The sequence below is a fragment of the Xanthomonas sp. JL1 genome (assembly GCF_038405005.1).
Genome location: NZ_JBBYGR010000018.1, coordinates 1 through 46,353 on the forward strand (window position 1 = coordinate 1; position 46,353 = coordinate 46,353).

32 protein-coding genes, 2 other RNA genes and 4 pseudogenes are annotated in these 46,353 nt (G+C 65.2%); 12 read left to right on the forward strand and 26 right to left on the reverse strand.

Annotation, left to right across the window (positions count from 1 at the left end; translation table 11 throughout):
* Together WJW29_RS04470 and WJW29_RS04475 are read right to left on the reverse strand one after the other, a co-directional pair.
* Positions 1 to 299 (reverse strand): helix-turn-helix domain-containing protein (locus tag WJW29_RS04470; protein WP_146772679.1); only part of this gene is annotated, 299 nt, incomplete at its 3' end.
* A 41-nt stretch (positions 300 to 340) separates the two neighbouring features.
* Positions 341 to 1,180 carry a glycosyltransferase family 2 protein gene (locus WJW29_RS04475; protein ID WP_011407652.1) on the reverse strand — a complete coding sequence of 280 codons (840 nt, stop codon included), beginning with the start codon at positions 1,178 to 1,180 and terminating at the stop codon, positions 341 to 343.
* 610 nt (positions 1,181 to 1,790) lie between these two features.
* Here WJW29_RS04475 and WJW29_RS04480 point away from each other — a divergent pair.
* Both WJW29_RS04480 and WJW29_RS04485 read left to right on the forward strand, forming a co-directional pair.
* The gene (locus tag WJW29_RS04480) at positions 1,791 to 2,948 is read left to right on the forward strand and encodes a phosphotransferase (protein WP_011407650.1); all 1,158 of its coding nucleotides are present in this window, start codon (positions 1,791 to 1,793) and stop codon (positions 2,946 to 2,948) included.
* 35 nt (positions 2,949 to 2,983) lie between these two features.
* Positions 2,984 to 5,146 (forward strand): TonB-dependent receptor, encoded by a 2,163-nt coding sequence (locus WJW29_RS04485; protein WP_011407649.1) that lies wholly within the window; start codon positions 2,984 to 2,986, stop codon positions 5,144 to 5,146.
* Positions 5,147 to 5,335: 189 nt separating this feature from the next.
* Here the strand turns inward: WJW29_RS04485 and WJW29_RS04490 are convergent.
* Positions 5,336 to 5,407, reverse strand: a non-coding RNA gene (locus WJW29_RS04490) — sX9 sRNA.
* Positions 5,408 to 5,521: 114 nt separating this feature from the next.
* Between WJW29_RS04490 and pnuC the strand changes: the two genes are divergently transcribed.
* Together pnuC and WJW29_RS04500 are read left to right on the forward strand one after the other, a co-directional pair.
* Complete coding sequence (pnuC, locus tag WJW29_RS04495; protein ID WP_011407648.1) at positions 5,522 to 6,097, forward strand: nicotinamide riboside transporter PnuC; 576 nt, start codon at positions 5,522 to 5,524, stop codon at positions 6,095 to 6,097.
* Positions 6,098 to 6,202: 105 nt separating this feature from the next.
* Positions 6,203 to 6,931, forward strand: a complete 729-nt coding sequence (locus WJW29_RS04500; protein ID WP_011257733.1) for a UTRA domain-containing protein — start codon at positions 6,203 to 6,205, stop codon at positions 6,929 to 6,931.
* A 283-nt stretch (positions 6,932 to 7,214) separates the two neighbouring features.
* Here WJW29_RS04500 and WJW29_RS04505 read toward each other — a convergent pair.
* The 19 genes and pseudogenes from WJW29_RS04505 to xerD form a co-directional block, all read right to left on the reverse strand.
* Positions 7,215 to 7,294: non-coding RNA, sX9 sRNA (locus tag WJW29_RS04505), on the reverse strand.
* 60 nt (positions 7,295 to 7,354) lie between these two features.
* Complete coding sequence (locus WJW29_RS04510) at positions 7,355 to 8,194, reverse strand: hypothetical protein (RefSeq protein ID WP_011257732.1); 840 nt, start codon at positions 8,192 to 8,194, stop codon at positions 7,355 to 7,357.
* Positions 8,191 to 10,503, reverse strand: coding sequence for a type II secretion system secretin GspD (gspD, locus tag WJW29_RS04515; RefSeq protein ID WP_011257731.1), 2,313 nt, complete (start codon positions 10,501 to 10,503; stop codon positions 8,191 to 8,193). Before gspD ends, WJW29_RS04510 begins: the two co-directional genes overlap by 4 nt.
* Positions 10,500 to 11,315, reverse strand: coding sequence for a type II secretion system protein XpsN (gene xpsN / locus WJW29_RS04520; protein WP_011257730.1), 816 nt, complete (start codon positions 11,313 to 11,315; stop codon positions 10,500 to 10,502). Before xpsN ends, gspD begins: the two co-directional genes overlap by 4 nt.
* Positions 11,305 to 11,958 (reverse strand): type II secretion system protein GspM, encoded by a 654-nt coding sequence (gspM, locus tag WJW29_RS04525; RefSeq protein ID WP_011407646.1) that lies wholly within the window; start codon positions 11,956 to 11,958, stop codon positions 11,305 to 11,307. The genes xpsN and gspM overlap by 11 nt, the downstream gene beginning before the upstream one ends.
* Positions 11,942 to 13,063, reverse strand: a complete 1,122-nt coding sequence (locus WJW29_RS04530) for a PilN domain-containing protein (protein WP_011407645.1) — start codon at positions 13,061 to 13,063, stop codon at positions 11,942 to 11,944. The genes gspM and WJW29_RS04530 overlap by 17 nt, the downstream gene beginning before the upstream one ends.
* Complete coding sequence (locus WJW29_RS04535; protein ID WP_011407644.1) at positions 13,060 to 13,911, reverse strand: type II secretion system protein GspK; 852 nt, start codon at positions 13,909 to 13,911, stop codon at positions 13,060 to 13,062. Before WJW29_RS04535 ends, WJW29_RS04530 begins: the two co-directional genes overlap by 4 nt.
* The gene (locus WJW29_RS04540) at positions 13,908 to 14,543 is read right to left on the reverse strand and encodes a type II secretion system protein J (RefSeq protein ID WP_011257726.1); all 636 of its coding nucleotides are present in this window, start codon (positions 14,541 to 14,543) and stop codon (positions 13,908 to 13,910) included. Before WJW29_RS04540 ends, WJW29_RS04535 begins: the two co-directional genes overlap by 4 nt.
* Positions 14,540 to 14,956 (reverse strand): prepilin-type N-terminal cleavage/methylation domain-containing protein, encoded by a 417-nt coding sequence (locus tag WJW29_RS04545; protein WP_011257725.1) that lies wholly within the window; start codon positions 14,954 to 14,956, stop codon positions 14,540 to 14,542. Before WJW29_RS04545 ends, WJW29_RS04540 begins: the two co-directional genes overlap by 4 nt.
* A complete protein-coding gene (locus WJW29_RS04550) occupies positions 14,953 to 15,462 on the reverse strand; it encodes a GspH/FimT family pseudopilin (protein ID WP_011257724.1) in 510 nt (169 codons plus the stop codon). Before WJW29_RS04550 ends, WJW29_RS04545 begins: the two co-directional genes overlap by 4 nt.
* Positions 15,463 to 15,471: 9 nt before the next feature.
* Positions 15,472 to 15,903: a type II secretion system major pseudopilin GspG gene (gene gspG, locus WJW29_RS04555; protein ID WP_011407642.1), complete on the reverse strand. Its 432-nt coding sequence runs from the start codon at positions 15,901 to 15,903 to the stop codon at positions 15,472 to 15,474.
* Positions 15,904 to 16,170: 267 nt separating this feature from the next.
* A complete protein-coding gene (locus tag WJW29_RS04560) occupies positions 16,171 to 17,388 on the reverse strand; it encodes a type II secretion system F family protein (RefSeq protein WP_011257722.1) in 1,218 nt (405 codons plus the stop codon).
* Positions 17,388 to 17,567 carry a hypothetical protein gene (locus WJW29_RS04565; RefSeq protein WP_041181968.1) on the reverse strand — a complete coding sequence of 60 codons (180 nt, stop codon included), beginning with the start codon at positions 17,565 to 17,567 and terminating at the stop codon, positions 17,388 to 17,390. The genes WJW29_RS04560 and WJW29_RS04565 overlap by 1 nt, the downstream gene beginning before the upstream one ends.
* A complete protein-coding gene (gspE, locus tag WJW29_RS04570) occupies positions 17,564 to 19,291 on the reverse strand; it encodes a type II secretion system ATPase GspE (protein WP_012446069.1) in 1,728 nt (575 codons plus the stop codon). The genes WJW29_RS04565 and gspE overlap by 4 nt, the downstream gene beginning before the upstream one ends.
* Before the next feature lie 129 nt (positions 19,292 to 19,420).
* Positions 19,421 to 21,302 (reverse strand): annotated as a pseudogene (locus tag WJW29_RS04575) (diffusible signal factor-reguated S8 family serine peptidase).
* A 220-nt stretch (positions 21,303 to 21,522) separates the two neighbouring features.
* Positions 21,523 to 25,320: an ESPR-type extended signal peptide-containing protein gene (locus WJW29_RS04580; protein ID WP_011257720.1), complete on the reverse strand. Its 3,798-nt coding sequence runs from the start codon at positions 25,318 to 25,320 to the stop codon at positions 21,523 to 21,525.
* Positions 25,321 to 26,297: 977 nt separating this feature from the next.
* A complete protein-coding gene (gene purL, locus WJW29_RS04585; protein ID WP_011257719.1) occupies positions 26,298 to 30,350 on the reverse strand; it encodes a phosphoribosylformylglycinamidine synthase in 4,053 nt (1,350 codons plus the stop codon).
* A 398-nt stretch (positions 30,351 to 30,748) separates the two neighbouring features.
* Complete coding sequence (locus tag WJW29_RS04590) at positions 30,749 to 31,546, reverse strand: DsbC family protein (protein ID WP_011257718.1); 798 nt, start codon at positions 31,544 to 31,546, stop codon at positions 30,749 to 30,751.
* Between the two features lie 454 nt (positions 31,547 to 32,000).
* Positions 32,001 to 32,918 carry a site-specific tyrosine recombinase XerD gene (gene xerD / locus WJW29_RS04595; RefSeq protein ID WP_341897871.1) on the reverse strand — a complete coding sequence of 306 codons (918 nt, stop codon included), beginning with the start codon at positions 32,916 to 32,918 and terminating at the stop codon, positions 32,001 to 32,003.
* On the opposite strand from xerD, the gene avrBs3 reads away from it, so the two are divergent.
* Positions 32,834 to 36,553 carry a type III secretion system effector avirulence protein AvrBs3 gene (gene avrBs3, locus WJW29_RS04600; protein WP_133265116.1) on the forward strand — a complete coding sequence of 1,240 codons (3,720 nt, stop codon included), beginning with the start codon at positions 32,834 to 32,836 and terminating at the stop codon, positions 36,551 to 36,553. The two genes, xerD and avrBs3, sit on opposite strands and share 85 nt — an antisense overlap.
* A gap of 1 nt (position 36,554) precedes the next feature.
* Here avrBs3 and WJW29_RS04605 read toward each other — a convergent pair.
* A pseudogene (locus tag WJW29_RS04605) lies at positions 36,555 to 36,692 on the reverse strand (site-specific tyrosine recombinase XerD); the annotation flags it as partial.
* 426 nt (positions 36,693 to 37,118) lie between these two features.
* Here WJW29_RS04605 and WJW29_RS04610 point away from each other — a divergent pair.
* Positions 37,119 to 37,586, forward strand: coding sequence for an RDD family protein (locus WJW29_RS04610; protein ID WP_011257716.1), 468 nt, complete (start codon positions 37,119 to 37,121; stop codon positions 37,584 to 37,586).
* Positions 37,587 to 37,696: 110 nt separating this feature from the next.
* Here WJW29_RS04610 and WJW29_RS04615 read toward each other — a convergent pair.
* The 3 genes and pseudogenes from WJW29_RS04615 to lptF all read right to left on the reverse strand — a co-directional run bounded on the left by WJW29_RS04615 (position 37,697) and on the right by lptF (position 40,186).
* A pseudogene (locus tag WJW29_RS04615) lies at positions 37,697 to 37,996 on the reverse strand (hypothetical protein).
* A gap of 4 nt (positions 37,997 to 38,000) precedes the next feature.
* On the reverse strand, positions 38,001 to 39,107 hold the full coding sequence (lptG, locus tag WJW29_RS04620) for an LPS export ABC transporter permease LptG (RefSeq protein ID WP_011407635.1): 1,107 nt from the start codon (positions 39,105 to 39,107) through the stop codon (positions 38,001 to 38,003).
* Positions 39,104 to 40,186, reverse strand: a complete 1,083-nt coding sequence (lptF, locus tag WJW29_RS04625) for an LPS export ABC transporter permease LptF (protein ID WP_011407634.1) — start codon at positions 40,184 to 40,186, stop codon at positions 39,104 to 39,106. Before lptF ends, lptG begins: the two co-directional genes overlap by 4 nt.
* Positions 40,187 to 40,293: 107 nt before the next feature.
* On the opposite strand from lptF, the gene WJW29_RS04630 reads away from it, so the two are divergent.
* The 6 genes and pseudogenes from WJW29_RS04630 to WJW29_RS04655 all read left to right on the forward strand — a co-directional run.
* Entirely contained in the window at positions 40,294 to 41,766 is a 1,473-nt protein-coding gene (locus WJW29_RS04630) for a leucyl aminopeptidase (protein WP_011257713.1), read from the forward strand.
* A complete protein-coding gene (locus tag WJW29_RS04635; RefSeq protein ID WP_011257712.1) occupies positions 41,766 to 42,071 on the forward strand; it encodes a hypothetical protein in 306 nt (101 codons plus the stop codon). The genes WJW29_RS04630 and WJW29_RS04635 overlap by 1 nt, the downstream gene beginning before the upstream one ends.
* A 40-nt stretch (positions 42,072 to 42,111) precedes the next feature.
* A complete protein-coding gene (locus WJW29_RS04640) occupies positions 42,112 to 42,537 on the forward strand; it encodes a DNA polymerase III subunit chi (protein ID WP_011257711.1) in 426 nt (141 codons plus the stop codon).
* Positions 42,538 to 42,744: 207 nt separating this feature from the next.
* Positions 42,745 to 45,687, forward strand: a complete 2,943-nt coding sequence (locus WJW29_RS04645) for a valine--tRNA ligase (protein ID WP_011257710.1) — start codon at positions 42,745 to 42,747, stop codon at positions 45,685 to 45,687.
* 7 nt (positions 45,688 to 45,694) lie between these two features.
* A complete protein-coding gene (locus tag WJW29_RS04650; protein WP_113084415.1) occupies positions 45,695 to 45,997 on the forward strand; it encodes a methyltransferase in 303 nt (100 codons plus the stop codon).
* A gap of 193 nt (positions 45,998 to 46,190) precedes the next feature.
* A pseudogene (locus WJW29_RS04655) lies at positions 46,191 to 46,353 on the forward strand (IS5/IS1182 family transposase); the annotation flags it as partial.

Genomic DNA, 46,353 nt, shown 5'->3' on the forward strand with positions numbered 1-46,353 from the left:
TGGCGAGGGTTCTTGCCATTGACCCAGCCGAACACCTGGCGCTCCTGCGCCGGCGTCAACGTCCGCGGGCGACCGCTGCCTTTACGCGTCATCAATGCGCCAGCGCCGCCCTCCTGTGCTCGCGCCAGCACTTTGTACGCCCAGCCGCGATGCAGCCCGAACGACGAGGCCACTTCGGCCGGCGATTCGCCTTCGCCCATCCGTTGCAACGCCATCAGGCGCATTTCTTCCAGCACTGCCCGCGATACCAAACGTCCGTCTCTCTTCTTCATGGATGGTTGGACAGCAGACACCGGCATTTGCTCCCTAATTTACTGACTTATGAGTAACGCACAGAAAGTCACTTCTTCTGCAACAAACGCGGCACCTGCGCAGCCGCATGGGTCCAGATCGCAAGCCAGACGCCGAGCTGCGTCATCAAGCCGCGGTGGCGAGCTTCGAACTTGCGGAAATAGCGCCACAATCCACGATGTTTGTGCCACTCCACGAAAAATGGCCGCGCGCGGCTGGAGACGCCGCGCACATGCACTACCTGCAGATCGTTGGCCACCGCAACCAGGGCACCGGCCTGGCGGGCACGCCGGCACAGGTCGAGGTCTTCGGCATGCAGGCGATAACTGCCGTCCCAGCCGTCCAGCCGGTCGAACAGGCTGCGCTGCATGAGCATCAACGCGCCGGAGATGGCGTCTACCGGCTGCAGGGCCCGCGACGGGTCGGCCGGCACCGTCAGATTGGCGGCAGCACGCGGCGCGCGCAGCATCGCCGCAAAATCCGGGTCGCGGCGGCGCACAGCCATATCCGGACGCCCTTGCTCATCCACCTGCTCCACTCCCAGCAGTACCGCCGGATGCCCCGCTGCGCGGTCGCATAGCTGCAGCAAGGTGTCGCGCGCGACCATCAAGTCGGGGTTGATAAAGACCAGCCAGGGCGCCTGCGAGTCGCGCGCGCCCTGATTGCACGCAGTGGCGAAACCGGGGTTATCGGGGTTGGCGATGAAATGCAGCCGCGCATCGGCCAGGGCATGACGCTGCACGACTTCCAGGGTGTCGTCGCTGGAAGCGTTGTCGACCACCCGGATCTCGCTGATGCCCTCGGCCGCGCGCAATCGCGACAGGCAGGCATCGATGGTGCTGCTGCTCTGATAGGTGACAACGACGGCGGCGATCTGGACGGCAGTCATCCGCCCATTATCCGGTGCCGGAGCGGCGCAGCGCCATCTCAAGTTCGCAGCTGCAAGCTACGCATCAGGCGTTGTCGCGGCTGCATTGCGTTGATATTCCCGGGCGGGCTGGACATTGCGCCACGCTCCTGCTTGCAGGCAGTCACTCGCGCCGTATGCGCTTGGCGGCATGGCGACCCATGCTGGCAAAGCGCATACTGCGCGTCGGGAGCCGCCGTGCGGTCTCCGTTTACGACATTTTGAGCGACCTGCAAAACGACTGCGCAGCCACCAGGCGGGCGCGGGCGGCACTCGATGCATGTAACGCGCGTACATCCGCTTCAGAGCACACCGCCCACACCCATCTGATCGCCAGTTGTTTTGCCAATCGCTTTTGGTGCACTCCCACACCTGATTGTTGAGATGACGGCTAGCGATCTTTCGGTTTCGCGCTGCCTTTTCATTCCCTGCATCGCCGCTGCCTGATGGCGGATGCGATGCGACGACGGCCTGGCAGCGCCGTTCTTGTCATTGCCGGCGCGAGTGCCGGGTCCGCCGCTTCGCCCCCTTTCCATTGGTCTATACCACTCACCGGGGCAGAGCGATCCGTGGGTCTGTCAGGAATCAGGCCATGAACGTGCCGCATCAGGTGCATGGCATGAGCCTGGAACTGGCGCTGCCGGACTGGCCGGTGCTCACCACCGATGAAATCCATCGCGTGCTGCATGGGTGTGCAGCCGCAGGCCGGCTCATTGCGGTGCGATGGCAGAGCGCGCGCCCGTTCTCGGCAGCAGCTTGCGTGGACGCTGAAAGCGGCCCGGTCATCGTCAAACGCCACCATCGCAGCGTGCGCAGCGTCGCCGCGCTGCGCGAGGAACACAACTTTATTGCCCATCTGCGCTGGGCCGGCGCGCCAGTGGCGGAGGTGCTGCACGACGCCCAGGGCTGCACCGCACTGACGTACGACGAGTGGGTGTACGAAGTGCAGCGCGTCGGCGCCGGGCGCGACCTCTACCGCGATGCATTGTCGTGGACACCGTTCACCGACGTGGCACATGCGCGGGCGGCCGGCGCTGCGTTGGCGCAACTGCACAGCGCCGCCCAGGGCTTCGATGCGCCGGTGCGCTCCACCAGCGTGCTGGTCGCCAACCTGCGGCTGTTTGCGCAGGCGGACCCGCTGCAGGCGTTGCACGATGCATTGCCAACGCGGCCGCACCTGGCAGCCGCCTTGCAATACCGCCCCTGGCAACACGATCTCGCCACCCATCTGCTGCCCTGGCATGCGCGCGCGTGGCCGCTGCTGTCTGCGCCGGGCGCGCTACCGCCGCTGTGGACGCATGGCGATTGGCACGCGTCCAACCTGCTGTGGGACACCGACGACGGGCACACCCGCGTCAGCGCCATCTTCGATTTCGGGTTGAGCGATTGCAGCAGCGCACTGTTCGATCTGGCGACCGCCATCGAGCGCAACCTCATCCCCTGGCTGCGCCTGGACACCGGCGCACGCGCGCAGGCCGAACTGGCACAGCTCGACGCGCTACTGGATGGCTATGCGCAGCATCGTCCACTGGATGCCAACCAGTTGCGCCGCCTGGCCGCACTGCTGCCGATCGTGCATGCCGACTTCGCCTTGAGCGAAATCGAATATTTCGCCGGCATCACACGTTCGCCCACCAACGCCGACATCGCCTATCACCGCTATTTGCTCGGCCATGCGGACTGGTTTACCAGCGCCGATGGCCAGCACCTGCTTGAGCATCTGCACGCGCGTGCGCGCCGGCTGCCGTGAGCGCCCTCATTTCTCTTTCCTGTCGAGCGTTGTCAATGTCTGCGACCTTCCCCCTGCTCTCCCGCTGCCCGCTCGCGCTGGTATTGGCGTTGTGCTGCACCCCTGCACTGGCGCAGCAGCAACCCGACGCCAATGCCGTCGAACTGGATGCGGTCAACGTGCGTGGCGAGCGCGTCGAGACCAGCACGGCATTGAGCGGATTCGGCGCAACCCGGCTGCTGGACGCACCCGCGTCGATCGCGCTCATCGATCGTCAGCAATTGCTCGATCGTCAGGCACGCGTGCTCAGTGAAGTCCTGCGTGCCGATGCTTCCGCTGGCGATGCGTATGCGCCCATTGGCTATTACGAAAACTTCGTGGTGCGCGGCTATTCGCTCAATGCCGCCAACAGCTACCGTATCAACGGCATGAGCGCGGTGGGCGAACAATCGATCGCGTTGGAAAACAAACAGCAGGTGCAACTCCTCAAGGGTCTGGCCGGGTTGCAGTCGGGCGTCAACGAACCGGCCGGGCTGATCGACTACCGCACCAAGCGGCCCGAGCACGTGCGCAGCGTGACCCTGGGCACCGACGAACAAGGCTCACGCTATCTCGCCGCCGATCTGGGCGACTGGTTCGGTGCCGAACGCACGCTGGGCGTGCGCATCAACGCCGCACGCGAAGACATCGACAGCGATGTCGATCATGCCGACGGCTACCGCAATTTCCTGTCGCTGGCCGGCGACTGGAAGATCACCCCGCAAGCGCTGTTGCAGCTGGACGTGGAATATCAGCATCGGCAACAGCGCTCGGTGCCGGGCTATCAACTGCTGGGTGGCACGCAGGTGCCGCGTGATATCGATGTGCATCGCCTGCTCGGCTACCAGCCGTGGGCACGTCCGGTGGAAATGGATTCGCTCAACGCGCAGTTCCGGTACGCCTACCAGTTCAACGACGACTGGCGCGCCACTGCCGACGCATCGCGCAGCCGCTCGACGATCAACGACTTCTCTGCGTTCGCCTGGGGCTGTTATGGCGCGGCAAGCTGCGCCGACTTCGCCACGCCGAACTTCTTCAGCGCGCAGGGCGAGTACGACGTCTACGATTACCGCAGCCCCGACGACACCCGCGTGCACAATCAACTGCGTGCCACGCTGGAAGGCCGTGTCGCTACCGGCGCGCTGGAACATCGCCTGAGCGTCGGCGGCGAATGGTTGCGCCGCACCATCGACCGTTTTGGCTCAGTCAACGCATTCGTCGGCAGCGGCAGCATCGACCGCGACCCGGAGGTGTTTGCGCAGACCGATGTGCCGCTGGCCCCAAAGCAGCGCCGACTGGATAGCCGCCAGCGCGCGCTCGTGTTGGCCGACCGCATCGGCCTGGGTGCGCAATGGGAACTGTCGCTTGGCGGGCGCTACGTGCAACTGGACGAACGCAGCTTCGATCGCGACGGCCTGCTGGAACGACGCATGCGCAAAGACACGGTGCTGCCGCAGGCGGCGCTGCTGTTCAAGCCGCAGCAGAACGTGTCGCTGTATGCCAGCTACGCCAAGAGCCTGGCGGCCGGCGGCACGGCGCCGTGGTTTGCCGATAACGCCGACGAGATCCTGCCGCCCACCAATGCATATCAGCTGGAAACCGGCGCAAAGATCGACCTGCAGAGCCTGCGCCTGGGCGCGGCATTGTTCGACATCCGTCAGGCCTATCAGTTCACCCAACCGCAGGCCGATGGCGGTCTGCTCTATGTGCAGCAGGGCCGCCTGCACAACCGCGGCCTGGAGCTGTCTGCCGACGGTGCAGCGACCCGGCAGCTGCGTCTGTTCGCCAGCATCGCAGCAATCCGCGCGCGTGCAGAAGACACCGACATTGCCGAGTATGAGGGCCATCAGGCGATCAACGTGCCCAAGCTGCGCGCCAGCGTGCAGGCCGATTACAGCGTGCCCGGCGTCGATGGACTGGCGCTGCTGGCCGGCGTGCAATACAGCGGGCGCAAGTTCGCCGACCGCCTCGGCAACGCCAGCGTGCCGGCCTACGCCGTGGCCAATCTGGGTGCGCGCTACGCCACGGCGCTGGGCGGGCTGGCGACCACCTGGCGTTTGAACGTGGACAACGTGTTCGATAAGCGCTATTGGCGCGATTCCGGCGAATATCAGGGCGATGCGTATCTGTTCCCCGGTGCGCCGCGCACTGCGCGGCTGACCGTGCAGGTGGATTTCTAGATCGCCATGGCATGCACTCGCTACATGCCTTCCCGTGCCTGCGCGGGAAGAACGCGCAAGTGATGCGCTGCTTGGCAGCGTCGGCCGCCGACGCATCCGCAAGATGCTGTGATCAGCGGCTTGTCACCTGCCTTGCTGGCATGTTGCGCGCCGTGCGTTTGCTGCACGCAGCATCCGGGTTCGAAGGGCGGCTACCAGGACCTAGCAAGCATTCGTCAGGCGGGTATGAACGGCGCTGCGGAACCGGAGTTTTTGCGAGATGTACGCCACACCGCGCACTGGACGCCCCTGCATGGCGACTGCGCAGTGGTTTTGTTAGCCGCCCTAAGTTGTCTTACGCATCTCCACCATAATCCACACCGCACCAGATCCCGTATGTCGCTGCTCGAATCCATCGCCGTCGCGATCAACCTGCTGGGCGTGTGGCTGACCGCGCGGCGCATTCGCTGGTGCTGGCCGGTGGGCATCGTGGCGGTGGCGTTGTACGCGTGGCTGTTCTATCAGTGGAAGCTGTACTCGGACATGCTGCTGCAAGGGGTCTATGTGCTGACCCAGCTCTACGGATGGTGGCACTGGCAACGCGGAAGCCCTGCAGACACGCGCATCCGCCCGCTGCCGATGCCGGTGATGGAATGCTGGCTCTCGCTGTGCATCGGCGCCGCGTTCGCTGCGTCACTCGGCGCCTACATGCATTACCGCACCGATGCGGCGCTGCCGTGGCTGGATGCGGCGCTTGCCAGTTTCAGCCTGGTGGCCAGCCTGTGGGCAGCACGCAAGCGTATCGCCAACTGGGTGTTGTGGATCGTACTCGACTGCGTTTATGTCGGCGTCTTCATCAGCAAGGGGCTGCACCCTACTGCCGCGCTCTACGCCGGCTTCGTGGCGCTTGCGGTGTACGGCTGGCGCAGCTGGAAAACCCAACAGAACCCGAACCTGGCTAGCGCACGCTGAGCCAGGCGCGTTTTGTGCACGCGTTCTTCTTTACCATCGCAACATGCACGCCTTCCACCTCATGGCATTGCCTAGATCCCGCGCCTTCCATCAACGGTTCGCCGCATGAGCGTGTCGCGCCAGCACACCATCACCGAAGCGATCTCCGCACAGATTGCAGCAGGCGAATGGGGTCAGGATCAACGCTTGCCGGTGGAACGCGCATTGGCCGAGCGGTTCGGCTGCACCCGCATCACGCTGCGCGAAGCCTTGCAACAACTTGAAGCCGAAGGCCGCATCTACCGCGAGAATCGTCGCGGCTGGTTCGTCAGCGCGTCGCGCGTGCGCTACGACCCCACCAGCATCGCCGGTTTCATGCAGTACGTGGCCGCGCAAGGGCGCAAGCCGCGCACCGAATTATTGAGCGCTACCAGACAGGTCGCGGGCGCTGCCTACGCTGCGGCATTGCGATTGGATAGCCCGTACGACGAGGTTTTCGTGCTGCAACGTCGGCGTTGGATCGATCGTCGCGCCGTGCTGCTGGAAACCAATGTGGTGCTCGCGGCCTGGGCGCCGGGCCTGCTCGAACACGATCTGGCCGGGTCGCTGTCGACGGTGTTCAACCAGCAACTCGGCCTGTTTCTCAGCCGCGCGCAACTGTCGATGCACCCGGCCGGTTTGGACGCAGCACAGGCGATGCTGCTGCAGTCCGCTCCCGGCACGCCGTGCTTCCGTCTGCAGCGGATCAGCTTTGCCGAAGATGGCCGCGCGGTGGAACTGGATATCGAATCCTGGCGTCATGACGCAGTGGATGTGGTGGTGCGGACAGAGGCACCGACGCGGTCGGCGCTGTAGCGACGGGAATCGGGAATCGGGAATCGGGAATCGGGAATCGATTAAGAGCATGCCTCGCCGTCATCTTGGTTGCGGGTGCGGCGCCTCATTACAGACTCATTGCAACTGTCGCGATGGATGCGGGTGGTGTGCTCGGAGCAGAGCGCACAGGTGGCACCTGCAGTGGCTGGCAGCGGCTGCACACGGATGCCGACTGTGCGGTGGTGTTTCGGTCGCTTGATCAAGTGCATCACTGTGTCGATCCGAGGACCCTGCGAAGCACGGTCGCGAGACGACCAAGAGCCGCTAACAACAAGACGTGGCGGGCAGCCGTCAGGTGGCCGTAGCCGGCGCACGGGAAACCGCAGTGGACGAGTGGTGTACGCCGCACAACGCACCGGGCGCAAACATCTGGCTGTGCGCGAAATTGCGTTGTCAGCTGCTCTACGCGTCGAACAACGCGCGTTGCGGATCCGGTGGCGGCAGGTCGGCCAGTAAGTGGGTCAGCTGATCGCGCTGCGCACGCAGCGGGTCGTGCATCAGGAAGTTGGCCAAACGGGCATGCCAGGCCGGCCAGCGGGTAGCCAAGGCATCCATGTCGCCATCGGCCGGGCGGCCCTCGTGTGGCGAGGCGACGAAAGCGGTACCGCACAACACATTGCGCCAGCCCAGCCCGCCCATGCGCAGACTCAAATCCACCAGCGCGGCGTACCACGAACCATAGCTGCTGGCATCCAGGCCGCCGGCCTTGCGCCGTGCAGCGCCACGCAACAGCACCGCGTGCCCGATCGCCGATGGAAGTTCCGGATGCAGCGGCGGCATTGCGGCACAGGCAGCGGCAAGCCGCTCCGTTGCATCCGGCATGGGGTTGAGTTCGCCCAGCCGCGGCCAGCTGCAGGCTTCGCCCACATTGCTCCAAGGCGTGGCGGTGGCAATCGCGGCGTCGCGTGCGAAACATGCGGTCAGTTGCTGCAACCACCCAGGCAACGGGCGGGCATCCACTCCGAGCACCACCACGTCGGCATCGCCGCAAGCGATGAGCATTTCGTCCAGATGCGCGACCTCGCCCAGCATGCGCTGGCGACGGGTGTGATGCGCCTGCAATTGCGTGCGCACCAGCCAATGCTCGATTACTGCGCGCCCACGCGGGCCAGCTTGCGCATCGTCGGCCAGCCATACCCGCGTGCCTGCGGGTGTGGCGGCATCCAACGCCCCCAGACATGCATCCAACGCCTCCTCGTCGGTGCCGACCGGCACCAACACGACCGGCAGCGCTGCACTCATTGCGGTTTCTGGCTGGGCTTCAGCGGCTCCATGGCCTTGAATTTCTGACCATATTCGTCGGTGAGATTGCGCGCTTCCTGCGGGTTGCGCACGATCGAGGGAGTGATCAGCACGATGACTTCGCGGCGGGCGCTGTTACGGCTCTTGGATCCAAACAGCGCGCCAACAACCGGTAGCTTGCTCAGGAAGGGAATTCCGTTACTGCCATCACTGGTCGTATCGTCGATCAGACCGGCCAACATGATCGTATCGCCGCTCTGCACGGCAGCTTCCGTCTTTACACGGCGCGTATTGATATCAACGTTACAAGCGGCGGCATTGACCGTCGCAGTAGCCGAAGTACAGGCAGCGGGACGATCACCAGGACTACTGACTTCCTGCACGATATCCAAGAACACCATGCCGTCCTTGGTCACACGCGGACGCACTTTCAGGATTACGCCAGTGTCGATGTACTGCACCGAGGAAAAGCTGCTGTCGCTTCCGAGACCGGTATTGATAGACGTCGAATTGATCGCAATACGTGAGCCAACATTCAGCGTTGCCTCGGCGTTGTTGCGTACAAAAACAGAAGGCGTTTGCAGAAGACGCACATTAGTCACCTCATCAAGTGCATGGATGATCGAGGCCGCATTCTTGCCCAAGAACGTCCACTGAGCGCCTTTTTCACCGGTGATTTTCCCAGCGATATCTCCCCAAATGTTTCTCCCTGCTGCGCTTGCCAAGCCGGCACCAGCGCCAATGCCGGTGCTATTGGCGGCCGAATCCGCTGCAGCATTCACCGAGTTCTCGAAGTACCAATTCACACCATACTGCAGCTTGCCAGTCAAATTCACCTCGGCCACCTGCGCTTCGATATGCACCTGCATCGGCATCACGTCGAGCTTTTCGATGACATCGCGGATCGAGCTCCAGGCCTGCGGCGTGGAGCGCACCAGCAAGGTATTGGTCTCGGCCACCGCCGATACACCCACCTTGTCGCCGGCCACATCCAGCGTCACCGCGCCGTTGCCATTGCTGCGCGGCGACAGCTGCAGGCTGCCGTTACCCAGACCACCACTGCTGCTGCCACCTCCACTGCTGCCGAAGCTGCTGCCCGACGAGCTGCCATCGCCGCTGTCGCCGATGCTGCCGCCGGTCATGCCGGAGCTGCCACCCATGCTGCTGTCGCGATTGCCGAGCGCGCCGCCAAGCACGCTGGTTTCCGACCCTGGCACCAGCGATGCATTGGAATCGCCGCCGCTGCTGTGGCCGCCGAACACTTCCGACAGACGATCCGCCAGGTCCTTGGCCTTGATGTACTTCAACTCGTACGAAAACAGCCGTACCCCGCCGCCGGCACTGTCGATACGGTCCAGCCACTGCTGGATCTGGTCCAGGTAGCGCGGCTGCGGAGTAATCACCAGCAAGGCATTGGCGTTTTCCAGCGGCATGAAGCGGAACATGCCGGCGCTGGGGGTCTTGCTCTGCTCGCCGAATACCTTCTCCAGATCGGCGCTGACCTTTTCGGCCTTGCCGGACTGGATCGGGAACACGCCCACCGACATGCCCGACAACCAGTCCACGTCGAAGATCTGCACGGTGCGCAGGTAGTTTTCCAGCTCGGCGCGGGTACCGCCCAGGGTGATCACGTTGCGCGCCGGGTCGGTACCGACGATGGCATTCGGGCGCGCATAGGGCTCGAGCACCTTCTTCATTTCGCTGGCCGAGATGTACTTCAGCGGCACCACGCGTACCTCGAAACCGCGCGCGGCCGAGGGCGAGGCGGTGCTGGGCGCGACGGTGCCGGCCAATGCCTGGTCGGCCGGCACGATGTTGTAGCGGCCACCGCTGAACACCATGCGGGCATTGTTCCAGCCCAGCACCATCTCCAGCAGGTTCAGCGCCTGCGCGGGCGAGACCGGATTGGGCGTGGCCAGGGTCACGGTGCCCTGCACGCCGGGCGCGATGACGTAGTTCTGACCAAGCATGTCGCCCAGGATGGCCTTGACCACGGCCTGCACCGATTCGCCTTCGAAATTGAAGGTAGCGCTGCCGCTGCTGGCCATGCCCAGCGTGGGCGCCGGCGCGGACGCGGCGCTCTGGTTGATCATGGTGCCGCTGCCGCGCCGGATCACCGGGCTGGGCTTGGCGCTGGCCTTACCGTCGGCACTCTGCTCGGCGGTGGTTTGAGTGGCGCCGGCAGCGCCGACGTTCGGATCCAAGCGCGCGTCGCGGCGCACGTCCGGCGGCGGAGTGGTGGCGCAACCGGCCAGCAGGCCAATCAGCAGGGATACGGGAAACAGGCGCGGCGTCATGCGTTCACTCATTGGGTCTGACCGGGGGGAGAGCCGCTCTGGCGCTGCTGTTGCAGCTGGCGGCGTCGGGCTTCGATGCGTTCGCGGATGGCACGCATCTGATCGTCGGAGGGGCGTGGAGCTTCCTGCGCGCCATCGCTACGCTGCGGCTGCACGGTTGGCAGTGCCTGCCAGCCGGGCTGTTGCACCGGCGGCACGGATTGCGGTTGCGGTTGCGGTTGCGGTTGTTGCTGTTGCGGCGGCGGCACGGCAACTGCCGCAGCGTCGGGAGACGGCACCGGCGCAGTCGCAGTACCGGCACCACGTGCGGCGGCATTGGCAGTGGGCGGCTGCCCGCCCTGGCCGTTGAACACGTGCAATTCCAGCGTTTGCGTGCCGCTGGGGCCTTCGATGGTGGCGCTACGCGGCTGCAAGGCGAGCAGGCGCCAGCCTTTGACCGCATCACCGCCCAGTTGCACGCGCACCGAATCCTGTGGGTCCAGGCTCAACGTCGCCATCTTGAAGGTATCGGTCAGCAGCACGCCGGTCAGGCGCACTGTCGAAGCAGCGCCGCTGCCGTCGTTGCCGGACAGGAAGAACGGATGCGGCAGGCGGTCTTCGGCGAACGCCGGATGCGCGGCGATTTCCGAATATTTTTCGAACGCGCCCAGGCGCTCCGGTGCCGGTGCCGGTAACGTGGGCAGGCGCTGCACCAAGGCCGGGTCGTCGGGCAGCAGCTCGACGCGCTTGCCCAGGCCGGCAACGGCCAGCGCGCACACCAGCATCGCCCACCCGACCACGGTGGCCAGCAACCAGGTGCGCAGGCCGATCATGTCAAGGCGCATTGCTGGCCTCCGCGGCGTTGGGAGCGGCAGGTGCGGTTTCGTTATTCAGCGGTGCGGCGCTGGCGCCCGGGCGCAGATAACCGGCCAGTTCGAAGGCAATATCCAGACCATTGCCGCTTTCGTTCGGCGAGAGCTGGTAGCGCTGCGCCATCACGTTGAGGTTGTCCACGAACAACCGCGGCGTGCCGTTTTCCAGGCTGTACAGCACCGAAGCCAGTTCTGGCGTGCCGCAGCGCAAACGCACTTGCACCGCCACGCGGGTGAAGCGGTTCTTGCTCTCGGGCTGCAGCGGCGAACGGTTGCTGATGGCGCAACTGCGGTTACCGGGGCTGGCTTCCACAACCGCGCGCTCGAGGCGCTGCACCAGCCCAGCGGAGGCGAGTTCGGCCGAGGTTTCCGGCAAAAAGCCTGGGCGGCTTTCCAGCGTCTGACGCGCCTGCCGCAGCCGCTTGCTGACTTCCGTTGCCTGCTGCAGCTGCACACGCACGCGCAGTTCGCGCTCGCGTAGCGCTTGCAGGTCGTCCTGCACCGCAATCATCGGTTGCGTGAACCACGGGTGCACCAGCACCAGGTAGGCCACGCCGAGCACCAGCAACAGCAGGCCCAAAGCGATCCAGCGATCGCGCTTAACGCTGCGTGGCATCGGCCGCCTCCTTCGCATCGGGGCCGGCAAGTTCGGCGGTGATGGTGAAGCGGTCGACGTTACGGCCGGCATCGCTCTGCAGCACGCCGGTCAGCGATGGCGTGCGCCACAGCGGCGAGCCTTCCAGACGACGCACCAGCGAAGAAGCTTCATTGCTCAATCCGATCAACTGCAATTGCCCGCCTTCGACTGAAAATTTTTCCAGATAGGTGCCACCGGGCAAACGCCGGCTCAGTTCGTCCCAGATCTCCACCGAGGTCGGGCGGGTCGCGCGTTGTTGCTGGAAGAACCGCGCGCCTTCAACCAGATCCATCAATTGCTGGCGTTCGGCAGCGACCTGGCGCGCGCGCGCGGCGTTGGCCTGCACCTTGGCGCGCAGATCGTCGGCGGCCTGGCGGCGATTGTCGAGCAGCAGCCAGCCGGCCACCGCCAGCAAGACCAGCGCTGAAGCGGCAAGCAGCAGATTCCAGCGCTGCATCGGGTCGCTGCGGCGCAGGCGGCGTGCCGGCGGCAGCAGGTTCACACCAAGTGGCAGGCCTTTCGCATCGGTGACATCGATGCCCGACAGCGCGCTGTTCCATGCGTCCGGCACACCGGCCGGGCCATCGATCATGCGCCGCGGCACCACCACCAGTTCGGCATCGAACTGGCCGTCTTCGCGCACGTCAAGCACGCGCGCATCGAAATACACCTGGTCGGCGGTGAACGGGGTTTGCCGATCGATCTCGAAACGCGCCACATCCTGCAACCGCGCCGCGGCCGCGGCAGGCAGGCGCAATGGCCGGCGCAGCGCGTGCGCGGCCGGCAACAGCCAATGCCGCGGCAGGCTTTCCAGCGCAGTCGGCAGCAAGCTATTCACTTCCTGCGGATGGACCGGCCACGGCAGACTGGCGACGCTGTCGCAGCTATGGTCGCGCTGGCGCAGCAACTGCAGCGCGTCGCCGTCCTGTTGCAACAACAGGCGTGCCTGCGACAAACCCAATTGCCATTGCCACCGCTGCGGCAGCCAGGCCAGCAGCGATTGTTGCCACCAACGCCAGAACCCTCCGGCTCCCGGCATGGCGCGTACGCCGATACGACCCAAGGTATCCCGCCATGCGGTCATTGCACTGCTGCTCCCTCTTCCCAACGCAACACGGTATAGGCCGACCCTGGTAATGCGGACGCGCCGGTCGACACCAACGCCCGCAACACAGCCTCGCGTCCCTGACTCAGTCGCGCCCGGCTCTCGATACTATAAGTGCCCGAGCCACCGATCGTCGCGTCGCTGCCCGGCAAACCCAGCGGCGCGTCACGCTGGGCCAGCAGTTGCTGCGCGTCCAGCCCCATCGCGGTGAGCACCGGGGCCGGCGCAAAACGCGCTTCAGGCCGCGAACGACCGCTGTACAGCGTGACGTTGGGCAACAGCTTGCGATACAGCTCGCCATCGATGCCCAGCACCAGGCGCAGTTCGCCCAGCGTTTCGAATGGGCTGTCTTTTGCGCCATACGGCAGACCGGCATCGGCGTAATCGCGATCTTCTGCGCCACCGCCGGGCTGGCTCAATGAATCGGTATCGCGCCAATCGACAATGGCACCGGCAATCCGGGTGGCGCTGGACTGGTCGCCACCGACCGCGCGCACCAGACCGGCCAGCAAGCCGGGCTCGGCCATGTTCAGATCCACCTTGCCGCTTTCATCGGTGATACGAATCTCCACGCTGGCATCGTCCATTTGCCAGCGATAGCGCCGGCCGTCTGGACGCCAGCGTGCCTGGGTGTCGGCGTCTTGCAAGCGAAACAATGCGTATTCCAGGCCAGCGCGCGCGTATTCCTGCGCCTGCGCGCCGTTGCGCAGCATGCTGCCCTGCAGTGCTTCCACGCGTGCAGTGAGCGCGAACGCACCGATCATCGCGGTGAGCAACGCGATCAACCACAACACCAGCACCAGCGCGGCACCGCGCGCGCGGCTCATTGCCCGGCCCCCGGGTTGCTGGATTGCGGCAACGCCACCACCATCGGCGGCCATGCGGCATCGTCACTGCGGATCTCGATGCGCACCATCAACGGCAAGCGGTCGTGCCATTCCCACTGCGGCAGCCACGCGCTCAGCCGGCTGGTTTGGGGATCCATACCGCGATAACGGAAATTCACCTGTTGCACGCCTTCGGCAAGTTTTTCCGGCGGCAGCGGGCTACTCTCTTCGATCGTCTTGCCGGATTGCAGCATGGTCAACGCAATCAGCAGGTTGCGCTGATCGCCATCGCCGGCCACCGACAGGTCGTGCAGATACGGCCCGCCGCGGCCAAGATAATCCGGTACGTCTGCGGCAAAGCGCAGGCGCTGCGGCTCGCCGATGAACAGGATCGGCTGCTGGCTTTGCGTATCGATGCCCATGGCGATCGGCAATGCCGCAGCCAAGCGCTGCCGCAGGAATTCTTCCACCGCACGCACCCGCTCGCTGCGTTGTGCGATCGCTTCGCCGCGCTGACTCACCGCACTGGCCGAGCGCAAGGTGGCAAACGCCAACGCCAGCCCACCGACCAACAACATCGTGGCCAGCAACACTTCGATCAAGGTGAAGCCCGCGCTGCGCGAACGGCTCATGACGGGTTGCCCTGCGCGCTGGCGGCCACCAGCCGCAAGGTGCGCCATTGCAGCATCTGATTGGGCTGCTCGCCCCAACGCACGACCAAGGTCAGTTGCAGCAGACGATGCGCGCCGGGCGATAGCGGCGCCTGCAGGTTGCGCCGCGGTTCGTCGTAAGGGCGCACATCCATCGACCAGCGAAAGTGGCCGTTCTCGAAGGTGCCTTGTTGCTGCGCGGGCTCCAGCGGCTTTTCGATGCCTTGCACCGCCAGCAGCGATTGCGCGTGCAACGTGGCGCGCGTGCTTTCATCGGCTGCGCGCACCTGGCGTGCGGCGCCGGACAACGACCCCAGCAACAGGCTCAATGCCAAGGCCAACAACGCAAAGGCGACGATCACTTCGATCAAGGTGTAACCGCGCTGACACTTCATGGCGATGGCGTCCGCAAGGGGCCCGAACGCACCTCGCCGGTGATCCAGCCCACGTCGACACGCCATCTGGCGTCCTTGACCTGCAAATCGATGCGCCCGCCGGTAGATGCGCCATCCGGGAAAAACTGGATCGCGCCCTGATCCTGCCGCGACTGCACCTGGCGCGCGCCAGTGAACCGGATCTCCAGCGACGGCGGCAGATCGCCATGATGGCCGCCGGGTGCTTCCCAGCGACGCTGCTGCGGGTCGATCAAGAACCGCTGCGGCGTGCCGGTGGCAATCGCCTGGGTGCGCGTATAGCGCAGTTGCGAGGCGATCGCCTTGCCGGCGGTGCGCAGGCGCATGCCGTCGATGCCGCCGTTCAGTGCCGCAGCGGCGAGCACGCCGGCCATTGCGATCAACGCGATGACCAGCAGCATCTCCAGCAACGAGGTGCCACGCGTGCGTGCCCGACCAGGGCCGCCCCCTCCATGCGGATGAAACAACGGCTGACACGCAACGCGCATGACGAGAGCTTATTGGTACTTGATGTCTGCGTCGTAACTGCTGCCACCGGGCTTGCCGTCCTTGCCCAGGCTCATCAGGTCGAACGGCTGACCGTCGCCGGGCACGCGGTATTCGATGGCGTGGCCCCATGGGTCGTTGAGTTCGGCCGGCTTGGCGTAAGGCCCCAACCAACCGCTGCTGTCGCCGGGCTGGGTGACCAGGTCATCGAGCTTGCTCGGCAACTTGCCGGTATCGAGCTGAAAATTCTCGATCTTGCCGGCCAGGGTCTGGATCTGCGACTTGGCCAAATTGGCCTTGCCGCGATCGGCGCCGCCGAGCACGCGACTGCCGACCAGCGTGAGGACCGCACCGATCAGCACGATGACGATGATGATTTCCAGCAAGCTCATGCCGGCCTGGCCTGCGCGCGACGGACTGCGGGTAATGGAACGCTTGATCATGAACGATTTCCTTGCACGTCGATGAAGGATGCCGCCGCCAACAAATGACACGGCGACCATTGCAATGGTTCCCGCATGGGTGTCGTGCGGTCACCGGAACGTTGTGGTGAATACGCTGCCCGGTCAAGACGACTGGCACAGCGCCGCGCGCGCTTGGCCGTTGGGCCCGGCGCGCGCGCAGGAGATGCAGTGTACGAGCGGTCCAGGCCGATTCCGAGCGCCGGCTGCGTTCGCCTGATGGCTGCACCGGTGCAGTGACCTCCGCTCTCAGCCGATTGCATTGGTGAGGTCATACAGCGGGACGAGTACTGAAATGATGACAAGCCCCACCACCGAGGCCAGCACCAGCGTGATGAACGGCACCAGCGCAGCCAGTGCGCGGTCGATGGCCTGCGCGGTTTCCAGCTCGAAGGTGTCGGCGGTCTTGAGCAGCATCGTATCCAGTGCGCCGGATTCTTCGCCCACCTGAATCATCTGCAGCGCCAGTCGCGGAAAGCGCTTGCCGCGTGCCAGCGACATCGACAGGCCATGGCCGTTCTTGACGTCGTCGGCCGCGTTAGCGACATCCTCCACCAACGCCAGATTGGACATCACATTACGCGCGATGCCGATCGCCGCCAGCAGCGGCACGCCATTGCGCAGCAAGGTGCCCAACGTGCGTGTCAGGCGTGCGGTTTCCAGCCGCGCGATGAGGCTGCCGACCACTTTCTGGCGCAGCAGCCATTCGTCCAGCGACGCACGGAATGCGGCATTGCGACGCTTGCGATCCAGCCACAGCCCCAGTACGCCCGGCACCACGATCAGCACCAGCCACCAGTCGCGCACCAGCAGGCCAACGCTCAACACCGCCTGGGTAAACCACGGCAGTGCCACATCCAGGCTTTCGTACATCTGCGCAAATTGCGGCACCACATAACCGAGCAGGAACAGCAGCGCGCAGCCCACCACCGCGAGCAGGATCGCCGGGTAGATCAACGCGTTGATCACCTTGCCCCGGAGCGCACGGCTGCGCTCCAGATAATCGGCCAGCCGTTGCAGCGTGTCCTGCATGCTGCCGCCGGCTTCGCCCGCGCGCACCATGTTGATGTACAGCTTGGAAAACAGCCCGTGCTGGCGCTCGAGTGCGGACGACAATGGCGCACCGCCGCGCACGGTATCGCGCACATCGCCGATCACCCGCCGGCTTTTTTCGTCTTCGGGCAGATCCATCAGAATCGACAGCGCGCGATCCAGCGGCTGCCCGGCCCCGATCAACGTCGCCAGTTGCTGGGTAAATTGCACCAGTGCCGCGTTATCGAACGGCTTCTTGCGCAACAACATGCGCAGCGATGGCGAATCGTTTTCGCCGGTGGCCAGGCGCGTTTCCACCGGCAGATGGCCCTGTTCCTGCAGACGCAACGCCACCTCGGCGTCGCTGGCCGCTTCCATCTGGCCGTCGAGCATTTCGCCGTGCGCGTCCAGGGCTTTGTAGCGGTAGAGAGGCATCAGACGGTGGGGCCGGGAATCGGGAATCGGGACTTGGGAATGGGCAACAGCGCATCGCAGCGCACTGCCGACATCGCGCACGCATCGCTGTCCACGCACAGCGAAGCCGGCGGATTGATGTGCTGGCGGGTCGTTGGTCCGGTGCCTGCAAAGCGCGTTCCTGCCAGCTTACCGATCACGCATCCTCCGTGACGCGCAGGACTTCTTCGATGGTGGTTTCGCCACGCAAGGCCTTGGACAAGCCATCCTCGTACATGGTGCGCATGCCGGCCTGGCGGGCCAGTTGTTCGATCTCGCCCATGCCGGCGCGGCGCATCACCGCGCGGCGCAATTCGTCGTTCATCACCAGGAATTCGACGATGGTGGTGCGGCCCAGATAACCGGTGGGTGCGGTGGCCGAGGGACGCGGCCGATACAGGAAAATCTCGCCCTCGGGCTGCAGACGGCGCAGATTGAAGCGTTCGATCTCTTCGGGCGATGCGGCGTAGCGTTCGGCATTGGCCAGATCGAGTTTGCGCACCAGCCGTTGCGCCAGGATGCCGTTAATGGTGGAGGTGAGCAGGTAATCCTCCACGCCCATGTCGAGCAGACGGGTGATGCCGCCGGCTGCGTTATTGGTGTGCAGCGTGGACAGCACCAAATGGCCGGTGAGCGCGGACTGGATCGCGATGCGCGCGGTTTCCAGATCGCGCATTTCGCCGATCATGATGATGTCCGGATCCTGACGCACGATGCTGCGTAGGGCGTTGGCGAAATCCAGCCCGATCTGCGGCTTGGCCTGGATCTGGTTGATGCCTTCGATCTGGTATTCCACCGGGTCTTCGACGGTGATGATTTTTACGTCGGAGGTGTTGAGCTGGCTCAACGCGGTGTACAGCGTGGTAGTCTTGCCCGAACCGGTGGGACCGGTGACCAGCATGATGCCGTGCGGTTGTTCCAGCACCTTGCGGAACTGCGGCAAAAACGCTTCGGTAAAGCCGAGCTTGTAGAAGTCGAACACCACCGTTTCGCGATCGAGCAGACGCATCACCACGCTTTCGCCATGCGCGGTGGGCACGGTGCTGACGCGCAGATCCAGCTCCTTGCCCTGCACGCGCAACATGATGCGGCCGTCCTGCGGCAGGCGGCGTTCGGCGATATTGAGCTTGGCCATGATCTTGATGCGGCTGATCACTGCGGCAGTGAGCTTGGCCGGCGGGCTTTCGCCTTCCACCAGCACGCCGTCGACGCGGTAACGCACCTTGAGCCGGCTTTCGAACGGCTCGATATGGATGTCGGAGGCACGCAGTTCCACCGCGTGCTGGATCACCAGATTCACCAGCCGGATCACTGGGGCTTCGGAGGCCAGATCGCGCAGCGCTTCGATGTCGTCGCTGCTGTTGGCATCGCCATCGGCGGTTTCGACGATGGTGCCCATCGCACTACGGCCCTGGCCGTACCAGCGCTCGATCAGATCGTCGATTTCCGAGCGCAAGCCAACCTGCAACAGCAGCGTGCAGCCCGTGGCAAGACGCACTGCATCGATGGCGTAATCGTCGTAGGGATCGGCGATCCACAGCTCCAGCCGGCCAGCGCGTTCGCCAACCGGGCAGAGATGAAATTGTTTGAGAAAGCGCAGCGACAGACTCTGCACTTCAGACAGCATTTCCGGCGGGGTGTCGCCAAGCTGGCGTACATCCACCAACGGCAGGCCGAGCACCTCGGCGCACGTTTCTGCATGATCGCGTTCGGACACCAGACCCAGGCGGCCGAGCAAGGTGAGCAAGCCCATGCCGGATTCGGTCTGCAATTGGCGCGCCCGCAGCAGATCGGTGTCTTTCAGACGACGGCGTTCAAGCAGCGCATCGACGATGCGCATTTCCGCATTTCGATGCTCGATAGGATCGACGGCAACCGCGTTCACACTCGTCTCCACTGGTCCGGCGCCGACTGTAGCAGTTTGCCGGGACGATCAACCGCACGCATCTGAATCGCCTTGAAAAGCAATGCCCCCGGTGATTGGCAGGGGGCATCGGCCACACTATTTCGCTACTTACTGTCGTGCAACGAGCGTCAGCTTCGCGTAGCTCGCCGCACAGACCAACTTGATGTAGTATGTGCCAGCCTTGGGTGCAGTGAAACGCACGGTTTCGCTGTTGCCCGGGCGGGTCGACTTGGCGTCGTAGCTGGTCGTGCTGGGCTCGGCCCCAAAGCTGACGTACATCGACACATCGCCGGTGCCGCCGTAGGTGATGAAGCTGAGCAAAGCACCGGCCTTGGCGTCGAAGCGGTACAGCGTGGAGCTGCCGGCGGCGCCGCTCAGTCCAGCCACCGGTGCCTTGTTGGTCAGTTCGATAGCGCTCGGTGCGCAGCTCTGGGTGGCCGGGTCGCACGGCTCTTCCAACACCGCTTTCAACGCGGCCTTGGCATCGACGATGCCGCTACCGATCGGGGTGCTGGCCGGCGGGGTCACCGGGAAGCGACGGCTGGTCTTCTTGAGCAGCGCTTCGACCGCAGCCGGGGTCAGCGGGCCTTTGCCCAGACCGATCGCCGCGCTCTGCACCAACGCCACGACGCCAGCCACGTGCGGGGAGGCCATCGAGGTGCCGCCTAAAGCTATATAGGGATAGCGATCCGAGGTCGGCGGGTGGCACCGGTGTAGCCGGCCTGCCAGATGTAACCGCCCGGATTGCCATCCACGCTACCACCGCCGCCCGGGCCGGACAGGTCGACCTTGCTGCCGTAGTTGGAGTAATAGGTGACGCCGCCGGTGATGCGCGTGGCGCCAACGGTGATGGTGTTATTGCAGCTGGCCGGCGAGTGGTTGGCTGCGTCGTCGCCGTCGTTACCGGCCGCGACCACCACGGTGGTGCCACGCGATACGGCGCCATTGATCGCCAGCTGGGTGGCCGAATCGCAGGGACCGCCGCCGCCCAGGCTTATGTTGATGACTTCAGAGGGTTGGTGTTGGCCGGCACGCCTTCAACGGTGCCGCCGGAAGCCCACACGATCGCATCGGCGATGTCGGAGCTGTAACCGCCGCAACGGCCAACCACGCGCACCGGCAGGATGCTCGCCTTCGGCGCCACGCCAGCCATGCCCAAGCCGTTATTGGTCGCTTCGGCCACGGTGCTAGAGACATGGGTGCCGTGGCAGGTGCTTGCCTGCGCTGTCGACCCGATTTAGCACACGTTGTCGGCCTCCTGCCAGTCGCCGTAATCGAGTGCGCCCGGCACGCGCGCATCGGTAGGACGACGCGAGACTTCAGCGTCGGTGATGAAGTCATAGCCCTGCAGGATGTTGCCGGCGAAATCCGGATGGCCCGGCAGGATGTCGGTATCCAGCACCGCCACCACCACGCCGGCGCCCTGCGACAGATCCCACGCGCCCGGCGCATTGATGCCGCCGTGGGGATTGCTCGGGTGCCACTGGTGCTGCGCGTACAACGGTTCGTTGGGAACAAGGTGCGGGCTCACATCGGCGGCGGCAACGCGCTTGCTGATGTCAATCGGGCGCAGCATGCGGTCGATCTGCACGTCGGCCACGGACGGGTCGTTCTTCAGCTCAACCACCACCTTGTCCACCTGCGCGGCGGTCAGCGTGCTGGACAGCTTGATCAGGTCCGAGCCAATGCCCAGCTTACGCACGTAAATCGCCTTGGCGACGGCAGCGCTGCTACGCGCACTGGTGCTGCCACCAACGCGGCCCACCGCGGCCTGCACGGCGATCAGCTTGCTGCTGCGATCGGTTGCAGCAGCGGTGTTGTCCTTGTAACGCACGATCAACCGGCTACCGAACGCTGCGCCGGCCGGGGCTGCCTGGGTCGGTTCCTTGACCAGCAGTTTGGGGGCGGCAGCGAGGGCGCCAGACGCACCAAAGGCCATCATCAGGATGGCGCCGGTCAGCGGGTTGAGACGGAAATTCTTGTCGATCACGGTGAAGTCGTCTTCGTATTTTTCGTGAATCAGGCTGGGAGCAGCCAGCGCAATCGCTGCGTCCCGCGGTGCCGTGCGCTGCGTCCTTGCCGGCCACCCCTGGTACAGCCATCACTCCATGCGAATCCGTTGGCCGGCCCAGCCACGGTCCTTGCCCGCTCCCTCAGGCTTTACACATCGCGACGGCGCACCTGGCGCCGCCGCGTTGATGCAATTACGCTTACCAGCCGAAACCGGCACCCACGCCAATCGAGCTGTCGCCACTACTGAGCGCGCCGCCCACGGTGACCGTGGCGCGCGGGCTGATGGCGCGCTGGTAGCCCACCGACAATGCGGATTCGCCGTTCTGGAAACCGACACCGGCACCGATGCGGTTCGGCGAAGCGATACCGGCCACGCTGGCGGACATGTTCAACATCGCCGAGCTCATCGCACCCTGGCGGTCCAGACGCCGGTTCTGACGGCGCAGACGATCTTCGATATCGCCCTGATAGCTTTCGAAGCTGTCTGCCATCGCATTGTAGCGGCTGTCGGTGTAGCTATTGGCGGCGGCAACGCCGTTGTCCAACTGGCCCTTGTTGACCGCATCGGTGGCACGCGTACCGGCGGCCACATTGGCTACCTGACGCTCGCCGCCGACGCTTCCCACCGACACCGTATTGGCACGATCGGCAACCGAGCCCTGACCCAGTGCGACAGCACCTTGTGCAGTGGCACGTGCGCCCTGGCCGATCGCGGTGCCGGACGCGGCGGTCACTTGCGCGCCATCGCCCATGGCCACGGCATTGGTGGCCACGGCCGCGATCTGCGTATTGGCACCTACCGCCGTGCTGCCGTCGGCATTGACGCGTGCATTGCTGCCGATTGCGGTGTCGTTGGCGCCATGCGCATACGCGCTGCCACCAATCGCCGTGCCGGTGACGTTGTTGGCCACTGCTGCCGTACCGACCGCCGTGGAGGTGGCTGCCGGCGTGATGCTGCCGACCACGGCGGCGGTGGGTGTGCCCTGCACACCGGCCGTTGCATCGATCGCAGTGCTTGCGACGTTGCTGGACACAGCGCTGACCGCAGTCGCCGCCATTGCCGGTACTGTTGCGGTGCGCAGCGACGCGGTGCGTGCTGCGGTGTTGGCGGGAGTGCCACCACTGCGTGCGTCCAGTTCGGTGACCTTGCTGTCCAACGCAGTCAATGCCGCACCGACGTTGTTGTAGCTTGCACCCTGGATCAAATAGGTCGGCGCCACGAACACACCCTGCGCACCGATCGCCGCACCGCCGCCGAGGAAGCTGGCTGCATTGCTCAACGACTCGAACAACTGGCCGCCGTTGATCGCATCGGTGCTGGCACTGGCAACCGCGCCGGCGCCCACATTGACGATACGGCGCGTGGCCGGGCCACCGCGACCGTTGCCGCTGCCCACCGACACCGTATCGGCATCGTAGGTGCTCGAGCCCGAGCCCAATGCCACCGAATCGGCACCGGTTGCACCGGCATTGGCACCCAGTGCCACGCCGTTGACTGCGCTCTGGCGCACGTACGAGTTGTAGCCCACCGACACCGCATTTTCGCCGATGACGTTGACCTGACGACCGACGCCGGTGCTGTTGATGCCGGTGGCCGATGCATCCACACCGATCAGACTGGCGCCCACCGCCTTGGCGCGGCTACCGCCACCCAAGGCCAGCGTGTTGTCGGCTAGCGCGGCTGCGCTCTGGCCCACCGCAGTGGCATTGACGCCGTCGGCATAGGAATCCCGGCCGATGGCGGTGGTGTAGTCCGCAGTGGCCCAAGCACCGGCACCGAAGGCCGCTGCGCCCTTGCCGGACGCTTGTGTCGGGATCCAGCCGGAGAACGCGCTGCCGCCGACGGCCACGCTCTCTTCGCCGGTGGCTTTGCTGATTTCGCCAATGGCGACCGCGCTGGCACCGGAGGCCTGCGCCGCCAAACCGACGGCGGTGCTGTAATCGCTCGACGCCACCGCGCTGTAGCCCAGCGCCGACGACAAGCGACCGTTGGATTGGCTGAAGCCACCTAAGGCGGTACTGCCGACATTGGAGGCGGTACTGTTGAAACCCTCAGCAATGGCATGAAGGTCGGACGCGACCGCTTTGCTGCCGAGTGCGATGGTGTAGGCCGAAAGCGCCTGCGCGCCCGCACCATTCGCCGTGGCGCCGATATCGCTGGCCACTGCGTTGCTGCCGACCGCGCTGCTGTTGTCGCCCAGTGCCCGCGCGGTGTTACCGAGCGCTGCCGCGCCGATGCCGTCAGCCACTGCGCCGACGCCCACTGCCGTGGCTTTGCGGACCACGGCATGCGCGCCCGCACCCAACGCGGTGGTGCCGGTACCGACGGCCTTGGCGCCCTCGCCTGCAGCCAATGCGTTTTCGCCCTCGACATAGGCACCGACATCTTTTTTGGCGCTGCCACTGGCCTTGAAGTACTTGCCGGTGGTTTGCGCGGTTTCGGCAACGGCGTTGAGCTGATTCAGATTCACCGCGTCGGTACCTTGCGTACCGGCCGCTACATTGGTGATCTGACGCTCGTTACCGGCTGCGCCGACCGACACGGTATTGGCGCGCGTGGCGACCGAGTTGGCGCCCAACGCAACCGAATTGGCGCCACGTGCGGTGCTGAAATACCCCAGCGCCGTGCTCAGTTCACCACTGGCCAAGGATTGCGGGCCCACGGCGGTTGCGCCTTCGCCCGGCGCATACGCGAAGTAGCCCACCGCGGTGGCTTCGGTGCCGGAGGCTTCGCTCAGCGTGCCGACCGCGGTGGCGTAGGTACCCGACGCAATCGCGCCGGCGCCAAGTGCAGTGGAGGCTTCGCCACTGGCCTGGGTCTGCACGAAGAGGCCCAGACCAGGAATCAGATCCACCGGACCGCCGACGGCAGTGCTGCTGGTGCCGCTGGCGCGGGTTTGCGTGCCAACCGCAGTGGCGTAATCGCCCGCCGCATTGGCGACCGCACCGAAAGCAGAGGCCTGCGCACCGGCCGCATACGCACCCACGCCGAACGACGATGCCGCAAAGCCATCGGCCTTGGCGCTGGCGCCAACTGCGGTTCCGCCGACGCCGGCGCTGGTAGCGCCGGTGGTGACCGGCACGCCGCCATTGGTGATCAACGGCTCGCCATCTTCATTCACTGCAGCGCCGCCCACGGCCACGCTGGCCGGGCCATTGGCCTGCGCGTTATGGCCGAAGGCTGCGCTGTTCTGCCCGGACGCCAGCGCATTGGTGCCGACCGCAGTAGCGTTCTCGGCCACCGCATTGGCGCCGGTTCCCAACGCTGTGGTCGCCGTGCCGACGGCATTGGCGCCCTCGCCTGCAGCCAGTGCGCTATCGCCTTCGACATAGGCGCCTACGCTCTCTTCGCCCGGGCTCGCCTTGAAGAACTGCGCGGTGTTTTCAGCAACATCGGCCACGTGGCGCAGCTGCGCCACGTTGACCGCATCGGTGGCATTGACGCCGGCAGTGACATCGGTGATGCGGCGCGTGGCCGGGCCACCGCGGCCGTTGCCACTACCGATGGACACCACGTCGTCTTCGTAGGTGCGCGAGTTTGCGCCGCTCACGCCGGCATTGGCACCAGGTGCCACGCCGTTTTCGCCGCTCTGGCGCACGAAGCTGTTGTGGCCGATGGCTAGGGCGTTTTCGCCGATCGCATTGGTCGGGCGGCCAATCGCACTGCTGTTGACGCCACTGGCGCTGCTGTCGGCGCCGGTGGCCACTGCGCCGGTTGCGCTGGCATGGCTATTGGCGCCGATGGCGGTGGCCTTGCTGGCCGGTGCCGATGCGCCGCGGCCCACTTCCACCGATTGCGCATTGGCGGGAAGCGGCGTGGCGAATCCGGCGCCACCCAGCGCCAGAGCGATGGCGGCAGTCAGTGCCAGGCGATGACGGCGATCGATGAACGAGGCTGACGCAACGGCTCCGGGGCTGTCACCACTAGACAGTTCCGAGGCGACGGCCCACACACCAAGCGATTTGTTCCAGACCTTGCGATAAATCTGATTCATCGGCGCACGATTCCTGAGTTGTTGGACTGATTTTTGGCGAACACCACGCAGCGAAAGGCTTTACAGCCTGCGACTCACCACGGTGATGCGCGCTATGGGCCTTGCGGCGGGACGGCTTGCGCCTGCTCCTTGGTTGGTCGAAAAGTGAACGCCACCCAACCATAGAGCTGAGCAAAGTGTTAACCACCATCATTTCAGGCGTCAAGTTTTTGACATTAAACAAAGAGAAGTGCATTTTTCATCACAGTTCTGGCTGCCTTTATTAGATTTTTTGATAAATCCTTGTAAAACAGCAACCTAGGCCATGTCCGTAGAGACATTTCAGGGCTGAATAGGCAGAAAAGGAAAAGACAAAAATTCCCGTTCACGGGACACCTGCAGACTTGATTGCGCAAATAAGGCATGGGTGGCGGGCTGTTTGTGTGCCAACGTGTCGCACGGGTAACACACCGCCATCTATCGCGTGGAGCACGCCCTGTCTCGCGCCAAGGAAATGACGATGCTGCGGGACAGCGGTGCCGAGCTTCGGATCATTGGCGCACCAACAGGCTGGCCGCTTCCATGGCGAGGCCCTCCACTGTGAGGGGCCTCGGTGGCGGCACGCAGTGTGATGAAGTGCCTCGTCTGGCTAATGCCGTGACGCATGGATGCATCGGCACCAAGACAGTTTTTGCCGAGGACGTCGAACTGCCCCGGCTCGCGCTCGTAGGCAGTCCACATCAGCTACGCAGTGCTGCATGCCTTGCATCTCCACGCGCAACAAGCCGGCGATGGCGACACCTGCGAACACCGTTGCGCTTTAAAAACCATCGTGGTCAATTTGCTTGAGAATCCGCGAGTACCGCAACACGCGGAGAAGCTTCTACCGCCCCGCACCTACAGGCAAAGCGCACTCTGCCAAAACGACAACGGCCGCGTGCATCCCTGCACACGGCCGTCGAGTGAGGCATCAGCGGCTGCAGATCAGCCGCACGCCATCAACCGCACCACACCCGCGCATTGCGGAACATCCGCATCCACGGCGAGTCGTCGCCCCAGTCGGCCGGATACCAGCTCAAATTTGCGCTGCGCGGCGTGCGCTCGGGATGGGGCATCAGGATCGTGACGCGGCCGTCGCTGCTGGTCAGCCCGGTGATGCCGTCGGGCGAGCCGTTCGGATTGAGCGGGTACTGCGACGCCACCGCGCCGTTGCCATCGATGTAACGCAATGCCACGCGTGCAGCGGCCTGGTCCACGGCAGTATCGAATTCCGCGCGGCCTTCGCCATGCGCCACCGCCACCGGAATCCGCGAGCCGGCCATGCCGCGCAGGAAGATCGACGGCGACTCCACCACTTCCAGGAGCGCAGTGCGCGCTTCGAACTGCTCGCTACGGTTGCGCAAGAAGCGCGGCCAATGCTCGGCGCCGGGAATGATGTCCTTGAGCTGACTGAGCATCTGACAGCCATTGCACACGCCCAGCGCGAACGTATCGCTACGGGCAAAGAACGCGGCAAACGCATCGCGCAGCGCCGAGCGCTCCAGGATCGAAGTCGCCCAGCCGCGGCCGGCACCCAGCACGTCGCCGTAGCTGAAACCGCCACAGGCCGCGAAGCCGACGAATTCGCTCAGATCCACGCGGCCTTCGATCAGGTCGCTCATGTGCACGTCGTAGGCACGGAAACCGGCACGCTCGAAGTTATAGGCCATTTCGATCTGCCCGTTGACGCCCTGCTCGCGCAAGATCGCCACCGTGGGCCGGGCACCTGTGGCCACGAACGGCGCCGCCACATCGTCGGAGGGGTTGAACACCAGCTTCGGACGCAGGCCCGGCGCCTTGAAATCACGCGCCAGCGCGCGCTCTTCGTCGGCGCTGTCGGGGTTGTCGCGCAGCTTCTGCATGGCATGGGTCACCGACCACCATGCATCGAACAACTCTTCCCAGCGCCACTCGGCCAACACGCGGCCCTGCCCGCTCACGCGAATGCGCGGCGTGCCGGTGGGGCGTGCAATGCGCTGCGCGCATTCGGTCAATGCGTGGCGTTCGACCAGATCGGCGAACGCGGCACGGTCTTCGCTGGCGATCTGCACCACGGCGCCCAATTCTTCGTTGAACAGGCTGCGGAACGCATCGTCGCCCCACGCATCCAGCGTGATATCCAGGCCCTGCCGCGACGCGAACGCCATCTCGCACAACGCGGCAAACGCACCGCCATCGCTGCGATCGTGGTACGCCAGCAACAGCCCGCTGTCGCGCGCGTCGCGGATCAGCTCGAAGAAACTGCGCAGACGCTGCGCATCGTCCAGATCCGGCACATCGCCGCCGAATGCCGGCAATGCCGCGTCATTGGCATACACCTGCGCCAGCACCGACCCGCCCAGCCGCTGCTTGCCGCCACCCAAGCCGATCAACCACAGCTCGCTCTCTTCATCGCTGCGCAACAACGGCGTCAGCTGCGTGCGCACATCGCCGACTGGGGCGAACGCACTGATGATCAGCGAGACCGGTGAAACGCTCTTGTGAGCGACGGGAGTGGGCAGCGGAGATCGGGGATTCGCAACAGCGGAGGACTCCGGTGTTTTGCCAATGCCGAATGCCGAATCACCAATGCCGGCTTCAACCCACTGCGCCTGCATCGACAGCGAATCCTTGCCCACCGGCACGCTCAGTTCGAGTGCCGGGCAAAGCTCCATGCCGACCGCGCGCACGGCGTCGTACAACAGCGCGTCTTCACCGGCATGGCCGGCGGCGGCCATCCAGTTGGCCGAGAGCTTGATGCTGTCCAGCCGATGCATCGGTGCAGCGCACAGGTTGGTGATCGCTTCGCCCACGGCCATGCGTGCGGACGCGGCCGCGTTCAACAGCGCCAACGGAGTGCGCTCGCCGATCGACATCGCTTCGCCTTCGAAGGTGTCGAAACCGGCCATGGTGATCGCGCAATCGGCCAGCGGCAGCTGCCACGGCCCGATCATCTGCTCGCGCGCAGTCAAGCCGCCCACGCTGCGGTCGCCGATGGTGACCAGAAAGCTCTTGGACGCCACGGTGGGATGCGCCAACACGCGCAAGCCAGCCTGCTGCAGATCCAGCGACGCGGTCTGCAGCACCGGCCACTGCGGCGCGGCCGGATGCACTGCATCGCGATGCATCTTCGGCGCCTTGCCGAACAGGACATCCATCGGCAGATCGATTGGAAGCTGGGAGTGGGGAGTGGGGAGTGGGGAGCGGGGAGAAGCAGGAGCGCTTTCAGCACCCGAGAGTGCGCCGTTGCGCATCCCGAATCCCGAATCTCCAATCCCGGAGTCGAAGACTCCATAGCCAACCACCAGCCGCTCCTCCGTCGTGGCCACGCCGACCGCGGCGAACGGGCAGCGCTCGCGGGCGCAGATGGCGGCGAATTCCTCCAGGCGCGCCTGCGGCACGCCGAGCACGTAGCGTTCCTGCGATTCGTTGCACCACAGTTCCAGCGGCGACAGCGACGGATCGTCGCTGAGCACACGGCCCAAATCGATGATGCCGCCCACGCCCGAATCGTGCAGCAGCTCGGGAATGGCGTTGGACAGCCCGCCCGCGCCCACGTCATGGAACCAGCGGATCGGGTTGTCCACACCCAGCGCCACGCAGTGGTCGATGACCTCCTGGCAGCGGCGCTCCATTTCAGGGTTTTCGCGCTGCACGCTGGCAAAATCCAGCGCTTCGGCACTGTCGCCTGCGGCCACTGAACTGGCCGCGCCGCCGCCCAGGCCGATCAGCATCGCCGGGCCGCCCAGCACGATCACCGCATCGCCCGGCTGCAGGCGCAGCTTTTCGACCTGATTGCGATCGATCGCGCCCAGGCCACCGGCCAGCATGATCGGTTTGTCGTAGGCGCGGGTCAGGCCCGGGCCTTCGGCGAGCTCGAAACTGCGGAAATAGCCGAGCAGGTTCGGCCGGCCGAATTCGTTGTTGAACGCGGCACCGCCCAGCGGGCCGTCGAGCATGATGTCCAGCGCGGGTGCCATGCGCGGGTTCAGTGCGCGCGGCGCTTCCCACGGTTGCGGCAGGGTCGGAATGCGCAGGTGCGAGACCGAAAACCCGGTCAGGCCGGCCTTGGGCTTGCCACCGCGGCCCGTGGCGCCTTCGTCGCGAATTTCGCCGCCCGCACCGGTGGCCGCGCCGGGGAACGGTGCGATCGCGGTCGGGTGGTTATGCGTTTCCACCTTGATCGCAAAGGCCGACGGCAGCACCGCTTCCCTGCGGTATTGGCCACTGGCCGGATCCGGGCGATAGCGCGCGGCTGGCACGCCTTCCACCACCGCGGCGTTGTCGCTGTAGGCCGACAAGGTGTGCTGCGGGGTCTGCTGGTGGGTGTGCTTGATCATGCGGAACAGCGAGCGCTCCTGCGGCTTGCCGTCGATGGTCCAGCTGGCGTTGAAGATCTTGTGCCGGCAGTGCTCGGAGTTGGCCTGCGCAAACATCATCAGCTCGACATCGGCCGGGTCGCGGCCCAGCGCGGCGAAACGTTCGCGCAGGTAGTCGATCTCGTCCTGCGCCAGCGCCAGTCCCAGGTCGCGGTTGGCCTGCTCCAGCCCATCCAGCGGCACGCGCTGCAACTGGCCCGGGGCGGGCACATTGAACAGCGCCTCGGCCGCAGCAGCCGAACCGAGCAGCGATTGCGTCATCGGGTCGTGCAGCAGCTTGGCCACGGCGGCCTGCGCGACCGCGTCGTCCGGCCAGCCGGCCAGATCGATGCGGGTGCCGCGCTCCACGCGCTGGATCGGCTGCCCGGCGCCACGCACCAGCTCGGTGGCCTTGCTCGACCACGGCGACAGCGTGCCCAACCGCGGCACCACATAGCGCGAAGCGGCATCCGCATCGCGCACGGCGGGCGCAGCATTGGCCTGCAGAATCCGCCGCAAGGTGGCCTGGTCGGGCGATTGCCCGGCCTCGGCGCGGATGAAGTACACGTGCCAGACGCCGGTGATACGCAGCGCGGGGACGAGGGTTTGCAGGCGGGTTTCGAGCCGAGCGCGGCGGAACGGCGAAAGGGCGGAAGCGCCCTCGAGGACCATCATGTCCGAGGAACCGTGTCAGAAACGGGGCTGCAGATTGTAACGGAGCTGATGGATCGACGCCGGACTGCGCGGGCGCAGGCGGGCAATGCGTGGGGTGATGCGGCCGTGTGGCGGGGCCAAATCCAGCCCTGCGCGGCACGGGTGACCGTGGCTGGCTGACTCGCGGGCTACGAGGCTACATGTCGACGCATTGGCTATTGGCTATTGGTTTCTGTCCAGCCAGCCCGCGGGCTGGCTGGCAGTTGGGCGCGAACTACCAGGTTCAGGCCCCCGATCCCTCCAGCCTGCCCCAAAAAACGCAGAAGGCCGGAATGCATCTGCATTCCAGCCTTCCGTTCGATCGCGCCGGCCACCGATGTGACCCGCCAAGCGGCATCACACCGCCGCTCCGCCGTGGATCAGCGGCTGCCGCCGGCCGTGGCGACGGCGCGCTTTTCCAGCGCCTCACGCAGCTGCGCTGGCGGCAGGTAGCCACCAAGCTGCGTGCCGTCTGGCGCAAAGATCGCCGGCGTACCGTTGACACCCAGGCGCTGGCCCAGGGTGTATTCCATCGACACCGGGTTCTTGCAGTCCTTGGAAGCCACCGGCTGACCGGACTTGGCGGCCGTCAGCGCTTGCTTGCGATCGGCAGCGCACCACACCGCGATCATTTCCTTGTGGTCCTGGCTGCCCAGGCCCATGCGCGGGAACGCGAGGTATTCCACCGCGATGCCCTGCTTGTTGAGCTCGCCGATCTCGCTGTGCAGCTTGCGGCAGTAGCCACATTCCACGTCGGTAAAGACGGTGACGGTGTACTTCGGGTTTGCCGGCGCAAAGACGATGCGGTCGGCTTTGGGCACAGTGTCCAGCTGCTTGCGGCGGTAGGCCAGCAGGCCCGGGCTGGCGGCGAATTGCTTGTTCTGGATGTCGAACGGCTGCGCCTGGATCAGGTAACGGCCGTCATCGCTGACGTACAGCACCTGCCCACCGACGACCACTTCGCGGAAGCCGGGGAATGGTGCAGCACCGAGGTAGTCAGGCTTGAAATCCGGGTCCAGCGCCTTGAGCGCCGTGCTCACGCGCTGATCCACGTTGCCGGCGGCGGCGGGCGCGGCGGCGGGCTTGGCGCCGACAGTGCTTGCCGCAGGCTGCGACGATTGTGCGCAGGCGGTAAGGCTGATCGCGCCCAGCAGCGCGGCGATGGCAAGACGATACATTCACGCATCCAGATGGAATGAGGTGCCGGCATTCTTGCACAGCGCAGATGAAGCCCGGCAGCGGCCGCGACATTTGGCAACACGGCAAGCGAACAACTGCTGCGGCGATGGGACAGACGCGATGCACAGCGCGGTTTCGCGGCTCTGGCGGCAGGTCTGCACGTTGGCAGCACAGAACGTCCTGAAATTTCCTAATCGTCCAATCCTGCTCGCTCCGGCGCTTTACAGTGCGGGTGCCCCCCCCCCCCCGCCACTCTGCCCTGACCGCTGGCGTGATGTATGGCACGAGGAGGCCACGCTCCCGGTCGAGCGCGGCTGATGCTGCATCGCAAACTCCGTCAAGCGTTGTTCGAGCTGCCGCTGGCCGCTTGATTTGACCGGGCACGTATTTCCCAGCCGGGCCCTCAGCGCATCAGCAGTGCGCCCACACGCGACTGGTCAAACGCCGCGCGGACTAACCACGCGGATGATGGCTGGCGTGCAGCTTCTGCAGATGCTGGCGCGCCACCAGCGTATAGATCTGGGTGGTCGACAACGAGCTGTGGCCCAACAGCATCTGCAGCGCGCGCAGGTCGGCGCCGTGGTTGAGCAAATGGGTGGCAAAGCTGTGGCGCAGCCCATGTGGGCTGACCATCGCCGGGTCGATGCCGGCCACCGCTGCGTAGCGTTTGACCAACGCCCAGAAGTGCTGACGACTGAGCGCTTGGCGGGCGGCGTCGATGAATAACGGCACCTGGCCATCCACCGCCGCCACCGGCTTGTTCGCGGCCAGCAGCGGGCGCGCCTCGCGCAGGTAACGTTCCAACCAATGCTGGGATTCCTCGCCCAGCGGCACCAGCCGGTCCTTGCTGCCCTTGCCGGTGACCCGCAACACGCCCTGGCGCAGATTCACCCCGACTGCCGGCAGGTTGACCAGCTCGCTCACACGCAGGCCCGCGGCGTACATCAGCTCCAGCATGGCGCGGTCGCGCAGGCCCGCAGGAGTATCCACCTCGGGGGCGGCCAGCAGCGCCTCGATCTGACTTTCAGTCAACGCTTTGGGCAGCGAGCGCGGCAGCTGTGGCGGGTCGATCAGCGCTGTCGGGTCGTCGCTGCGCACGCCATCGCGCAGGCACCAGCCGTAGAACGCACGCAAGGTCGACAGCAGCCGCGCCGTGCTGCGCGGGGAGTAATTGGCCTGGGCACGCCACCGCAGATAGTCGAACAATGCCACGCGGTCGATGCCGAGCAAACCGCCGCCGGCGCCGGCGCGCCAGCGCGCCAACCCTTCCAGATCGCGCCGGTAGCATGGATCCCATTCGTTCGCGCACGCCAAGTCCTGCCCGCGAGCTTCTGCCCGGACCCCAACCGGATAGGGTTCAGCCGACTGCAGATCGGGGGGGGGCTCCGCCTGCTGGCGGCCCCCTGGATGGCTTGCCCGCTCGGCGGACGATGTCCCGGACCCGGCTGCCATCTCCCCCTGCGCCCTCGCCTGCGTTCTCGGCGGGCAGCTTCAGCGATCTGCTCCGTCAGTTCGATCCGTCGCTTCTTGATACATCGCTTCTTGATTCGATGCCTGCCGTCGGCACGCCGCATACAGCGGCTGCCCCAGCAGAGTGCGATGAGGTGCAATCGGGTCTGCGTGCAGCCGATGACCCGCCACCCACCGTGCGTGTCGCTGTCACTGCCGCGCGGCCGCCGCGCGCCAAGCCGGCCCCGCGACGGCGTGCGGCGCAACCCTCCGACGCTTCGCCGGCCGCGCAGGTGGATCTACGCACGCTCGGCTACAGTCAGCAGCAGCAAGAGAAGATCAAACCGAAGGTGCGTTCGACAGTGGCGCAGCACCACGAGGCACTGGTGGGCCATGGGTTTACACACGCGCACATCGTTGCGCTCAGCCAACACCCGGCAGCGTTAGGGACCGTTGCTGTCACGTATCAGGACATAATCACGGCGTTGCCAGAGGCGACACACGAAGACATCGTTGGCGTCGGCAAACAGTGGTCCGGCGCACGCGCCCTGGAGGCCTTGCTCACGGAGGCGAGGGAGTTGAGAGGTCCGCCGTTACAGTTGGACACAGGCCAACTTCTCAAGATTGCAAAACGTGGCGGCGTGACCGCAGTGGAGGCAGTGCATGCATGGCGCAATGCACTGACGGGTGCCCCCCTGAACCTGACCCCGGACCAAGTGGTGGCCATCGCCAGCAATATTGGCGGCAAGCAGGCGCTGGAGACGGTGCAGCGGCTGTTGCCGGTGCTGTGCCAGGACCATGGCCTGACCCCGGACCAGGTCGTGGCCATCGCCAGCAATGGCGGCGGCAAGCAGGCGCTGGAGACGGTGCAGCGGCTGTTGCCGGTGCTGTGCCAGGACCATGGCCTGACCCCGGACCAGGTCGTGGCCATCGCCAGCAATAACGGCGGCAAGCAGGCGCTGGAGACGGTGCAGCGGCTGTTGCCGGTGCTGTGCCAGGACCATGGCCTGACCCCGGACCAGGTCGTGGCCATCGCCAGCAATGGCGGCGGCAAGCAGGCGCTGGAGACGGTGCAGCGGCTGTTGCCGGTGCTGTGCCAGGACCATGGCCTGACCCCGGACCAAGTGGTGGCCATCGCCAACAATAAAGGCGGCAAGCAGGCGCTGGAGACGCTGCAGCGGCTGTTGCCGGTGCTGTGCCAGGCCCATGGCCTGACCCCGGACCAGGTGGTGGCCATCGCCAGCAATGGCGGCGGCAAGCAGGCGCTGGAGACGGTGCAACGGCTGTTGCCGGTGCTGTGCCAGGATCATGGCCTGACCCCGGCCCAGGTCGTGGCCATCGCCAGCAATATTGGCGGCAAGCAGGCGCTGGAGACGGTGCAGCGGCTGTTGCCGGTGCTGTGCCAGGACCATGGCCTGACCCCGGACCAAGTGGTGGCCATCGCCAACAATAACGGCGGCAAGCAGGCGCTGGAGACGGTGCAGCGGCTGTTGCCGGTGCTGTGCCAGGACCATGGCCTGACCCCGGACCAGGTCGTGACCATCGCCAGCAATATTGGCGGCAAGCAGGCGCTGGAGATGGTGCAGCGGCTGTTGCCGGTGCTGTGCCAGGACCATGGCCTGACCCCGGACCAAGTGGTGGCCATCGCCAACAATAACGGCGGCAAGCAGGCGCTGGAGACGGTGCAGCGGCTGTTGCCGGTGCTGTGCCAGGCCCATGGCCTGACCCCGGACCAGGTCGTGGCCATCGCCAGCAATATTGGCGGCAAGCAGACGCTGGAGACGGTGCAGCGGCTGTTGCCGGTGCTGTGCCAGGACCATGGCCTAACCCCGGACCAGGTCGTGGCCATCGCCAACAATAACGGCGGCAAGCAGGCGCTGGAGACGGTGCAGCGGCTGTTGCCGGTGCTGTGCCAGGACCATGGCCTGACCCCGGACCAGGTCGTGGCCATCGCCAGCAATAGTGGCGGCAAGCAGGCGCTGGAGACGGTGCAGCGGCTGTTGCCGGTGCTGTGCCAGGACCATGGCCTGACCCCGAACCAGGTGGTGGCCATCGCCAGCAATGGCGGCGGCAAGCAGGCGCTGGAGACGGTGCAGCGGCTGTTGCCGGTGCTGTGCCAGGACCATGGCCTGACCCCGGACCAGGTCGTGGGCATCGCCAGCAATAGTGGCGGCAAGCAGGCGCTGGAGACGGTGCAGCGGCTGTTGCCGGTGCTGTGCCAGGACCATGGCCTGACCCCGGACCAGGTCGTGGCCATCGCCAACAATAACGGTGGCAAGCAGGCGCTGGAGACGGTGCAGCGGCTGTTGCCGGTGCTGTGCCAGGACCATGGCCTGACCCCGGACCAGGTGGTGGCCATCGCCAGCAATATTGGCGGCAAGCAGGCGCTGGAGACGGTGCAGCGGCTGTTGCCGGTGCTGTGCCAGGACCATGGCCTGACCCTGGACCAGGTGGTGGCCATCGCCAGCAATGGCGGCAAGCAGGCGCTGGAGACGGTGCAGCGGCTGTTGCCGGTGCTGTGCCAGGACCATGGCCTGACCCCGGACCAGGTCGTGGCCATCGCCAGCAATAGTGGCGGCAAGCAGGCGCTGGAGACGGTGCAGCGGCTGTTGCCGGTGCTGTGCCAGGACCATGGCCTGACCCCGGACCAGGTGGTGGCCATCGCCAGCAATGGCGGCGGCAAGCAGGCGCTGGAGAGCATTGTTGCCCAGTTATCTCGCCCTGATCCGGCGTTGGCCGCGTTGACCAACGACCACCTCGTCGCCTTGGCCTGCCTCGGCGGACGTCCTGCCATGGATGCAGTGAAAAAGGGATTGCCGCACGCGCCGGAATTGATCAGAAGAGTCAATCGCCGTATTGGCGAACGCACGTCCCATCGCGTTGCCGACTACGCGCAAGTGGTTCGCGTGCTGGAGTTTTTCCAGTGCCACTCCCACCCAGCGTACGCATTTGATGAGGCCATGACGCAGTTCGGGATGAGCAGGAACGGGTTGGTACAGCTCTTTCGCAGAGTGGGCGTCACCGAACTCGAAGCCCGCGGTGGAACGCTCCCCCCAGCCTCGCAGCGTTGGGACCGTATCCTCCAGGCATCAGGGATGAAAAGGGCCAAACCGTCCCCTACTTCAGCTCAAACACCGGATCAGGCGTCTTTGCATGCATTCGCCGATTCGCTGGAGCGTGACCTTGATGCGCCTAGCCCAATGCACGAGGGAGATCAGACAGGGGCAAGCAGCCGTAAACGGTCCCGATCGGATCGTGCTGTCACCGGCCCCTCCGCACAGCAATCTTTCGAGGTGCGCGTTCCCGAACAGCACGATGCGCTGCATTTGCCCCTCAGCTGGAGGGTAAAACGCCCGCGTACCAGGATCGGGGGCGGCCTCCCGGATCCTGGTACGCCCATCGCTGCCGACCTGGCAGCGTCCAGCACCGTGCTGTGGGAACAAGATGCGGCCCCCTTCGCAGGGGCAGCGGATGATTTCCCGGCATTCAACGAAGAGGAGCTCGCATGGTTGATGGAGCTATTGCCTCAGTCAGGCTCAGTCGGAGGGACGATCTGATCTCCAGCGTCTGCCGCGCCACGCCTTGCTCGGCCCAAAACCGGTCGAGGAAACGCTCGATCACACCGGCATCGGCCGCCTGCAGCGGCGGTAGCTGCTGGGCGAGTTGGCGGCGTTCGGCAGGACTGCTGGCAGACATCGCAACAGCATAGAACGTGGCGCGCGCGTTGCGAGACAACGCGTTGCAGATCGCCGGTATGCGGCATGCTTAGGCACACTGGCTTACGCTGCACAGCGTTGTGATGTGTGACCAGGCCACGCCATCCGCACGCAGGGGCTCTTTGCGTGCCTCTTTGTGCGTGCCTCGCACGACGTGCGCAGCGGAAGGGACGTACGCGTGCGTGTGAGGCGGTGCGATCAGGCAGACAAGACGCAAACACGAATGGTCTACCGGGAATGCGGCGGCCCACCCACCGTATTGATGCCACGACAAGGAGCCGCCGGGCGTGGGCTTGCGCCCGATTGCCCGGAGCGACGCAGCGAATGCGTCAGCGCGGGCAAATGCCAAAGCGCAGCGACCGCAGCGCGGCGTTGCACAGTGACTGGCGACCGTTATGCTCGCGCCATGACTTCGCTCTCTTCGCCGCGCATTGCACGCACCCCTGCACTGGTGGGCTGGCGGCTGCTGGCGCTGTGCTACGACGCCTTGCCAGTGCTGGCGCTGTCGATGCTGATCTCCACTGTATTCACGCTGGGCTTTACGCTCGCCGGGCACCCAGCACGCGAAAACATCGCACCCTTCAGCGGCTGGCAATGGCTGTTGTGGCTGTGCTGCTGGATCACCGCAGGCATCTACGCCACCGCGAGCTGGCGCCGCGGCGGACAGACGCTGGGCATGCGCCCGTGGCGGCTGCGCTTGATCGGTCCACAGGCCTCATGGCGTGCGCTGTGGATACGCTATGCCGTCGGCACCTTGTCGCTGGCGCTGGGCGGGCTAGGATTCTGGTGGGCGTGGCTGGATCGCGACCGGCTGACCTGGCACGACCGTGCAAGTGGGACCCGGCTGCAGCGCAGTGCCAAGACATTGAAGTGATCAGGTCGGCAGTCCACAACCCGCATCTCGCCGATCCCGCTTGTTCGATGCATGCGAACTGCACCTGGAGTGCGACGGGACTGGCGGCGGCGACCCAGCCAGGCTGCGGCTTATTGAGCGCCCAACAAAAGGCGCGCAATCAACCACTGAACTGCATGCCCAAACGCATACAGCACCGCTAAAAATGGCGGAATCAACAAAACATAAGTTGTCGCCCAAGGCATGTTGGTTAACCAGGCATACGCGTGGAGAGCATCCAGCGCGATCATCTGAGGCGTCAGCGGCAGTTGCAGAAAAACGAATTAGCCCTTGGGATCGCCCTGTGCACTAAGCGCTCCCCACACGCAAAACGCAGTCGCCGCCAGATACAGCAGGCAGAGCGCCACTCCCACCATGCTCACCCGCCGCATGCGGTCAGCTACTACGCCTGCGGAACAACCACGCCGATACACCCAGCATCACCATCGGCGGTAGCGCATAGGCGATGCGGTAATCGAGCTTGAGCGCGCCGGCCATGCGGCCGAAAAACAGCTGCAGCAGCCAGAAGCCCAGCGCGAACAGGATGCCCAGGAACAGACGCTTGCCCAAGCCGCCGCTCCGCAGCGAACCGAACGAGAACGGGATTGCCGCCATGCACAGCGCCAGCACGTTGAGCGGATAGAACCAACGGCTCCAGTACTGATCTTCGTAATCGCGCGCATCCAATCCATTGCGGCTGCGGTATTCGATGCTCTGCTCCAGATCATGAGCGGACAGATTGCGCGGCTTGGCGAGGCCAGCGGCCAGCGCTGCCGGATTCAGTTGCGATTGCCACGGCAACTCGGGGAAGGTTTCGCGCTGCACCGAGCGTTCCTGGAAGGTGTCGCGACGTACCTGGCGCAGAGTCCAACGGCCATCGCGATGTTCGGCCACCGACGCATAGGTCAGCTGCTGCATTCTGCCGCTGGAGTCGAGGTGATACAGCCGCACATCGTGCAGATCCAGTGCGGTATCGCCGCCGTCGAGCAACTTCTCTTCACCACTCAAGGCGTTAAGAAAGGTGTCGCCCTCACGTGCCCACAGGCCGGCATAGAGCGAAGCGGCCATATCGCTGTTGTAGCGGGCACTGGCCTTGAGCGTGTCCGCCTGGTTCTGTGCCCACGGCCCGATGGTTTCGCCACTGATCACCATGCTGGCGGTCAGCAGCGCCATCGCTGCGACTACCGAGGCGGACATGCGTTTGCGCGACACGCCCAACGCGCGCAGCGCGGTCAGCTCGGAGGTGGCGGCCAACTGGCCCAGGCCCATCAGCGCGCCAATCACCGCTGCAGTGGGGAACAAGGTGTAGGCCCGGCGCGGCACGGTGTAGGCCACGTAAGCCACCGCATGGCCAAAGGTGTAACTGCCCTGACCAATGTCCTTGGCTTCGCTGGCAAAGGCGTTGACCAGGTCAAGCCCCAACAGCACCGCCCACGTCAGCAGCACGGTGGACAGCACCACCCGGCCGACATACCAATCATGGACCCGCGGCGTCAGCTTCATGCGCGCGCCCTCGGCCGACGCACGCGGCCATCGCGCGCATACGCCCACACCGCCACTGCCAGCAGCGGCAGCGTCAGCCACCACAGGCCCAGCGCGGCCGGGGCCTTGCCGTTGGCGATCCACTGGGTGCCGACGATCATCAGATTGGTGCCGACCATGTAGGCCAGGAACGCCAGCATGATGCGTCCGTAGCGCTGCTGCCGCGGCGCGCTGCGCGACAGCGGCAAGGTCAGCATTGCAAACGCCAGCGCCAGCAGCGGCGGTGCCAGGCGCTCATGCAGCTGCGCGCGTGCGGCGGGCCGCTCGTCGGACAGCAACTGTGTGGTCCACATCACTTCCGGGTCGTTGGCATCGTGCAAGCGGGTGCGGTCGGGCAAGGCAATGTCGCTGCTGGCGAACTTCATCAAGCGATAGTCCAGCGTCGCACCGCCGGCCGGACCCTCGGTACGGTAGCCATCGTCCAGGTGCAGGTAACGGTCGGTCTTGCCTTCGAAGAACAGGGCGCCGCGGTCGGCGGTGACCACATCGATGCGGTCGTTCTGTTGGCGCTGCAGGAAGATCTTGCCCAGGCCCTTGCCGTCGGCAGAGATCGTCTGCATGTACACCACGCCACCATCGGACAACGGCGTGAACTGGCCCGATTCCAGGCCGGCCATCAGCACGCTGCGGTTGGCATCTTCCAGCATCGCTTCGGCGGTGCGGCTCGCCCAGGGGCCCAGCCACAGCGAGCACAGCCCGATGACCACCACCACCGGTACCACCAGCATCAATAGCGGGCGCAACATGCGCGTGGGTCCGACACCAATGGCGGTAATGACGGCCATTTCTGAATCGCGGTACAGCCGCGCCAGTGCCAGCAGCAAGCCCAGCATTAATGCCAGCGGCAGGATGATGGGCAGGTAGGCCACGAATTGCAGCCCCACCTGCGACAGCAGCAAGCGCGCCGGGATGCGGCCATCGGCGATATTGCCGAGGATATCGACCAGCACACCGCCGACGCTGACGACCAGCAGCACAATCAAGGTGGCCAGGAAGCTCTGGGTGAAATCGCTAAGCAGGTATCGATCGAGCTTCGGCATGGGGTGGGCTTGTTTTAAACTCTCGAATTCGTTCGCGGCGCCGCCAGCCTAGTTAGGTTGGCGTAAACAGCCCGCGATTGTACGGATTTGCCTACGGAATCTGATCAATGGCCCTGCAATTCACCCTGAACCAAGACGCGCCGGCAAGCGCTGCTGTCGACTGCATCGTGGTTGGCGCGTTCGCCGACAAGACCCTTTCGCCCGCCGCCCAGGCGCTGGACAGCGCCAGCCAGGGCCGTCTGACCGCCCTGTTGGCACGCGGCGATGTGGCCGGCAAGACCGGCAGCACCACCCTGCTGCACGACCTGCCCGGCGTCGCCGCCCCGCGCGTGCTGGTGGTCGGGCTGGGCGACGCCGGCAAGTTCGGCGTGGCGCCGTACCTCAAGGCCATCGGTGATGCAACCCGCGCGCTGAAGACCGGCGCAGTCGGCACCGCCCTGCTCACCCTGACCGAACTCACCGTCAAGGCCCGCGATGCGGCCTGGAACATCCGCCAGGCAGTCACCGTCAGCGACCATGCGGCCTACCGCTACACCGCCACGCTGGGCAAGAAGAAGGTCGACGAGACCGGCCTGACCACCCTGGCGATCGCCGGCGACGACGCCCGCGCGCTCGCCGTGGGCGTGGCCACCGCCGAAGGCGTGGAGTTCGCCCGCGAGCTGGGCAACCTGCCACCGAACTACTGCACCCCGGCCTACCTGGCCGACACCGCCGCCGCATTCGCCGGCAAGTTCCCGGGCGCCGAAGCCGAGATTCTGGACGAGGCGCAGATGGAAGCGCTGGGCATGGGTTCGCTGCTGTCGGTGGCACGTGGCTCGGCCAATCGCCCGCGCCTGATCGTGCTGAAGTGGAACGGTGGTGGCGACGCGCGCCCGTACGTGCTGGTCGGCAAGGGCATCACCTTCGACACCGGCGGCGTCAACCTCAAGACGCAGGGCGGCATCGAGGAAATGAAGTACGACATGTGCGGTGGCGCCACCGTCATCGGCACCTTCGTGGCCACGGTCAAGGCCGAACTGCCGATCAATCTGGTGGTGGTGGTGCCGGCGGTGGAAAACGCCATCGACGGCAATGCCTATCGCCCCTCGGACGTGATCACCAGCATGTCCGGCAAGACCATCGAGGTCGGCAATACCGACGCCGAAGGCCGGCTGATCCTGTGCGATGCGCTGACCTACGCCGAACGCTTCAACCCCGAAGCGCTGGTGGACGTGGCCACCTTGACCGGTGCCTGCATGGTGGCGCTGGGTCACCAGACCGCCGGCCTGATGAGCAAGCACGACGACCTGGCCAACGAGCTGCTGGCCGCTGGCGAGCACGTGTTCGACCGCGCCTGGCGCCTGCCGCTGTGGGACGAATACCAGGGTCTGCTGGATTCCACCTTCGCCGACGTCTACAACATCGGCGGCCGCTGGGGCGGTGCGATCACTGCCGGGTGCTTCCTGTCGCGCTTCACCGAAAACCAGCGCTGGGCGCATCTGGACATCGCCGGCGTGGCCAGCGACGAAGGCAAGCGCGGCATGGCCACCGGCCGCCCGGTCGGCCTGCTGACGCAGTGGTTGCTGGATCGCGCCGCCTGATGTCGCCGCGCGCGGCACTGGCGCTGATTGCCGGCTTCTCCGTCGTGAAGGGCGCAGCCAGCGCGGTGCCGGGCTGGACCAGCCCTGGCATCGACCTGCTCTGGATCGTCGTGCAGCTGTTGCTGTTGTTTGTGTGGCTGGCGGCCGACAGCCGCCGGCCGGCCTGGATGAATATCGGCATCGTGGCATCAGCCGTGCGGTTCCTGCCGGTGTATCTCTACCGCCCGGGCAACGCCTGCGTGCATTCGGCGGCCCGTTGTTGGCCGTGCTCGGCTGTGCTGCCCTGTTCGTGGCCGCCGGCATGACCACCAAATTCCTGCTCTCCTCTCGCTTTGTGACCGCCTGATGCCCCGTGCCGACTTCTACCTGATCGCCAAGCCGCGCTTCCTCAACGAACCGCTGCGGCTGGTGTGCGAGCTGGCGCGCAAGGCCAACAACGCCAACCTGTCGACGCTGATCCTGGCCCGCGATGCGGAGCAGGCCGAGGCGTTGGACGACCTGCTGTGGGCGTTCGACGACGAAGCCTACGTCCCGCACCAGATCGCCGGCACCGACGAGGAAGACGAGCTGGCCCCGGTGCTGATCGCCGCCCCCGAGTTCGCCGCCCCCTCGCGCCCGCTGGTGATCAACCTGCGCGACGACCCGTACCTGGGCGCCTGCGACCGCGTGCTGGAAGTCGTGCCCGCCGACCCGGCCGCCCGCGAACCGCTGCGCGAGCGTTGGAAACAGTACAAGGCCCTGGGCCTGGAACTGACCAAGTACGACATGTGAATGGGGCGGGGATTGGGGAGTTGGGATTGGGGATTCGTCACAGCGGGCTTGCGCGCATCCACAGGCTGCAGCCAACGACGCATCCGAAATCGCCACCCTCCGTTCCACCGCACCATCGCTGCCATTGATGCGTGGGTTGCCAGTCATGCTCGCCGGCCCCATGACGCAACCAATCCCGAATAACGAATAACCAATCCCAGCCCCTCTATGACCACCCTCGCCTCCAGCTACGACCCCTCTTCCTTCGAATCGCGCCTGTATGCGCAGTGGGAGGCGGCAGGTTACTTCGTGCCGTCCGACACGGGTGAGCCGTACACCGTGCTGCTGCCGCCGCCCAATGTCACCGGCACGCTGCACATGGGCCACGCGTTTCAGCAGACATTGATGGATGCGTTGGTTCGCTACCACCGCATGCGCGGGTACGACACCTTGTGGCAGGTGGGCACCGACCATGCCGGCATCGCCACCGAGATGGTGGTGTCGCGCAATCTGGCATTGGAAGGCAAGGGCGAAACGCGCGACTCGCTGGGGCGCGAGGGCTTCATTGCCAAAGTGTGGGAATGGAAGGCCGCATCCGGCGACACCATCGAGCGCCAGATGCGTCGGCTGGGCACTTCCAGCGATTGGTCGCGCAGCACCTTCACAATGGACCCGCAGCCGTCGGCCGCGGTCAACGAAGCGTTCGTGCGCTGGTACGAGCAAGGCCTGATCTACCGCGGTCAGCGCCTGGTCAACTGGGACCCGGTGCTGAAGACCGCGATCTCGGATCTGGAAGTGGAAAACGTCGAAGAAGACGGCTTCCTGTGGTCGATCCGCTATCCGCTGGCCGATGGCGTCACCTACGAGCACATCGAGCACGATGCCGACGGCAACGAGACCCTGCGCGAGACCCGCGATTATCTGGTGGTGGCGACCACGCGCCCGGAAACCATGCTGGGCGATACCGCTGTAATGGTGCACCCGGAAGATGCGCGTTATCTCACGCTGCATACCGCACGCATCGTGCTGCCGCTGACCGGCCGGCACGTGCCGGTGATCACCGACGATTATGTCGACCGCGCCTTCGGCACCGGCGTGGTCAAGGTCACGCCTGCGCATGACTTCAACGATTACCAGGTGGGGGAGCGACATAATCTTCCGCTAGTAAACCTTTTCACCGCAGATGCGAAGATCATCGATCCACGCAAACAGTACCCAGATGACGAATCCCCCTTCGTCAACGCTGGCATCGATTGGCGCGAACTTGACCAAATTCAGCGCAAGCGTTTAGGTCAGCACCTCGCCTACAAGATTCCGGCGCAGTACATCGGTCTTGATCGTTACGACGCACGCAAGCTGGTGCTGTCCGAGCTGGAAGACCTGAGCATCTTGGTGGAAACCAAACCGCACAAACTGCAGGTGCCGCGCGGCGACCGTACCGGCCAGGTGATCGAGCCTTACCTCACCGACCAGTGGTTCGTGAAAATGGACGCATTGGCAAAGCGCGGGCTGGAACTGGTCGAAAGCGGCCAGATCCAGTTCGTGCCGCCGAACTGGATCAACACCTATCGCCATTGGATGGAAAACATCCAGGATTGGTGCATCAGCCGTCAGCTGTGGTGGGGCCATCGCATTCCGGCATGGTTCGACGATGCCGGGCATTGCCATGTTGGCCACGACGAAGCCGAGGTGCGTGCCAAGCATGGCTTGGGTGCGGAGATTGCGCTGCATCAGGACAGCGACGTGCTGGAAACCTGGTTCTCCTCGCAGCTGTGGCCATTCTCCACGCTGGGCTGGCCGGATTCGCAGGCGATGGCCGAGCGCGGATTCGCGCGTTATCTGCCTTCAAGCGTGCTGGTCACCGGCTTCGACATCATCTTCTTCTGGGTGGCGCGCATGATCATGGCCACCGACAGTTTCACCGGCCAGGTGCCGTTCCGCGACGTCTATATCACCGGCCTGATCCGCGATGCGCAGGGCCAGAAGATGTCCAAGTCCAAGGGCAACGTGCTCGATCCGCTGGACATCATCGACGGCATCAGCATCGAGGATCTGGTGGCCAAGCGCACCAACGGCTTGATGCAGCCGCGCATGGCCGAAAAGATCGAAAAAGCCACGCGCAAGGAATTCCCGGACGGCATCATTGCCCACGGTGCCGACGCGCTGCGCTTCACCATCGCCGCACTCGCGACGCATGGCCGCGACATCAAGTTCGATCTGGGCCGCGCCGAGGGCTACAAGAACTTCTGCAACAAGCTGTGGAACGCCACGCGTTTCGTGCTGATGAACACCGAAGGCGCCCGCTTCACCGGCGTGCCACAACCGCGCACCGAAGCGGAAAAGTGGATTCTTGCGCGCCTGGACAAGGTCACTGCAGAAACCCACGCGCATTACGCCAACTATCGCTTCGACCTGCTCGCGCAGTCGCTGTACGAATTCGCCTGGAACGCGTTCTGCGACTGGTTCGTGGAACTGGCCAAGCCGGCGCTCAACAACCAGGACACCGACGCGGCCGCCAGCACCCGCCACACGCTGCTGTACGTGTTGGAGTCGTTGCTGCGCCTGTTGCACCCGCTCACCCCGTTCGTCACCGAAGAGTTGTGGCAGCAGGTCGTGCCGCGTTTGGGCATCACCACCGCGACTATTTCATTGCAGCGCTTCCCGCAGGTTGGCGATGTCGATACCAGCGGCTATGCCACCGCCGAAGCTGATGTCGAATGGCTCAAGTCGATGGTGTCGGCACTGCGCCGCGTGCGCAGCGAATTGAACGTGCCACCGTCCAAGCAGGTGCGCCTGCTGCTGCAGGCCGACACTGCCGACGAACGACCGCGCGTTGCCCGCTTCGCCTCGCAGCTGTCGTTCCTGCTCAAGCTGGAACGCATCGATTGGCTGGACGCTGGCCAGGACACACCGCCGTCTGCCGCCGCCATCGTCGGAGAACTCACGCTGCTGGTGCCGCTGGAAGGCCTGGTCGACATGGATGCCGAACGCATGCGCCTGGACAAGGAAATCAAGCGCGTGAAAGGCGAGATCGGCAAGTGCAACGGCAAGCTCGGCAACGCGACCTTCGTGCAGAACGCACCAGCAGTAGTGGTCGATCAGGAGCGTGCACGTCTGGCTGACTGGACCACCCAACTGGCCGGTCTGCGCGAGCAACGTGGCAAGCTGTAGGCCCACGATGTCCCCCTTGCCGCCGCCGGTCTGCGTCGCTGCCGGCATGCTAGGCGCATGGGCGGCTGCCCTCACGTGGCCGCAATTGTGCATCTCGCTGCCCGGGCAGCGCGCGTGCGCGCTAGCCATCATGCTGCTCGGCGCGCTGATCAACGTCGTGCCGAAATGGCGATTCCGTCGCGCCGGCACCACGGTCGATCCGCGTCGGCCGCAACGATGCAGTGCGCTGGTGCAAACCGGACTGCATCGTTATTCGCGCAACCCGATGTACATCGGTAACGCCTTGCTGTTGGCGGGCTGGGCCACCTAGCTCGGACATCCGGCTGGCGGCGTGGCACTGGTCGTGTATCTGCTGTACATCGACCGGGTGCAGATCCGACTGGAGGAAGAAGCACTGCAAGAGCGCTTCGGCGCGGCCTACCAAACCTACTGTCAACGCGTAAGGCGCTGGCTATAGACCGCATCCATTGCAACGCCTCACCTGCGGTTTTGGCGTGCTGGAACTGCCAGTTTTCGTTACGCTAGGTCCTGGTTTCTGGCAGTTTTCGCCCATGCGGACACGCCGTCCTGCCGCCGAGCAGTTGCCTGCCGATGAGCTGTTTCGTTCGCGTCTGGAGAACCAGATCGACGTGCGCCATCCGCTGGTCCAGCTGAGCCATCGGCTGC

What these genes read in the sequence shown, in the direction of transcription:
- WJW29_RS04475 (WP_011407652.1), bottom strand. Translation starts at nt 1,180, where the DNA reads ATGACTGCCGTCCAGATCGCCGCCGTCGTTGTCACCTATCAGAGCAGC.
- WJW29_RS04480 (WP_011407650.1), top strand. Translation starts at nt 1,791, where the DNA reads ATGAACGTGCCGCATCAGGTGCATGGCATGAGCCTGGAACTGGCGCTG.
- WJW29_RS04485 (WP_011407649.1), top strand. Translation starts at nt 2,984, where the DNA reads ATGTCTGCGACCTTCCCCCTGCTCTCCCGCTGCCCGCTCGCGCTGGTA.
- pnuC (WP_011407648.1), top strand. Translation starts at nt 5,522, where the DNA reads ATGTCGCTGCTCGAATCCATCGCCGTCGCGATCAACCTGCTGGGCGTG.
- WJW29_RS04500 (WP_011257733.1), top strand. Translation starts at nt 6,203, where the DNA reads ATGAGCGTGTCGCGCCAGCACACCATCACCGAAGCGATCTCCGCACAG.
- WJW29_RS04510 (WP_011257732.1), bottom strand. Translation starts at nt 8,194, where the DNA reads ATGAGTGCAGCGCTGCCGGTCGTGTTGGTGCCGGTCGGCACCGACGAG.
- gspD (WP_011257731.1), bottom strand. Translation starts at nt 10,503, where the DNA reads ATGAGTGAACGCATGACGCCGCGCCTGTTTCCCGTATCCCTGCTGATT.
- xpsN (WP_011257730.1), bottom strand. Translation starts at nt 11,315, where the DNA reads ATGCGCCTTGACATGATCGGCCTGCGCACCTGGTTGCTGGCCACCGTG.
- gspM (WP_011407646.1), bottom strand. Translation starts at nt 11,958, where the DNA reads ATGCCACGCAGCGTTAAGCGCGATCGCTGGATCGCTTTGGGCCTGCTG.
- WJW29_RS04530 (WP_011407645.1), bottom strand. Translation starts at nt 13,063, where the DNA reads ATGACCGCATGGCGGGATACCTTGGGTCGTATCGGCGTACGCGCCATG.
- WJW29_RS04535 (WP_011407644.1), bottom strand. Translation starts at nt 13,911, where the DNA reads ATGAGCCGCGCGCGCGGTGCCGCGCTGGTGCTGGTGTTGTGGTTGATC.
- WJW29_RS04540 (WP_011257726.1), bottom strand. Translation starts at nt 14,543, where the DNA reads ATGAGCCGTTCGCGCAGCGCGGGCTTCACCTTGATCGAAGTGTTGCTG.
- WJW29_RS04545 (WP_011257725.1), bottom strand. Translation starts at nt 14,956, where the DNA reads ATGAAGTGTCAGCGCGGTTACACCTTGATCGAAGTGATCGTCGCCTTT.
- WJW29_RS04550 (WP_011257724.1), bottom strand. Translation starts at nt 15,462, where the DNA reads ATGCGCGTTGCGTGTCAGCCGTTGTTTCATCCGCATGGAGGGGGCGGC.
- gspG (WP_011407642.1), bottom strand. Translation starts at nt 15,903, where the DNA reads ATGATCAAGCGTTCCATTACCCGCAGTCCGTCGCGCGCAGGCCAGGCC.
- WJW29_RS04560 (WP_011257722.1), bottom strand. Translation starts at nt 17,388, where the DNA reads ATGCCTCTCTACCGCTACAAAGCCCTGGACGCGCACGGCGAAATGCTC.
- WJW29_RS04580 (WP_011257720.1), bottom strand. Translation starts at nt 25,320, where the DNA reads ATGAATCAGATTTATCGCAAGGTCTGGAACAAATCGCTTGGTGTGTGG.
- purL (WP_011257719.1), bottom strand. Translation starts at nt 30,350, where the DNA reads ATGATGGTCCTCGAGGGCGCTTCCGCCCTTTCGCCGTTCCGCCGCGCT.
- WJW29_RS04590 (WP_011257718.1), bottom strand. Translation starts at nt 31,546, where the DNA reads ATGTATCGTCTTGCCATCGCCGCGCTGCTGGGCGCGATCAGCCTTACC.
- avrBs3 (WP_133265116.1), top strand. Translation starts at nt 32,834, where the DNA reads ATGGATCCCATTCGTTCGCGCACGCCAAGTCCTGCCCGCGAGCTTCTG.
- WJW29_RS04610 (WP_011257716.1), top strand. Translation starts at nt 37,119, where the DNA reads ATGACTTCGCTCTCTTCGCCGCGCATTGCACGCACCCCTGCACTGGTG.
- lptG (WP_011407635.1), bottom strand. Translation starts at nt 39,107, where the DNA reads ATGAAGCTGACGCCGCGGGTCCATGATTGGTATGTCGGCCGGGTGGTG.
- lptF (WP_011407634.1), bottom strand. Translation starts at nt 40,186, where the DNA reads ATGCCGAAGCTCGATCGATACCTGCTTAGCGATTTCACCCAGAGCTTC.
- WJW29_RS04630 (WP_011257713.1), top strand. Translation starts at nt 40,294, where the DNA reads ATGGCCCTGCAATTCACCCTGAACCAAGACGCGCCGGCAAGCGCTGCT.
- WJW29_RS04635 (WP_011257712.1), top strand. Translation starts at nt 41,766, where the DNA reads ATGTCGCCGCGCGCGGCACTGGCGCTGATTGCCGGCTTCTCCGTCGTG.
- WJW29_RS04640 (WP_011257711.1), top strand. Translation starts at nt 42,112, where the DNA reads ATGCCCCGTGCCGACTTCTACCTGATCGCCAAGCCGCGCTTCCTCAAC.
- WJW29_RS04645 (WP_011257710.1), top strand. Translation starts at nt 42,745, where the DNA reads ATGACCACCCTCGCCTCCAGCTACGACCCCTCTTCCTTCGAATCGCGC.
- WJW29_RS04650 (WP_113084415.1), top strand. Translation starts at nt 45,695, where the DNA reads ATGTCCCCCTTGCCGCCGCCGGTCTGCGTCGCTGCCGGCATGCTAGGC.